The organism is Rhodopirellula bahusiensis (assembly GCF_002727185.1).
Lineage (GTDB): Bacteria > Planctomycetota > Planctomycetia > Pirellulales > Pirellulaceae > Rhodopirellula > Rhodopirellula bahusiensis.
In genome coordinates this window covers 115,344-167,062 of record NZ_NIZW01000018.1, presented here as the reverse complement: position 1 = coordinate 167,062, position 51,719 = coordinate 115,344, and the positions used below count along the sequence as shown (strand labels likewise).

39 protein-coding genes (1 of these 39 only partly in view) are annotated in these 51,719 nt (G+C 56.8%); 21 read left to right on the top strand and 18 right to left on the bottom strand.

Annotated features, from left to right (window positions below; genetic code table 11):
- Positions 1 to 66 precede the first annotated feature (66 nt).
- Positions 67 to 1,053: a class I SAM-dependent methyltransferase gene (locus CEE69_RS21860; RefSeq protein ID WP_099262728.1), complete on the bottom strand. Its 987-nt coding sequence runs from the start codon at positions 1,051 to 1,053 to the stop codon at positions 67 to 69.
- A gap of 148 nt (positions 1,054 to 1,201) precedes the next feature.
- Here CEE69_RS21860 and gap point away from each other — a divergent pair, with 148 nt between their 5' ends.
- The 5 genes from gap (at position 1,202) to glgB (ending at position 8,070) form a co-directional block, all read left to right on the top strand.
- The gene (gene gap, locus CEE69_RS21855; RefSeq protein ID WP_099262727.1) at positions 1,202 to 2,230 is read left to right on the top strand and encodes a type I glyceraldehyde-3-phosphate dehydrogenase; all 1,029 of its coding nucleotides are present in this window, start codon (positions 1,202 to 1,204) and stop codon (positions 2,228 to 2,230) included.
- A 190-nt stretch (positions 2,231 to 2,420) separates the two neighbouring features.
- Positions 2,421 to 3,644 (top strand): GTPase ObgE, encoded by a 1,224-nt coding sequence (gene obgE, locus CEE69_RS21850; protein ID WP_099262726.1) that lies wholly within the window; start codon positions 2,421 to 2,423, stop codon positions 3,642 to 3,644.
- Between the two features lie 16 nt (positions 3,645 to 3,660).
- Entirely contained in the window at positions 3,661 to 4,548 is an 888-nt protein-coding gene (locus tag CEE69_RS21845; RefSeq protein WP_099262725.1) for a type III pantothenate kinase, read from the top strand.
- A gap of 527 nt (positions 4,549 to 5,075) precedes the next feature.
- Positions 5,076 to 5,798, top strand: coding sequence for a ribonuclease H family protein (locus CEE69_RS21840; RefSeq protein WP_099262756.1), 723 nt, complete (start codon positions 5,076 to 5,078; stop codon positions 5,796 to 5,798).
- Between the two features lie 61 nt (positions 5,799 to 5,859).
- Entirely contained in the window at positions 5,860 to 8,070 is a 2,211-nt protein-coding gene (glgB, locus tag CEE69_RS21835) for a 1,4-alpha-glucan branching protein GlgB (RefSeq protein ID WP_099262724.1), read from the top strand.
- A 355-nt stretch (positions 8,071 to 8,425) separates the two neighbouring features.
- On the opposite strand, the gene CEE69_RS21825 is transcribed toward glgB, so the two are convergent.
- On the bottom strand, positions 8,426 to 9,436 hold the full coding sequence (locus CEE69_RS21825) for a sugar phosphate isomerase/epimerase family protein (protein ID WP_099262722.1): 1,011 nt from the start codon (positions 9,434 to 9,436) through the stop codon (positions 8,426 to 8,428).
- Between the two features lie 70 nt (positions 9,437 to 9,506).
- The gene (gene queF / locus CEE69_RS21820; RefSeq protein WP_099262721.1) at positions 9,507 to 9,872 is read right to left on the bottom strand and encodes a preQ(1) synthase; all 366 of its coding nucleotides are present in this window, start codon (positions 9,870 to 9,872) and stop codon (positions 9,507 to 9,509) included.
- 34 nt (positions 9,873 to 9,906) lie between these two features.
- On the opposite strand from queF, the gene CEE69_RS21815 reads away from it, so the two are divergent.
- The gene (locus CEE69_RS21815; protein WP_099262720.1) at positions 9,907 to 10,680 is read left to right on the top strand and encodes a 7-carboxy-7-deazaguanine synthase QueE; all 774 of its coding nucleotides are present in this window, start codon (positions 9,907 to 9,909) and stop codon (positions 10,678 to 10,680) included.
- 135 nt (positions 10,681 to 10,815) lie between these two features.
- On the opposite strand, the gene CEE69_RS21810 is transcribed toward CEE69_RS21815, so the two are convergent.
- From CEE69_RS21810 to xylA, 5 genes are all read right to left on the bottom strand, one after another.
- A complete protein-coding gene (locus tag CEE69_RS21810) occupies positions 10,816 to 11,589 on the bottom strand; it encodes a methylamine utilization protein (RefSeq protein ID WP_099262719.1) in 774 nt (257 codons plus the stop codon).
- Between the two features lie 158 nt (positions 11,590 to 11,747).
- Positions 11,748 to 14,069, bottom strand: coding sequence for a biotin/lipoyl-binding protein (locus CEE69_RS21805; RefSeq protein ID WP_099262718.1), 2,322 nt, complete (start codon positions 14,067 to 14,069; stop codon positions 11,748 to 11,750).
- Entirely contained in the window at positions 14,066 to 16,195 is a 2,130-nt protein-coding gene (locus CEE69_RS21800) for an efflux RND transporter periplasmic adaptor subunit (protein ID WP_099262717.1), read from the bottom strand. The genes CEE69_RS21805 and CEE69_RS21800 overlap by 4 nt, the downstream gene beginning before the upstream one ends.
- A gap of 72 nt (positions 16,196 to 16,267) precedes the next feature.
- Positions 16,268 to 17,299, bottom strand: coding sequence for a sialidase family protein (locus CEE69_RS21795; RefSeq protein WP_099262755.1), 1,032 nt, complete (start codon positions 17,297 to 17,299; stop codon positions 16,268 to 16,270).
- Between the two features lie 1,065 nt (positions 17,300 to 18,364).
- The gene (gene xylA, locus CEE69_RS21785) at positions 18,365 to 19,684 is read right to left on the bottom strand and encodes a xylose isomerase (protein ID WP_099262715.1); all 1,320 of its coding nucleotides are present in this window, start codon (positions 19,682 to 19,684) and stop codon (positions 18,365 to 18,367) included.
- Between the two features lie 325 nt (positions 19,685 to 20,009).
- Between xylA and CEE69_RS21780 the strand changes: the two genes are divergently transcribed.
- The 3 genes from CEE69_RS21780 to CEE69_RS21770 all read left to right on the top strand — a co-directional run bounded on the left by CEE69_RS21780 (position 20,010) and on the right by CEE69_RS21770 (position 23,508).
- Positions 20,010 to 20,927, top strand: a complete 918-nt coding sequence (locus CEE69_RS21780; RefSeq protein ID WP_233215509.1) for a UDP-N-acetylmuramate dehydrogenase — start codon at positions 20,010 to 20,012, stop codon at positions 20,925 to 20,927.
- Between the two features lie 10 nt (positions 20,928 to 20,937).
- Entirely contained in the window at positions 20,938 to 21,822 is an 885-nt protein-coding gene (locus tag CEE69_RS21775; RefSeq protein ID WP_099262713.1) for a cell division protein FtsQ/DivIB, read from the top strand.
- Between the two features lie 156 nt (positions 21,823 to 21,978).
- Positions 21,979 to 23,508, top strand: a complete 1,530-nt coding sequence (locus CEE69_RS21770) for a sulfatase family protein (RefSeq protein WP_233215508.1) — start codon at positions 21,979 to 21,981, stop codon at positions 23,506 to 23,508.
- Between the two features lie 10 nt (positions 23,509 to 23,518).
- Here CEE69_RS21770 and CEE69_RS21765 read toward each other — a convergent pair whose 3' ends face one another.
- The 4 genes from CEE69_RS21765 to truA all read right to left on the bottom strand — a co-directional run bounded on the left by CEE69_RS21765 (position 23,519) and on the right by truA (position 28,616).
- On the bottom strand, positions 23,519 to 25,027 hold the full coding sequence (locus tag CEE69_RS21765) for a lipopolysaccharide biosynthesis protein (protein ID WP_099262711.1): 1,509 nt from the start codon (positions 25,025 to 25,027) through the stop codon (positions 23,519 to 23,521).
- A gap of 47 nt (positions 25,028 to 25,074) precedes the next feature.
- On the bottom strand, positions 25,075 to 26,004 hold the full coding sequence (locus tag CEE69_RS21760; protein WP_233215507.1) for an FHA domain-containing protein: 930 nt from the start codon (positions 26,002 to 26,004) through the stop codon (positions 25,075 to 25,077).
- A gap of 107 nt (positions 26,005 to 26,111) precedes the next feature.
- Entirely contained in the window at positions 26,112 to 27,626 is a 1,515-nt protein-coding gene (locus CEE69_RS21755; RefSeq protein ID WP_099262709.1) for a serine/threonine protein kinase, read from the bottom strand.
- Positions 27,627 to 27,785: 159 nt separating this feature from the next.
- On the bottom strand, positions 27,786 to 28,616 hold the full coding sequence (gene truA / locus CEE69_RS21750) for a tRNA pseudouridine(38-40) synthase TruA (RefSeq protein ID WP_099262708.1): 831 nt from the start codon (positions 28,614 to 28,616) through the stop codon (positions 27,786 to 27,788).
- Between the two features lie 28 nt (positions 28,617 to 28,644).
- Here truA and CEE69_RS21745 point away from each other — a divergent pair, with 28 nt between their 5' ends.
- Complete coding sequence (locus CEE69_RS21745; RefSeq protein ID WP_099262707.1) at positions 28,645 to 29,103, top strand: hypothetical protein; 459 nt, start codon at positions 28,645 to 28,647, stop codon at positions 29,101 to 29,103.
- Positions 29,104 to 29,185: 82 nt separating this feature from the next.
- Here the strand turns inward: CEE69_RS21745 and CEE69_RS21740 are convergent, their stop codons facing one another.
- Complete coding sequence (locus CEE69_RS21740; protein ID WP_233215506.1) at positions 29,186 to 30,655, bottom strand: vitamin K epoxide reductase family protein; 1,470 nt, start codon at positions 30,653 to 30,655, stop codon at positions 29,186 to 29,188.
- Positions 30,656 to 30,980: 325 nt separating this feature from the next.
- Entirely contained in the window at positions 30,981 to 31,745 is a 765-nt protein-coding gene (locus CEE69_RS21735) for an AraC family transcriptional regulator (protein WP_099262706.1), read from the bottom strand.
- A gap of 144 nt (positions 31,746 to 31,889) precedes the next feature.
- On the opposite strand from CEE69_RS21735, the gene CEE69_RS21730 reads away from it, so the two are divergent.
- The 5 genes from CEE69_RS21730 to CEE69_RS21700 all read left to right on the top strand — a co-directional run bounded on the left by CEE69_RS21730 (position 31,890) and on the right by CEE69_RS21700 (position 40,225).
- The gene (locus tag CEE69_RS21730; protein ID WP_099262705.1) at positions 31,890 to 35,051 is read left to right on the top strand and encodes a PSD1 and planctomycete cytochrome C domain-containing protein; all 3,162 of its coding nucleotides are present in this window, start codon (positions 31,890 to 31,892) and stop codon (positions 35,049 to 35,051) included.
- 65 nt (positions 35,052 to 35,116) lie between these two features.
- Positions 35,117 to 36,550, top strand: a complete 1,434-nt coding sequence (locus tag CEE69_RS21725; protein ID WP_099262753.1) for a DUF1501 domain-containing protein — start codon at positions 35,117 to 35,119, stop codon at positions 36,548 to 36,550.
- Positions 36,551 to 37,310: 760 nt separating this feature from the next.
- Positions 37,311 to 38,459, top strand: a complete 1,149-nt coding sequence (locus tag CEE69_RS33825) for a fasciclin domain-containing protein (protein WP_099262752.1) — start codon at positions 37,311 to 37,313, stop codon at positions 38,457 to 38,459.
- A gap of 228 nt (positions 38,460 to 38,687) precedes the next feature.
- Complete coding sequence (locus CEE69_RS21705; RefSeq protein WP_099262703.1) at positions 38,688 to 39,284, top strand: RNA polymerase sigma factor; 597 nt, start codon at positions 38,688 to 38,690, stop codon at positions 39,282 to 39,284.
- The gene (locus CEE69_RS21700; protein WP_099262702.1) at positions 39,281 to 40,225 is read left to right on the top strand and encodes an anti-sigma factor; all 945 of its coding nucleotides are present in this window, start codon (positions 39,281 to 39,283) and stop codon (positions 40,223 to 40,225) included. The genes CEE69_RS21705 and CEE69_RS21700 overlap by 4 nt, the downstream gene beginning before the upstream one ends.
- Before the next feature lie 298 nt (positions 40,226 to 40,523).
- On the opposite strand, the gene CEE69_RS21695 is transcribed toward CEE69_RS21700, so the two are convergent.
- Entirely contained in the window at positions 40,524 to 42,017 is a 1,494-nt protein-coding gene (locus CEE69_RS21695) for a sulfatase family protein (RefSeq protein WP_099262701.1), read from the bottom strand.
- A gap of 148 nt (positions 42,018 to 42,165) precedes the next feature.
- Between CEE69_RS21695 and CEE69_RS21690 the strand changes: the two genes are divergently transcribed.
- The 5 genes from CEE69_RS21690 to CEE69_RS21670 all read left to right on the top strand — a co-directional run bounded on the left by CEE69_RS21690 (position 42,166) and on the right by CEE69_RS21670 (position 44,886).
- Entirely contained in the window at positions 42,166 to 42,672 is a 507-nt protein-coding gene (locus CEE69_RS21690) for a GNAT family N-acetyltransferase (protein ID WP_099262751.1), read from the top strand.
- Positions 42,673 to 42,808: 136 nt separating this feature from the next.
- Positions 42,809 to 43,090 carry a hypothetical protein gene (locus CEE69_RS21685; protein WP_099262700.1) on the top strand — a complete coding sequence of 94 codons (282 nt, stop codon included), beginning with the start codon at positions 42,809 to 42,811 and terminating at the stop codon, positions 43,088 to 43,090.
- A gap of 1 nt (position 43,091) precedes the next feature.
- Positions 43,092 to 43,850, top strand: a complete 759-nt coding sequence (locus tag CEE69_RS21680; RefSeq protein WP_099262699.1) for an ankyrin repeat domain-containing protein — start codon at positions 43,092 to 43,094, stop codon at positions 43,848 to 43,850.
- Positions 43,851 to 43,967: 117 nt separating this feature from the next.
- Entirely contained in the window at positions 43,968 to 44,417 is a 450-nt protein-coding gene (locus tag CEE69_RS21675; RefSeq protein ID WP_233215505.1) for a hypothetical protein, read from the top strand.
- Positions 44,410 to 44,886: a hypothetical protein gene (locus CEE69_RS21670; protein WP_099262698.1), complete on the top strand. Its 477-nt coding sequence runs from the start codon at positions 44,410 to 44,412 to the stop codon at positions 44,884 to 44,886. Before CEE69_RS21675 ends, CEE69_RS21670 begins: the two co-directional genes overlap by 8 nt.
- 39 nt (positions 44,887 to 44,925) lie before the next feature.
- On the opposite strand, the gene CEE69_RS21665 is transcribed toward CEE69_RS21670, so the two are convergent.
- Both CEE69_RS21665 and CEE69_RS21660 read right to left on the bottom strand, forming a co-directional pair.
- Complete coding sequence (locus CEE69_RS21665) at positions 44,926 to 46,425, bottom strand: sulfatase (RefSeq protein WP_099262697.1); 1,500 nt, start codon at positions 46,423 to 46,425, stop codon at positions 44,926 to 44,928.
- A 149-nt stretch (positions 46,426 to 46,574) separates the two neighbouring features.
- Positions 46,575 to 47,597: a rhomboid family intramembrane serine protease gene (locus CEE69_RS21660; RefSeq protein WP_099262749.1), complete on the bottom strand. Its 1,023-nt coding sequence runs from the start codon at positions 47,595 to 47,597 to the stop codon at positions 46,575 to 46,577.
- Here CEE69_RS21660 and CEE69_RS21655 point away from each other — a divergent pair.
- Entirely contained in the window at positions 47,591 to 50,872 is a 3,282-nt protein-coding gene (locus CEE69_RS21655; RefSeq protein ID WP_099262696.1) for a PVC-type heme-binding CxxCH protein, read from the top strand. The two genes, CEE69_RS21660 and CEE69_RS21655, sit on opposite strands and share 7 nt — an antisense overlap.
- Positions 50,873 to 50,916: 44 nt before the next feature.
- Here the strand turns inward: CEE69_RS21655 and CEE69_RS21650 are convergent, their stop codons facing one another.
- Positions 50,917 to 51,719, bottom strand: the 3' portion of a protein-coding gene (locus tag CEE69_RS21650; protein ID WP_099262695.1) for an SIMPL domain-containing protein. Its footprint extends 67 nt past the window's final position; only the last 803 of its 870 coding nucleotides appear in the window; its start codon lies off the right edge, out of view; its stop codon occupies positions 50,917 to 50,919.

Sequence of the window (51,719 nt, the reverse complement as noted above, 5' to 3'; positions counted from 1 at the left end):
ACCCACTGACTGGCGAGCCGTATGCGGGAGAACCGCACGTACGGTTCTGAGGGAGGGGAGTCCGGCTCAACCGGACTTCCCTACCCCTATCGGTTGAGGCGGTTGGGCTTCTAACAAATAGCCGCCTGCGATCCGCAGTTTGTTGGCAGCGCTTTCTTCGATTGTCTGGGAGCCGTCGAGCGAGAGGCGGTGGATGTGGTTGATTTGCCAGCCGCTGTTTTTGAGATCCGCGATGAGTTCTCGGCGTGAGTAGCGGTGCAGGAACATGTCGGGGAGGCCTCGGTAGGCGTACGTGGCGTCGCCAAAATCTCGTTGCTTCGATGTAAGCGACTGCAGGAAGCTTTTCGCGAGCAAACGCATCCCACCGGATTGGGCCAGCGAGGCGTAGCGGTTGTGGACGTGCAGGAGGAGCTTGCCTCCTGGCCGGACGATGCGTGAAGCATGACGCAGGACGGCCCGGCGATTCTCTCTGCCTTGGATCATGCCCAAGGTACTGAACAAGCAAACCGCACCCGCCGCGGAATTGTCCGCCAAGCAATCGAGTTGGACCAAGTTGGCTCGCAGGGGAACGATCGCTCCCGTTCTCTGGTCGGTTGATTCCGCTCTCGCTTGCTTCGCTCGCTCGGTGACGTGATGTAACATCGATTGAGACAGGTCAATCGCCAGCACGTTGCGGCCCTGTCGCGACAATTCGGTGGCGGCTCGTCCGGTTCCGCAGCCCAAATCGAGCACCCAATCGGCGGTGTCGGAAAAAACTTTTTGAGTCTGCCGACTGCTCGCATCCTGGTTGTTGGAAGGCTGCGACGGTTCGGAATCGATTGATCCGAAGACCTGGCGAAGGATCGTTTGATCGAGTTTGCAGAGCGGGGTCTCCGCCACAAAGTCGTCGTAGTGGCTAGCGATGGACCCTTGTTGAACGTATCGCCAAGTTCCCGCGGCAACTCCGGCTGGGCGACGCCATTGGGATTGTTCAATTCTTGCGGAAGATTCCCGATGATCACGGTGCGGTGACTCGGTGGGTGAAGCTGGTTTTTCGGGCCGAGGATCGGTCATCGTGGCTGGTTCAAGGTCAGGGAAGTGATTCGGGGGCTGTTTCAAAATGGACTCACAAACTTATAATCCGCGCCCCCGGCGGACCCGGTGACTGTTTCGCCCTCCGCTTCCCTCCATCTTTGTTCCACGACACAGGAATACGAAATCAGTGGCTATTAAAGTAGCAATCAACGGCTTTGGCCGAATCGGACGTTTGACTTTTCGCAACCTGATGGAGCGAAGCGACGAGTTCGAAGTGGTCGCGATCAACGATTTGACCGACAACCGCACTCTGGCGATGTTGCTGAAGTACGACAGCATCCACGGTCGTTTTGACGGAACCGTCGAGTACGACGACAATTCGTTGACCGTCAACGGCAAGAAGATTGTCGCCTTGGCTGAGCGTGACCCACGCAATCTGCCTTGGAAAGAGCACAACGTTGACATCGCCATCGAGTCGACCGGTTTCTTCACCGCACGTTCGACCGACGAAAAACCTGGCTACGACAGCCACTTGGCTGCCGGTGCGAAGAAGGTTGTTCTGTCCGCACCTGCCAAAGACGGTGCCGACCTGACCTGCGTGTTGGGCGTCAACGACGACAAGCTTTCCGCCGATCTGAACTGCGTCAGCAACGCTTCTTGCACGACCAACTGCTTGGCACCTGTCGCCAAGGTCCTGAACGATTCGTTCGGCATCGAGTCGGGCCTGATGACCACCGTTCACGCTTACACGAACGACCAAAACGTTCAGGATCAGCCTCACGCTGACTTGTACCGTGCTCGCGGTGCCGCTCAGAACATCATCCCAACCAGCACCGGTGCTGCCAAAGCCGTCGGTTTGGTGATTCCAGAACTGCAAGGCAAGCTGACTGGTATCGCCATGCGAGTTCCAGTGCCAACAGGTAGCGTCGTCGACTTGACCGTCAACCTGAGCAAGGAAGTCACCAAGGAAGACATCAACTTGGCGATCCAAACCGCTGCAGAAGGCCCAATGAAGGGCATTCTGTTCTACGCTGTCGACCCAATCGTCAGCAGCGACATCGTTCACGACCCTCACAGCAGCATCTTCGCCGCTGACTTCACCCAAGTCCTCGGCGACAAGGGCAAGATGGTCAAAGTCGTGTCGTGGTACGACAACGAATGGGGCTACTCGAGCCGCACCGCTGACTTGTGCAGCAAGCTCGGAAAGATGCTCTAAGAGTGTGAAAGAGCCTCAGGACCACAGCTCATCAGAGCAAAAGTTCTGAACTCCAATTCAAACGCGGGGTGTGGTGATAAGGTCATCACACCCCGTTTGCGTTGGATCTTACTCATGGCCATACTCATCCTTTGGTTTCTATCCCCGCCTGTGGCCCTGTGCCACTGTGGTCCTTTCCACTCTGCATTCCATGTTCTTTGATCGCGTTGAAATTGAGTTCCAGGCCGGCAAGGGTGGCGATGGCTGCATGAGCTTTCGCAAGGAGAAGTACGTCCCCAAAGGTGGTCCCGATGGCGGTGACGGCGGACGCGGAGCCAGCATCATCCTGGAAGCTCGTTTGGGCGTGAACTCGTTGGCCCAATTCGCCACGCGAAAATTCTTTCGGGCCGAGAAGGGTGGTTTCGGGATGGGAGCCCTGCGTCACGGTCGAAAAGGCCGGGAAATGCGGCTTTTTGTGCCCTGCGGAACCAGCATCATTGACGTGAAAGATGGGTTCGTGATCAAAGATTTGACCCAGGTCGGCGAAGAGTTCGTGATCTGTCGCGGCGGCAAAGGCGGCCACGGCAACGCTCGTTTCAAGACGCCGCAAAACCAGGCTCCGCGGGTACGCGAATTGGGCGAGCCCGGCGAAACGCGGCACGTGATCATGGAGCTGAAATCGATCGCCGATGTCGGCTTGATCGGCAAACCCAATGCCGGCAAAAGCACCCTGCTTTCGCGGATCAGCAGTGCTCGTCCTGAGATCGCCGACTACCCGTTCACGACCAAGTATCCCAACCTCGGGATCGTTGATGTCGACACTGAACGCTCGTTCGTCTTGGCGGATATTCCCGGTTTGATCGAGGGAGCCAGCGAAGGCATCGGGCTCGGGCACGAATTCCTGCGACATGTCGAACGAGCCGGTTTGCTGGTTCACTTGATCGAGCCCACTCCTGTTGACGGAAGCGACCCGATTCAGAACTACGCCGCGATTCGCGAAGAGTTGCAGCACTACGATGAGTCGCTCGCGGATCGCGACGAACTGGTCGTGATGACCAAGTGTGAGCTCGATCCCGACGGCGAAGTTCGCGAAAAGCTGCAGTCATACTTTGGCGAACACCCCGCGGACCACGCTCGTGATTTGCGAACGATCAGCGCCGCGACGGATGTTGGACTGAACGAGTTGGTGGGCGAAATCATGGATCGAGTCACCAAACGTCGCGAAGAGATGGTCGAAGCCGGGATCACTCCCACTTTGATTCGCCAAGACGACGCTCCCGTGACGCCGAAGAAAGAACGCCGCGTTCCTCCTCACAAAGCCGCGGCCACCGAGGGTTTGTCGGACCAAGTTCAAGCTCAGGACGTTCAAGGTGCCGCCACGCTTTCCGACACCGGGAAAGTCGTGCCCGGCGAACGTCGCGATCGTTCGTCTTGAGGCAGTCGGCGGGACCATGGCAGACGAGCAATCTTCGGCGAATGAGCAACAACTCCAAGACGAGTCGTCTTGCGATGTCGTAATGGTGCGAGTTGGCATTGATGTCGGAAACACCGCCATCAAAGTTGTCACGCAGTCATCGCCCACCGATGGGAAAGCGAAAGCCAGCCACGATCGCGGACCGTTGTTGCGATCCATCTCTCTGCGTGATCCGGAATGGATCACCAAGTGCGTCGAGCATTTGAGATTGCTGGCCGAGCAATTGTCTGGATGTGAATCGAGTGACTGCGAGTCGGTTTGCTACGACGTTCGCGTCGCGAGCGTGAACCGAGGTTCGGCGGAGCCGCTGGTGGTCGCCCTAGACGAAGCGTTTTTCAACTGCATTCGCGTTCGATTCGTGACTCACGAAGACGTTGCGATGGCGATTGACGTGAGTTTTCCTGAGCGTGTCGGGATCGATCGATTGCTGGGCGCGGAAGCTGCGTTCCGCCGCCACGAGGCACCATTGATCGTTGTTGATGCGGGGACCACCGTGACGGTTGATTTCGTTTCAGCGGAAGGGATTTTTCGCGGCGGTGCGATCTTGCCCGGATTGGAAATGCAAACCGCTGCTCTTGCGGCAGGAACGGATGCGCTTCCGAAACTGGATTGGGCGTCGCATCGTTGTCGCGAAATGCCAGAAGGACCCGGCCGAGACACAGTCGCGGCGATGAGACTGGGCGTTCTCGCGTCGGTCGCGGGAGCCGTTGAGCGGTTGCTTCGAATTTACGGTGGTGCCGCGACTTTGGTTGTCACCGGTGGTGACGCGGGGTGCCTGGTGGATGCTTTGCCCGCGGAGTGTGATGCGGTCGAGGAACCGCACTTGGTTGCTCAGGCGCTGCTGGATCTGCTGCCGCTCGAATAGGCCTGAGCTCTACTGACGCTGAGAGCCCCCTAAAACGGGCCTCCGGGCGACACCGCTGCAAAACGGGCTGAGACCCACGATCTCCGATGGACTTGGCGGTTCTTGGTTGGCTAACAGTCGAAATGGTCCTTCGTTTGAGACCAAGCGATGCGTTCCATGGAGCCAAAGCTTGACGGTTGTTCAGCCTTCAACGATTACGCGATCGGGTGTTAATTCGGGCAAACCTTTTTGAGCAGGAAAGCTTTCCCGAGAAGGTCGACCGCGACGAAAGCAATCTTTGTCGACAGGCGGTCGCATCAAAGTTCCGGCAAGCTGAAATCGCAGCAACATTGATAGCCGACACGTGCACCGCTGAAGACTGGCACCGATGGATCGCGTCTCTTTGCTTTCCCCTCCCTAGCAATCGATGCGTGTGAAGCGATGCGGCGGCCCTCTCGTCCAAGGATCCGGGCGAGACACAGGGGCCGCCGCCAGACTGATCGCAACCACGAATCGAGAGCACGATGAACTCACTGGCGAACCCAACCATGATGGATCCTTTGCAATCCCTCGAAGAATTCGCGTCGATGGCGTCCGAATTCGGCGACCCTGATTTCAATCCCGCACCTACGAAACCTCGCTCCTCATTCCTGTTGGTCGTTTCGGCGCACAGCACATCGTTGACCGATGGTCGTTGGCAATTCGTGATCGAGACCTCCGACGGCCAGCCCGTGATGGAAGCGGACGATCAAGAGTTCGGCGACCTGAATCGGCTTTCCTTGTTGGCCGCCGTTCGCGGTCTTGAGGCAATCGATGGGCCATCCGGAATCACATTGCTCAGTCACAACCGATACCTGATTCGTTCCCTCACTGATTCCTTGCCGCGATGGCGACGAAGCGATTTTGTATGGGATCACTTCGGCCGTCGCGTCGAAGTCCAGCATGCTGATCTTTGGCGACGTGTCGACCACGCTCTCGGAATCCACGAGGTTCAAGCCTGCTTGGTGACGTCTCGTTTGGTCAGCCGAAAACCGGAACAAGTCACCCCTGACGGTGCAATCCCTGCGGCTGAGGTGGAAGACTCGGTTGCCCGCACATCCACCAAGCTGAAGGACGATTGGTCGCGAATTGACCATTCCCACGCTGGTCCGCCAGCACCGAAATCCAGTCGTACCGTCCCGACCGCGAACGATCGTCTCCGCGATTGGTTGTTGAGTACCGCGGTCTCGGCAAACGGAATCAAGCGATCCAACCCGATTAAAACGTCCTGATTTCAGGCTCGTTTCACTCATTCACGAACTCATTCTCAATCAATTTTCTCGTAGTCCAGCCATGAATTCGCAGCTTTCACTATCGACCATTCAGTCACTCGTTGATGGCAGTGTGGTGAACCCGGGTAGTTTGTTGGGCCGTCACCCTGTCAACTATCGGGGGCGAGAAGCCACGTCCGTTCGCGTGTTGGAACCCAACGCCGAATCCGTGTGGCTGATCGATTCGGCAAGCGGTTTGCGACGTCCGATGAGACGGCTGCATCCCGGCGGATTCTTTGAAGCGATCTGCGATGAGCCCATCACCAAGCCTTCCACGTCCAGACTGCAAATGATCGACAAGACCGGTAAAGAAATGAAGACGACGTCCCCCTACACCGTCCCCAGCATTTTCAGCGACCTCGATCGCTACCTGATCGGTGAAGGCCGCCACAACCAGTTGTACGAACGACTCGGAGCACAGCTTCGCGAAGTCGATGGTGTTCAAGGCGTGAATTTCGCGGTTTGGGCTCCCAACGCTCGCTCCGTTCAGATCGTCGGTGATTTCAATGGTTGGGACGGACGCGGCCATGTCGCACAGCCCGTCGAGTCGACCGGTATGTGGGAGCTTTTCCTGCCCGCCGCCAAGGTCGGTCAGAAGTACAAGTTCCGGATCCAGACCGAACATGGTCACTGGATGGACAAGTGCGACCCGATGGCGTTCGCGGCCGAGTTGCCACCGTTGACCGCGAACATCATTACGGACATCAACACTTACACGTGGAACGATTCCGATTGGTTGCAGCAGCGGGCGGAAATCGACCCGATGCACACCCCGATGAACGTTTACGAAGTTCACCTGGGCAGTTGGCAAAAAGGGCCCGGCCGAACTCACGGTTGGTTGGACTACCGCGATTTAGCCAAGCGATTGGTCGACTACTGCCACCGCATGAATTTCACGCACGTGGAATTGATGCCAATCAGCGAGCACCCATTCACAGGATCGTGGGGCTATCAAAGCGTCGGCTATTACGCACCAACCAGCCGCCACGGATCGCCGGAAGACTTCATGTTCTTCGTTGATCACATGCATCAACATGGAATTGGTGTGTTGATCGATTGGGTTCCTGCTCACTTCCCGAAAGACGACCACGGTCTGCGTCAATTCGACGGTTCGGCGTTGTACGAGCATGCGGACCCACGCCAGGGCGAGCACCCGGATTGGGGCACGATGATCTTTAACTTCGGCCGCAACGAAGTGAAGAACTTTTTGATCGCCAACGCATTGTTCTGGTTGGACAAGTATCACATCGATGGGCTGCGAGTCGACGCGGTCGCGTCCATGCTGTACCTGGACTACAGCCGCGAAGATGGTGAGTGGATTCCCAATCGATACGGCGGACGTGAGAACTTGGAGTCAATCGACTTCTTGCGTGATTTCAACATCGCGGTTCACGAGAATTACCCCGGTGTTGTGACGGCGGCGGAAGAGTCGACTGCGTGGCCCGGCGTTTCGCGTCCGACCTACGATGGCGGTCTTGGTTTCACCTACAAGTGGAACATGGGTTGGATGAATGACACGTTGAGCTACATGCGGAACGAACCCATTCACCGCAAGTTCCATCAGAATGAGCTGACGTTCAGCCTAATCTACGCGTTCACCGAAAACTTTACGTTGCCGCTGTCGCACGACGAAGTGGTTCACGGCAAGGGTTCGCTGATCAGTCAGATGCCGGGCGACATGTGGCAGAAGTTCGCCAACCTGCGTTTGCTGTACAGCTACATGTGGACGCACCCTGGAAAGAAGTTGCTGTTCATGGGCGGTGAAATCGCGCAGTGGACGGAGTGGAACGCGGACGATGGGCCTCAGTGGGAATTGCTAGATTTCGACACACACCGAGGCGTCCAGCAATTGGTCGCGGACTTGAACAAAGTCGTGATCGAAAATCCGGCTCTGCACTATCACGACTTCACCGGTGAAGGCTTCGAATGGATCGACGCTCACAACGCGGAAGACAGCGTGTTGGTCTACCTGCGAAAGGGTGCCGAGGGCGATCCACCGATCTTGGTCTGCAACAACTTCACTCCGGTACCACGAGACAACTACCGAGTGGGTGTGCCCGTCAAAGGTTTCTGGAAAGAAATCTTCAACAGTGACAGTGAAGCGTACGGCGGATCAAACTTGGGCAACTATCCCGGACGCGAAACGACCGGCGTCGAGCACCACGCTCGACCGGACAGTATTGAAATCACGTTGCCACCACTCGGCACGACGATCCTGCGTTTGGAATCCTGATCAGACGCCAAACAGCGTTCCCCACGTAGGTTGGCTACTCTTGACCGACACATGAGCAAGGCGGTTCGTTGTGTGGACGGGCAAGAGTGCCTTTTTGTACCCCACATCTTTTGAGAGCCGCTTGCGCTGGGAATACAAGCGGTTTAAGGCTAAACATCCCTTGCCGAGGAATCATTGGTGTTTGATTAGCGGCGATTAGTGTTCCCTTGACCGCTCTGGTGGAACACTAATCCACTCTGATCGGACACTAATCTTTGGTGTTTCGAGATGTGGGGTATAAAAAGGCAAGAGTGCCCGTCCTACGTGAAGTGGGAGATTGCTTTGGGGCGACGAAGACTTTGTCGCCGGCCTCGGCTCAGGCCTGTTGAGCCTTGGCGGCTTCCAGGTCTTCGAACGTTCGCAAGTGATAGTCGATGCCGACTTTGTCGAGCACGCGGCACAAACCGCGTGCGGCGATGCCGAATCCATCGGGACCGCTGAAGCCGCCGAATTGGCCGCCGCCGCGAACGTGAGGTTCGAGGTCGAGATAGATGCCTTCCACGCCGCGTCGTGACATTCGATCGGCGAGTGTTGGCAGGAATGTTTTCAGGTCTTCGAAGACTCGCTCGTGAGCACTGTCGCCTTGGTCGGCGGGAACAAAGTGGCTGGCGGATTCTTCGTCGACGTGATCGACGCGGCCGTTCAGCGATGGGTCTTTGTAGTCTTTGATGTGCAACCAACCGAGCGATGGTTTCATGGCTTCGTACTGTGCGTAAACCTGGTCCGATGTCAAACCTTGCATCACCATGTTGGCTCCGTCAAAGATCGTGACGAGAGCCGGGTTGTTCACTTTTTCAGCGATAGCGGCGAGCAGGTCGCCAGTTTGCCCGACCAAGTTGGCTTCGACTTCCAATCCAAACGTCAGGCCTCGTTTGTCACAAGCTTCGGCGATTTGTCCGAGTTGATCGGAAACCTGGTCGATGTGATCTTCTGGAGCTGTTCCTTTGGGGTGGTAGAAAGCGAAACCACGAAGCAGTTTGCAATCGAACGCCTCAGCTCGATCGCATGCGATTTGGACGTCTTCGGCGAGGTACTTTTCGAAGGGGACAAACTTGTTGGATGTGCCGTCTTCAACGTCCTGCAACTTCACTTTGCCGATCGGCGAGCCAATGCTGCTGACCGACATGCCGTATTCTTTGTGCAGTTTCTGAAGCGTCTCGATTTCGGAAGGTTCCAGCATCATCACGTTCTTGATGCCGTTGCCGACGTCGACGAACCGGATGGAGTAATTTTGCAGACCGATCGCGGCGAGCGCGGCAAATTGTTCGTTGGCCTTCTTCGAGAAAGCAGATTCGTCAGCGAAACCAGACAGAATGACGGAGGACATGGCGCAGGCGGGGTTGGTGGGGAAGGACAGAGGACTCCGAGCCGTGATCAGAACCGGCCCGAGATTTGAATCAGGCTGGGTCGGGGTAAGTCACGATGATGTTGCTGTTCAGGCCGCCGCGTGGCGTCCATTTGCTTTCGACCGTGACTTTGCGAGGCTGGACGACAGCGACAAAGTCGTCCAAAATCCGATTGGTGACTTGCTCGTAGAAAATTCCTTCGTTGCGGAATTTCTGCAAGTACATTTTCAAGCTCTTCAGCTCCACACAAACGCGATCGGGAACGTACGTGAAAACGATCGTTCCGTAGTCGGGTTGTCCGGTTTTCGGGCAAACTGACGTGAATTCCGGGCAAAAATGCTCGATCGTGAAATTTCGCGTCGGGGCGGGGTTATCGAAAACTTCGAGTGTGTCTCGAAAAGAGGCTGAGTCGCTCACGTGCTTTGGTTCACTTCTAGAAACGCGGTGTCGTTTGAAATCGGTCGATCATTCAGTTGATGTTTTACCCGCTGAGAACTTGGCGGAAACCCCGGGGGACGCTCGCGCCTCCGCGTCATCGCTGCTGATATCGGAAACCTTCGTCAGCCTTCAGGGCGAAGGTGAATTGACGGGCACCGAAAGCGTCTTCATCCGGACGAGTGGATGCAACTTGCGGTGCTGGTTCTGTGACACTCCCTACGCTTCTTGGAAACCCGAAGGCACGTCTCAGTCGATCGAATCGTTGTTGCATTTGGTCGCGGAGTCGGGCGTGAAGCACGTCGTGCTGACCGGAGGGGAACCGCTGATTGCCAAAGGAATGGTGAGTCTGGTCGACCAACTGCGAGCGGCGGGGAATCACGTCACGATCGAAACCGCCGGCACCGTCGATCCGGGTGTGAGTTGTGATTTGCTTTCGCTGAGTCCCAAGCTTCGGGCCAGCACCCCTGATGCGGCAGATCATGCGCGTTGGGCAAAACTGCACGCCGAACGAAGGTTGCCGATCGACACGATGAAGCAATTGATCCGGTCTGCGAAAGCGACCCAAGTGAAGTTCGTAGTCGACTCGTCCGAAGAAATGGCCGAGATCGATGAAGTCGTCGGGCAGTTGGCTGTCCCGGCGCATTCGGTCTGGTTGATGCCGCAAGGGATCTCCGTCGAACAACTCGACGCCGCTCGTCCATGGTTGGAACCACTGGCCGAGTCACGTGGCTATCGCTACTGCGACCGCATGCAAATTCGTTGGTACGGCAACCGCCGCGGGACTTGAGCAAACGCTTCGCTTGAGTGAACCACGGACTTCTGCAGTACTGGGGTCCAGTTAGTGTTTGACGATCGGCGCGCAAAAAAATCGGCATCGTTTGAAAAACGACGCCGATCGAATGTTTGATGTGGCGGTGTGGCCTTACAGCGACAACGCATCTGCTGGAACCAAGACATCACCGATGTCGTTCATGCCAGCTTTAATGTCGAGTTCAAAGCGACTACGGCGCCAAGATTCCTCGGAACCGTCAATTTTGACTTCGTCGATTTTGCCGGCTTCGTGCGAAACGCGGAACATGACCTCGCCAGTAGGAATGCCTTCAATGGTCAGCGTTCCATCTTCATCGCTGACGGCAGCGTAGGGGTGTTCCAACACGACGACGTAGGCACGCATCCAAGGGTGAATGTTGCATTCGACTGGGATAGCGGCTGGTTCAGGTTTTTCGAGAGCGACTTCTTTCTCAGCTCCGGCAGGAATCATCAAGTTCTCAGCCTTGTTGGCGAAGAAGTTCAGATTCGCGTTGTGACCGACGGGATCGGGGTTGGTGATCTTCAGCGTGTCGCCAGTTTGTGCGATCACGTAGTGAGGTTGGAAGCGACATTCGTCGTTGGCCAATTCGTGCGTTTCATTCTTGGCCGGAACGTCGTCCAACTTCGTGCCGCCACGTCCGGTGTAAACGTAAACCAAAACATTCTTGATGCCTTTGGATTCAGCATCGACCATCAACTTTTCGTTGGGAATGTCGTGCTTGCCACAGAAGTCGATGTCTTTGTTTGGATCGATCTTTCCAACTTCGGGGGCGTTCGGGGCGTCCAAAACAAAACGCATTTTCAACGTTCCGGTTTCGGCCATCGCCATCGACGCGGTCAGAGCACACGTCGCAACGGTGCCAGCAATCAGGGGACGAATATTCAAGGGGGTTTCTCCTGGAAGAACGATTGTTCGGTCTAGGTGGGTGACAACTGACGGAGCTTGTAGCAAAGCGTATCTGTGCCCGTCGTCGTCAAAAAGGTGGGCAATCCATTGTATCAATCGGACAACGAAAGTCCAGCAATGGCAGGAAGATACGACCGTTATTGAAAACGGAACAAACTTGAAAGAAGTTCGTAGAATCTTTGCCAAATTGAGGCCGAATTGACCGTGGTTTTCGCTCTGCCGGATGTCCCCGCGACGCATGTGGAGGGGGCCGTGTCGGATTTGCTCATTGCAATCGCGACGACGTAGCTGGTTTCGGGAGTTCGTACCGCTTGATCGGCTCGCTGGTGGTCGCGACGAGGCGCATCGATTCGTGGATCGTAAGTTTCTTCGGAAATCTGAACGACGCATCCGCGAAGAATTCGGTCGGGCGAGGCATCGCGAATCAAAACCGTTTCGTCGCCGATTTTGATTCGCTGACGTTGGACCGAACGAATGACCGCTTCAGCTCGCCAGCGAACAGATGTCTCGTTCTGCGACTCGGCTGACTGTCTATCAGAGGGCTGACTCACCGAAGCGATGCTGAGTAATTCTGTTCCGGCTTGCAACAAGCACCCGCTGTTTTCTCTCGCCGTGGGGTAGCCTGACCAAGAGGTTAAACGGACCGAAGTGCGGTCCATCGCCGGATTGAACCCCGGACCGAGATCCAGTGGATTGGCGTCGGAGTCCAGTGATGACTCGGCCGCTGATTGCGGGTTGCTTTGTGCGACCATCACGATCCCATCGCAAGGTGCAGTGATGGTGAGCGAATCACGTCGGCGTTTCGCAGATGACAATCGAGTTCGCATCTCATCCAGCAAGGCTTCTGCGGCGGGCAATTGCGAACTGGCTTCCGGGACCAATGTTTGCGAAGCCCGAAGCCCTTCCAGTCGCAAGGTTTGTTCGGCGACATCGCTTTCGGCGTCTAGCACCTCGAGTTCTATCTCTGGATTGGAAAGTTCCGCCAACACATCACCGCGAGAAACCTTTTGACCTGGTTCAACATGGAGATCACGCAAGACACCTGGTGTTGTCAGGTGCACACGCGTTTCTTGCTCGGGCAAAAAACGAACGGTGGAAACAACTTGGCGAGGAAGCGGAATGGTTCCCGCGTAGCCGATCGCGATCAGCAAGACACCCCAGGCAAACGCTCGGCGGGGACGCATCTTTCGGCGGTTCACAGGGTTTCTCCAAAAACGACGCAGCGGAATCATCGCTGACCAAAGCATCGTTGTCACGGCAAACAGAGCGAGCAATTGACCGACGATTTCTAACCCGTAGGGGCGAAGCGAGACCCAGATGAACCCGATGATCGTGGCCATCAAGATCCAACGGTAAGCCATCGAGGCAACGGCATAGACCAGCAACCAAGGTGATCGGTCGGCGGATTCGTTGGAGTCGGATGCCTTCACGCCTAGAAAGATCGACGCCAGGAAACTTCCCCACCGCCGTTGGGCTCGTTGAGCCAGGTTGGGCATGTCGGTCAGATCGGAAAGCAGGTAATAGCCGTCGTATCGCAGCAATGGATTGGCGTTGAAGACAACCGTGCTGATTCCACAAACCACCATCACGTGCGATGCAATCGTGTGCGTGAGACCCGCCGGAGTTCGCAACCACACCCAGGCTGCGATGGAAGCGATCACGACTTCTGTGGCGATTCCCGCCATCGCGACCGCCGCCCGGCGAAGGCGACTGGGGATCATCCACGATCCGCTGGTGTCGCAGTACAACGCCGGGGTGAACACCAGCAACATCGGTCCGATCGATCGGCACTTCGCCCCAAATCGCTCGGACACCACAGCGTGACCAAGTTCATGAGCGATCTTGGTCGCCGCGATCACTCCCGCCAGAATCATCGCATTCTGCATCGTCAGCCATTCGTGTGACGCGGGCAGTTCTGCGATGTATCGCTGGCGATGAACCAACATCATCACCGCGGCGGAGACCACCAACGCGAACATGGCGGCCACACCAAACGGAGTCAGCAGGGGACGCACAACTGGCATCAGCACTCGCATGACGGGCGCCGGATCGATTCCAGGGAACCGCATGAACAACCACTGCGAAGCCAACGCCCAACGTTTCTGACGACGATCGTTGTCGGCTCGCTTGAGCAGCGGATCGCCTTGCATGGCAGCGTGGCTGGTCGTCAGCCCGCTCTCGTGAAAACGAAACAGCAACGCGTTGATCTGGTTCGACCGAACTCGGCGATTGGGATAGCGTTCCTGGTAGTGGTCTCGCAGTTCATCGAGGCTGCATCGCCCGTCCAACAACGTCAGCAAAAAGTATTCGTCTTCGCGAAGCCGGTGATACTTGCCCGCGATGGCATCGTGAACGACCACCCAACCCGAATGACGATGCGAGACCCGGACGGCTTTCAACCCGACCTTGTGATGCACGCCCAGCGGACGCTGAGTCGATGAAGTGACACCCGGGTTCATGTCCGAAACCGAAACAGAACGTTGCGATGGAACCAAGCGACCACGTCGTCGAGCGCACTGGCCAGATACCGGCGACGTCCGCAAACGATCTTTGCCGTGACCTCTGCATCCCCGCGAAAACCGCCTTTTGGGATGTCATCGATTTTCGCGATGATGTCCACGACGTTCCGACCGTCGGCACGCTTGCGAGCGACTCCGCCGATGGTTGAAACGTTCGCTTCGAAGGTCTCCGTCGGTCGAGTCTCAATGGCGAATTGAATAGGAAGCGTTTGCCCGGCCGCGTGTCGGTCGATGACTTCGCCTGCTCGTGTTTCTTCGAGCTTCAGTTCTAGCTCCCACGGTCCATCGTGTTGCACCAAGGCGAACAAGCGATCGCCCCGAGACACGGGGCGGTCGCTCAATTGTTCGTTCAATCGCCACCCGACGACTTGCCCGTCAAAGGGGGCTTTGATCGAAAGCATCGCTTTCATTTCACGGTTGATTTCAAGCCGCTTGTTCAGCGATTCGATTTGGTTTTCGAGCGTTTGTTGTTCGAGAATGCTCTGCGCGGAATCACGAGCGTCGGCGGTCGCGGCCAGCAACATCGCTCGGATCGAACTCAGTTTTTGTGTGGCGGTCGCGAGTTGCCCAGACAATGCCTCGGCTTCGCGAGTCAATTCGGCGTTGTCGAGCTGGATCAGCACGTCGCCTTGCTTGACCACGTCGCCATCTTTCACGTTCAGCTCGTCGACGATCCCATCGATTCCCGCGAAGATCGCTTGCCGAATTGTGGGGCGAGCCACCCCGGTCGCGACGACGTGGTGATCGACATGAACAAACCAACCGGCCAGCAAACCAGTGAGAATCAGCAGGCAGATCGCCAAGATCCAGTGCCGGGTTGCCCGGCGAGTCGCGGCGGCAGCGGGGCGTCGGACCGGCAGGGCGAACACGTTTGCATAGCGGTTCGCATTGCTGATCGCGGTGGAGGATTCCTCGGCGACTTCGACCATGGCGGGAGTGATCGACGTGGCCGGTTCACCCGAGAACGTCTCGAGCATCAACATCGCGATCGGCATCGATTCGTGGCGCCGTTTTTCGCGAGCGTCCTCGTTCGACTCATCAGGCGAGGCGACTCCAGCGGCGGACGTCGTGTCTTCGACGGATTCGAACAATGGGATCACCGCCACCGACAACACACCGGATTCGTCCAAGTACGTTTCCAGCGGCGGCACCAACTGAGGTGACAACGCGGCCGGATCTGTCGCGTCAGTGCTGGCTGAAGGAGGCAGGATCAACGGCCGCTTCAGAACCGAAACGGTGTTCGCCAATTGGTTCATCGAGCGAATTAGCGGCGATCGTCGATCGATCACGGACGAACCGCTGATCGCAGCGACCTTGAAATTTGGCCGGCGGGCAGACGCGTTTTTTGCAAGCAGCACGACAGCACGTTCGCACGGCAGCAAACGTGGAAGTTCCGACGCGATTCGGTAAGCGGTCGCGGTGGGATCCAGGTCCGCATGGAATGCCCTCAACGCGGCGCGAATTCCTTGCGACGAATTGAACGCGCTGGCCAGCGATCGCGGTCCCGTTTCGGGAACCGACAAGGTTTGCGAAGTCTGGCCGGGCCGGTCGTCGTTGTTTTCTGCAGTTCCCATCGTCTGGCGAGCCGCGACGGCGAAATCGCCGAGCGACTTCATCGCCGCCAACACTTCCCCGGCGGGCAATTCCGTCGCTTGGATGACCAACACTTTCGCCGATTGAGGCGCGGGCAGGAGCTCGACCCCGATCGCGGTGATGGCTGGCGAACTTTCAGTTTGTTTGATTGCGTCGGTTTTCAAACCCATCGCAAACGAAGCCACGGCGGGAGACACCGCGTCAATCTGTGCTCGCAACTTGGATCGGTCCAATCTCGCGGCGATGGATTCTTCGCGGACCAGCATGCGAGGTTGCGGGAACGAAGCGTCTTGGACGGCCACGACAGCCGCCGAAAACGTCTCGCCCAAGTGCGCCGCCAAACGGTGCAGGAAATCCGCCTCGTCCCGAGCCTCTTTCGCGATTTGATCCACCACGTGCTGGGGCGAAACCGTCCGCGCATCGGATTCACCCGAGGGAACGGAAGCAGCGGCGGAGGCATCGGAACGGTTCATGCCCCCCAGCATAATCCAGCCCCCAAATTTGTGGGGCCTTCGCCGAAGGACGCCGTTTTCGCGAGTGGCCGACTATTCCAATCGAGCGAACCGGCCGTCGGAGCCGCATGCGAAAACTTTGGTTTTGCCGGCGGATAAACAGTGGAACCCGATGGCTGAGAAAGGAGTCCAGTTCATTCCATCGTTGGAAAGATCGGTCCCTGACGGTCCGACCGTGATCAGGAATCGGGCCAGCGGGCTGCCTTCGGGGATCTCCATGACATCGCTTCGGAATGACTCCGGTTGAACGGTGACATGCTGCCAAGTCCTTCCGTCGTCCAGGCTGATGCAAGCTGTGACCGCGGATGTTTCCGTGGCTCGGTAGTCACCGCCCACGCAGAACAACGGCGTCGCAGTCGTAACACCGGCAATGGCTGGACCTTGGCAAATGGCGAAGATGCCGGAGGCTTGTGAGCTTGGCATGGGAACTGAAACGGCATGCCAAGGCTGGTCCCAACCCGAGCGAGTGTACAGTCGGCTGGTGTCGGACTCGGCACCTCCAGTTCCAAACCACAGTCGGCCATCCTCACCGACCAACAACGAAGAGTTGCTGGCTGCGAACGCGGCTTCGCCTGGCCGAGCGAGCGGGAGTTCGGTTGACAACTTTTTCCAGGACCGACCGCCATCGTTCGTTTCGACGACCAACAGCCGTCCATCGACGGGGTCGCTGACAGCCAGCCCGCGATCCGCATCCCAAAACTGCATCGCGTCGAAGAATGCCGCATCGGATTCGGCACGATAGGTTTCCTTCCAACTGGTGCCTCCGTCTTCGGTTCGCAACAACACGGCGGGCGTTCCTGCACTGGCGATGCACGCATCGTTGGCACTGAACGCACAAACGCAGCGGAACTCCAAGTCGCCGTAGCCATCCGGGCCACACGGCTTCCAAGTTTCGCCACCATCGAGCGAGCGAATCACGGTCGCCGCCGCACCGCTGGCCCAGATGACATCATCGTCGACCGCGGAAAGTCCACGAAGACTGACGTTCGTGCCCGTCTCGCTCAGTCGCCAATATGGCGCGGGAGAATCCTCGCCGAACGAGATCGGGGCAAGCGTTGTGGTCATGGTCGCAGTCAGGACAACCAAGATGGCCGTCGCAGCGAAAGATGTTTGATGCGGCATCGATTTGATGCCCGGCAGTTTGCAAACGCGGAAATATGAAAACGACTCCACTCCGCGGCTCGGATTCTACCTTTGTTGAGGAGCGATGAGAGAGCCTGGATGGTCTCGCCCGACATTGCAACGCTCATTGCACCTGTCGCCGCTCCGCGGCTTTTGGTGGCGCGGGTGTGACTGAGACCTCGGGTTGAAACCCGAGGCTGACGGATGTCACCGCTCCGCGGTTAGGTGGCTGGGAGCGTTGTCGGCATCAGTCGCGGAGCGACGGCATTGGAAAGCCTTGGGTTTTAACCCAAGGTTTGTGATGGTTCCCATCCATCGGCAAGTCGCGGAGCGACGGCAGTTGTTGATCCACCTGTCGCCGCTCGGGACGTTCGAAAAATAAATGGTGGCTTGCGTCCGAGTTTCGCCCCGGATGGGGCCGTCGTGCTTAGCTTGGGGCGGAAGCCCCGAGAGACCGATACCGGAAAACAAACGGTCGCCCCGGATGGGGCCGTCGTGGGATTTGGGGGGGAGTCCCTCGCTGACGCTTCGGGTTGTGATGGGTGGTCTTGGCCGACTCGGACGGGCAAGAGTGCCTTTTTGTACCCCACATCTTTTGGGAGCCGCTTGCGTTGGGAATACAAGCGGTTTAAGGCTAAACATCCCTTGCCGAGGAATCATTAGTGTTTGATTAGCGGCGATTAGTGTTCCCTTGACCGCTCTGGTGGAACACTAATCCACTCTGATCGGACACTAATCTTTGGTGTTTCGAGATGTGGGGTATAAAAAGGCAAGAGTGCCCATCCTATGTGCCTTGAAACGTCGTTGAGGACTGAGTCGACAAGACGTCACCATTGACGCTCTGATTGCGGATGCCAAACCGAACCTCGGGTTGAAACCTGAGGCTGATTGATGTCACCGCTCGGCGGTTGGCTGGCAGGGAGCATTTCCGGCAACAGTCGCGGAGCGACGGCAGTTGGATCGCCTTGGGTTTCAACCCAAGGTTGCAAATTGCCCGAGAAACGCTGATCAAACTCGATCGATGTACTTGTTGATCATGTGCTCGAGGTACTCTTGGCGACCGCTTTGGTTGGCGTCGATCTCGCCCTTTTCGAGCATGTAAGCTTCCAACTCGGCGAAGCCAACTTCGCCGGCTTCGATCTTGGCACCGATTCCGGAATCCCAGGTCGAGTAGCGGTTCTTCACGAAGTCAGCCAATTCGCCGCTGGCACGAATCGCCGCGGCGATCTTCAGGCCTTTGGCGAACGCGTCCATTCCGCCGATGTGAGCGTGGAACAAATCGATGGGCTCGAACGATTCACGACGCACCTTGGCGTCGAAGTTCACACCTCCGGTGCCGATCCCGCCGTGCTTCATGATCATCAGCATGGTTTGGGTGGTCAGGTAGTAATCGGTTGGGAATTGGTCGGTGTCCCAACCCAGCAACAAGTCACCCGTGTTGGCATCGATGCTGCCCAATCCATCTTGCATGCCCGCGTAGTCGAGCTCGTGCATCATCGTGTGACCCGCCAGCGTCGCGTGGTTGGTTTCGATGTTGAGCTTGAAGTGTGAATCCAAGTCGTACGCACGAAGGAAGTTCATGCAGGCGGCAGCGTCGCTGTCGTACTGGTGCTTGGTGGGCTCTTTCGGTTTGGGTTCGATCAAGAATTGACCGTCGAACCCGATCGACTTGGCGTAGTCGACGGCCATGTGGAAGAACTTGGCCAAGTGATCCAGTTCTCGTTTCATGTCGGTGTTGTAGAGGTTCTGATAGCCTTCGCGGCCTCCCCAGAACACATAGTTTTCACCACCGAGACGCTTGGTGACTTCCAAAGCCTTTTTGACTTGAGCACCCGCGTAAGCGAACACGTCCGCGTTGCAGCTCGTCGCGGCACCATGCATGAAGCGTGGGTTGCTGAACATGTTGGCGGTGCCCCACAACAATTTCACGCCGGTTGCTTTTTGCTGTTCTTCCAGAACGTCAGCGACCGCGTCGAGATTCGCGTGCGTCTCACGCAAGTTGGCTCCTTCCGGGGCCACGTCGCGATCGTGCCAAGCGTAGTAAGGAGCTTGCAGTTTGGTGAACAATTCAAACGCAACCACGGCACGCTTTTGTGCGTTCTCGACGCTTTCGGATCCATCGTCCCAAGGACGAACGGCGGTTCCGGGGCCGAAGGGGTCAGCACCGGTGCCGCGGAACGTGTGCCAGTAAACGATGCTGAACCGCATGTGGTCCTTCATCGTTTTGCCCTCGATGACTTCGTCGGGGTTGTACCAGCGGAAGGCGAGCGGGTTATCGGACTGGGGGCCTTCGTACTGAACGACGGGGACATCGGGGAAAGCGGTCATCGGACGGATTCCGTGTATGGCTGCGAGGTAAAAAGATGCAAATCAATGGAGCAAACCAATATCAGAAGTTGACGGAAATGCGACAAGGGGGTGAAACCGGTTTCAGCGTTGCAGCGGTGTGAGAAGCGGCTTTCTGCATTCAGTTAGGGCGTCCAGAACGCTTTCGCGGTGTCCAGGTAGTGTTCCGAAACCCGTCAAACCGGATAAATTGCCGTTCGCCAGCACCCACATCGAATCCAGATTGCCAATTTTGCTTCGGACTGCGAAACTGAGGTCCTGCGTCCCGCCGCCAGGAGGTGGTGGCTTTCGAAACTCGCACCGGCAAATGAACGACGTGTCTTCTGCTCCCTCTGAATCGCTCACCGAATTTTTCCCCGAAGATCTGCTGCACGTGGTTCGCGAAAACCAACCGCTGCGTGAAACGTTGTGGTTGGGCATCGGTGGCCCCGCTCGTTTCTTAGCCGAACCGGTCGAGATCGATCAGATCGAAAAACTGTTCACCGTCGCACGTGAAAAACAGCTGGTCCTGCGCGTGCTGGGCCAAGGCAGCAATGTGCTCGTCCGAGAGGCTGGATTTGACGGCCTGGTCATCAAGTTGTCCGCCCCGGCGACGAGCGGTTTGGAAATCCAAGGTCAAAAACTGATCGCCGGTGCCGGTGCCAAGCTGACTCATGCAGTGATCAAAACGGTCGGCGAAGGGCTCGGTGGACTCGAACACCTCGTCGGTATCCCCGGCAGCATCGGTGCGGCCGTCGTCGGCAATGTTTCGGCGGAAGGGCGTGACATTGGTTCCGTGGTCGAATCGATCGACATCATCGACGAGGAAGGCAAACGCAAAACGCTCACCGGGGAAGAAGCCGGATTCGCTCACCGTCAATCGACGCTGATGGGAACCGTGGTCCTGTCCGTGACGTTCAACTTGGAGCCTAAAGATGTCCCGGCGCTGACCAAGCGGATGCAGAAACTTTGGATTCATCGCGGACAACGCCGTCCATCGGAATCCAATCGGATCGCGATGCCTTTCATCGATCCCGATTCCATTTCCGCGTGTGAATTGATCAACAGCACCGGGCTGGCCGGAATACGCGAAGGCGATGTGTCGTTGGATTCAGCCGAACCGCATTATCTGATCGCCCACGAAAACGCGACAAGTGACCAGTGTGTGAAATTGATCGGACGAGTGCGTGAACAAGTCTTGATGCAAACCGGGATCGACTTGCAGTTGAATCTGCAAATTTGGTAACCGTACTCGGATGACCGAGTCGCCCCCATCCGAAAAACGTCCACGCCTGATCCGCCGCAAACGCGGTCTGGCGGTGGAAGAACCTTCCACCATGGTGGGATGGGTGCGTGGCATGATCGCCGCACCAGCGGTTTTGTCGATTCTTTGGCCCGCCATTCTGTTGGTCGCCGGCTACGCTGCGTGGCAAACTTGGGGAGCCGAGTATGTTGCGAAGCATTACCACGGAATCGACCCTCAAAAGATTTCGGTGACTTCACCGCCGGAGTACGTTCGTGCCGACATCGTCGACGTGGTCTACTCGGACACCGCGATGAAGGACATGTCGCTGCTCGACAAACAGGTCTCCGCCAAAGTGGCTTCGGCATTTGCGAGTCACCCGTGGGTGCAGCGCGTCGTCGGCGTTCGTAAGAAAGCAAACGGTCGACTCGATGTTAGGCTCGACTACCGATTGCCAGTGGCGATGGTCTACGTGGATGATCCCAAGACCGGGCCCGGGTTCTTGGTGGTGGATGGCGAAGGCACTCTGCTGCCCAGCGATTTTGCACCGTCCGAAACGGATCATTACCTGCACATCATCGTTCCCGGTGCTTATCACACGGGCGGATATGGATTGCCGTTCGGCGACACGCGAGTTCATTCGGCGGCGTTGCTGGCGCGGTTGTTGGCACCGTATCGCGAAGAATTGAATCTGAAGAGCATCGGTGTGCACGGCGATCTACGCCAGAACCCGATCGTCCAGCTCGAAATCGCGGATGAGAATGGCGAGCGTTGGTTCTGGGGCAGTCCACCCGGCGAAGAGGTTGCCGGTGAAATGCCAGCGACAATGAAGATGCAAGCGATGCTGGCGGGAGTTCCGACTGGATCGGATCTTCGACAAGTTCAACTGCGTCCTTAGCAAGCACGCTGACTTCGGCTGAGCTATTCTCTTTCTTTCGCAGTCAGTTCATCTCGCGGAAGGAATGTTCAGTTGGTCCGAATCCATCTCGTTTTGTTGTTTGCCGTCGCGCTCTCGTGCACGAATCTTCTCGCGGCGGATCGTCCGAATGTTCTGGTGGCGATCTCTGATGATCAATCGTTCCCTCATACGTCGGCGTACGGTTACCAAGCCATCCAAACGCCCGCGTTTGATCGTGTTGCACGGACCGGAGTCTTGTTCAACAACGCGTTCACTCCGGCGCCTGGATGCAGCCCCATGCGAGCTGCGTTTTTGACCGGACGAAACATCTGGCAGATTGAACACGCCGGGACGCACGCCAGTTCGTTCGACACGAAGTACGAGGTCTACCAAGACCGACTGGAAAAGGCCGGTTACTTCGTCGGCTACACCGGCAAAGGATGGGGACCGGGCAATTGGAAAGTCAGCGAGCGATCTCGCAATCCGGCAGGGCCAGTGTTCTCGTCGAAGAAGTCCAAGTCACCCGGTGGGATCAGCAGTGTCGACTACGCCGCGAATTTTGATGCGTTCTTGGATCAGAGACCCGATGATGCACCATTCAGTTTTTGGTTTGGTTGCCAAGAACCTCATCGAGTGTTTGAGAAAGGCATCGGGCTAAAGAACGGAATGGATCCGGCCAAAGTCGTTGTGCCGGAGTTCTTGCCGGACACGCCTGAGATCCGCAGCGACATCCTGGATTACTGCTACGAGATCCAGTGGTTCGACCAGCATTTCGGCCGCATGCTGGAGTCGCTCGAGAAAGCCGGCGAGCTGGACAACACGATCGTGATCGTGACCAGTGACAACGGCATGGCGTTTCCGCGAGCCAAAGCGAACGTCTATGAGTATGGCATTCACATGCCGCTGGCGATCAGTTGGCCGGGCAAGGTGAAGGGTGATCGAGCCGTTGATGATCTAGTTAACTTGATCGATGTGACCGCGACGATCTATGAAGCAACCGAGGTTCAGCCTCCCGAGAAAACGCCTTTGAGTGGACGCAGTTTGGTGGGGCTGCTTCGGTCTGGCAAACGTGGAATCGTTGAACCCGATCGCGATGCGATTTTCTCTGGGCGCGAGCGACACTCGTCAGTCAGGTATCAATCTCTCGGCTACCCACAGCGATGCGTCCGGACGGATCAATACCTTTACATTCGCAACTTCCGTCCCGAACGCTGGCCTGCCGGTGCACCCCAGAAGTTTGGCTCGGGAAGTTACCCGAAGAACAAAGCGATTCTCGCCGAAGAATTGGGGCCCATGCACGAAGGCTACCACGACATCGACGGTTGCCCATCGCTCACGTTCTTGGTCGAAAATCACGACGATGCGGAGCTGGCAAAGTACTTGCAATGGGCCGTCGCAAAGCGGCCCGCAGAAGAACTGTTTGACATTCAATCCGATCCCGCTTGCTTGAATGACTTGTCCGCCAAGCCTGAATTCGCAGACGTCAAGCAAACCTTGAGTGAGCGACTGAACGATTACCTCACCGAGACAAACGATCCACGAGTGTCTGGGCCAAACGGTGGCGATGTTTGGGAAACCTACCCGCGATACAGCGGTTTGCGTTGGTTCCCCACACCTGACTGGGCGACTCAATCGCCAGATCGCGTTCCCAAGCTCGAGTGGTTGGAAAAGCGTCGTCCGAAGTAGTCGGCGAGTTCTAGTTGGCCATTGAGTTTTGTTCGCGAACGTCGGCATAAACAATCGCTGACAACCAAACCAAGCAAATGATTTGGCCCACGAGCGCGGCCACCGCGATCGCGATTGCGCCATAAGTACCAACGAAGGCTGCGGTCAGGCTCAGCATGACGACGGCCGCGACGATGCGGCATCGAATCGGAGCGAGCGGTTTGCCTCGTCCTTTCACGTAACTGTCCAGACCTTGCAGGATGCCTTTGATCGCGGACACCGGCGCCAGCCACCACGCGAACACGATCGCGGGTGCGAACTCCTCGCCGTAGACCAGTCGCACCAATGGACCGATCACGATCATGAACGCGATCGTGGAAACGGTTTGAATCGCGATTGATCCACCCAAGATTCGGTGCACATCGGATGTCTGCAAGCGTTTACTGCGATCAGCCGCCGTATTGAAAAGGTAGATACCCAGAGTGTTGGGGATCACAGTCAATGGATAGACGACCGGAACCATCGCCGCATAGAAGCCTTGCGTCAGCAGTGGAACCAACCACATCACCAGCAGCAGATCCAATCGCTCGAACAGATCCGTTGCCAACATGGAAACGCCGTAGGGACGACTCTCCTTGAGCAACTGATTGACCGGCGGTTCGCTTTTCCCGGTCGCAATCTTGGGCAGCCCAACCACGCAAGCGGCCATTGAGATCGCGGATGCGATGACAAACAAAACGCAGGCCAGGTTCAATGTCACGTCGGTCACGATCGCAGCGACCAACAGCAGAGCGGGGAACGCCGCAGCGGAGATGAACCGTCTGAGGTTGTACTTGGTGAAGTCACCCGCGCCGCGATCGACCGCCGTCATGATCAGCATCACGTGCTGACCGATGATGCTGAACGCACACAAGCACCCCAAAGACATCAGGTAGGCTTTCTCGTCTGGCAACGCGATCACATTGCACAGCACCACCAATCCGGTTGTGATGGCTCCGGTGGTCAGGCCCAACCACATCGCGGCGCGTCGGAGTTTGATGGTCTCGACGGTGCGATCCGCGGCGTAGCGGCAGATGACTTCCAGTCCCCCAAACAACCCGATGTACAGTGCCATCTGCACGTACAAAACGGTCGTCGCGTACTCACCGCGACCGACCGGTCCCAGCAATCGGGCCAGCAAGATGCCTTGGCCCATTTGCAGTGCAACAATCGCAAACGCGAATCCGACCGTTTGGGCGAACGAAAACGCTTTGGTGAATCTGCTGCGTGGCGGCGAGACTTCGGTTGCTTCTGCGGACGGTTGTTGACCGTTGATTGCTGGGCTAGGTGTGGCTTCTCCCGCGATCGATAGCCCAGCGTCTGCATTCGTGATGGAAGGTGGGCAGCCAAAGCTTTCGGATTCGCCGCTCTCAGCCGAGCATCCGCTGCCCGCGGCGGACCCAACGGTCGCCACGTTCTCGCAAGTCGTGTCAGACCGATCGCCGCGAATGCTGGATTCGCCCGTCGAAGGAGAGTCGGTAGAGGATCGGTCTGAGGTCATGTTGCGGAGCAGTATAATTGCGATCAGTGCATCCGCTTTGAGCTTCGTCAGTCGATTCCGTCCACGATCCGGACCTCAGGTCCCTGCCAAAACTGCCTGACTTGGTATCCGCCGAAGATGAAAACCGCGACGGTCATTGCGATCGCCGCGTAGATCTTCGCCTTGTCCCAATCGATTCGGCTGAGCAGGTTTGAACCGGCCGCACGTGCACTCTTGCCCGAAGATTTCGTAGCGAAGCTTCGTTTCGGTTCGCCGGCGCCCTTTCCTGATGGCGTTTGATCGGTAGCTTCCGCCGCTTCGTCGTCGAAAAATTCTTCGTCGCTGTCGAAGATCTCCGAATCAGATGCCGCCGCGTCAGGGTTGGATGTTTTGGCGCGAATATCGTCGTAACGTGCTTCCCGAGCGACATCGTCCTCCGCTTCCAAGAAGGAGGCAATGTCGACTTCCTGCCAAGCTTCCCCTTGAAGCAACGAGACCGGAGATGCGGCAGGTTTCTTGGGAGCAGCAGGTTCTGGCTCGCTCAAGCGCAGCGTGGCTTTGTCGTCTTCGACCCCGGCAGCGGTGTCAAAACGAGTCTCGTTCACGACCGTGTCTTCGCGTGATGCCTCTTCGGTAGGGCCGCCGCCATGAAGCTCGATCTCGGCGGTCTCACCGTTTTCGATCACTAGATCGAATGCGATCTTTCCGCATCGAAGCTCGGCGCCATCAACCAGCTCGATCCAGGTTCGCGTCGGGACGCGAGTTCCGTTGACGCGAGTTCCCGCGGAACTATCCAGGTCAAAGATTCGAAATCGGGGTTCCGAATCGGCTGGTTTTTCCCAATGCAGCAGGCAGTGTTTCCGGCTGACCGAGCGGCTCTTCGGTCGGATTTGGCAAACGCGATCACGACCGATCATGTAATAACCGGTGTGAATTGCCGCGACCATGCCGGCTCGGCTTCCGGTTGCAAGGATCAGTTGGGCGGAGGTTTCGGTCACCAGTTTCAATCGGTCGTGCATCGGAGAGGAAGGTCCGGTCCGACCCTTTCTGGCCGCGCCGCTACTGCGGTCCAATCATAACAAAGAGAGTCGAATTTGCCGAGGTTTCAACCGCCGTTGATGATGACGATCTCTTTCCCGCTTTCGGTCGCCTTGATTTTCGGGGCCTTCAATTCTTCTGGTTTGGAGATCGTGTAGACAGCCATGCCGACCACTGTGATCAGGGCGATGACGGCAATCGCCAATCCCATCCCCAGCATCAGCGTTTGCCCCTGCTCGGATTTCGCGTTGGAAGACGAATTCGTTTTGGATGCTGCGCCGGCGAGAGGTGGCGGAGTGCTCGACAACCCGGAGGCCGATCCAGGGAACGCGCTCGGTGTGGTCGCCACGCCGATGTCCGGCAACGTGCTGAAGTCAAATTCGCCCGCGTCGTGCAGCGTTTCATCGGCATCCGACCCGTTGAAGACGGACTGGTCTTCCATCGTCGCTTGGTACAGTTGTCCGTCTTCGGTCGTGTCCGACGTCGACGCGATGGCCGCGAGTGGCTGGTGATTTTTTTGCTTCAGCCCAGCGGTGCGGCGGATGCGATCGAATTGCCCAATCAAATCCACGGCGGATGGCGGGCGATCGGCGGGTTTCTTTGCCATCATCCGGACCAGAAGGCTCGCCAGCGGTGCTGGGCAATCGGGACGCAGCTTTCGGACGTCTGGAATCGGAGCGGTCTGATGTTTCGCGAGTCGCTGAGCCACCGTGTCGCCTTTGAATGGCGGTCGTCCGGTGAGCAAGAAAAACAACGTGCAACCGAGCGAGTAGATGTCCGCCCTGGCGTCGACGCTGTGACTGTTGAGAGCTTGTTCCGGTGCAACGAAGTCGGCCGTTCCAGTCAGCCGGCGTTTGCCGCTTTCGCCTGAGCTTTCGGACCAACCGATTCGAGCCAGTCCCATGTCGCTGACCTTCACCACGCCATCGGATCGCAACATCAGGTTGGATGGTTTGATATCACGGTGGATGATTCCGCGTTCGTGAGCGTGAGATAGCCCGCCGGTTGCCTGATACATCGCATCAACCGCCGCGGCGATCGACATCACACCGTCGCGGGCAACGACTTGGTGCAAATCGATCCCGTCGATGTACTCCATCACAATGTAGAGCTTGCCGTTGGACTGATTGAAGTCGTAGGCGCGAACGATGTTCGGGTGATCGAGTTGGGCGGACGCTCGTGCTTCTTCTTGAAAGCGTTGGATCCGGCGTTCATCGCGACTGGCGTCCGAATTCAATATCTTGAGCGCCATCTGACGTTTCATGACATTGTGTTCACCCAAGTAAACCATCCCCATGCCGCCTTTGCCGAGCGGCCGAAGCAGCTTGTAAGCGCCGAGGAAGAAACCTTTGCTCTTTCCGGCGAGGAGCTTGCTGGATTGCCACCGCGTCAGCAGGCCCGCGTTCTGCATCCCATCGGCGAGACGCTTGGGAGTGAACTTGGTGTCGTCGGTCATCAGCGATGCGACGACCGTCTTGATCTCGTCGAGTGTCACCACACCGGCAGCGATGGATCGCCGTACAAGTGCACGGGACTCTTCATCTAGGATGGGCGCAGAGGCGGGAGGGCTCTCGGCAGACATAAGGACATCGCATCAATGAGAGGTGAACCGGTCGGATCAGTTTACCAATCGACACCCGGTTTTGCGAAGGAACAGTTTCCTTCGTTTCGGCTGCAATTCCCGCTGTTTATCGCCTTTGACGATGAAGTTTTGATGAACATTGATTCGATTGTGTTCCGATCAATCCATCGCCTCGGATTCTTCCACCTGAAACACCTCCTCGGGGTAGTCCACTCGGCACAGGAACAAGCCATGGGGCGGCGCTGTGGGACCGGCCATTTTGCGATCGCGGCTCTCCAGGACTTCGTCGACCCACTCCACCGGTTTGCGTCCGCGGCCGACTTCCAACATGGTGCCGATCAAGTTGCGAACCATGTTGTATAGAAAACCTTCTCCATCGATTTCAAAGCACCAGTGTTCGCCTTCCAATTCCGCGCCGGTCGGTCCGGCGGCGGATCGAGGGATCCAGCGGGCCGAATGAATGGTTCGAACCGTCGACGGTCGCTCGGCGCCCGTTCCTTGAAACGCTTTGAAGTCATGCCGTCCCACAAACTTGGTCGCAGCCATCTGCATCGCTGAGTGGTCGATCGGTCCGCCGACTCGATGGACGAACCGATTCGCGAATGGATCTCGACTACCACCAACTTGCACCAAGTACTGATACTGCTTTCCCGTGGCATCGGCGATCGGATGAAAACGCTCTCGAGTTTCGCGAACGGCTTTCACCCGAATGTCATCGGGCAACTTGCTGTTGATCGCCCGCTGGAGAGCAATCGTGCCCGCGTTCCAAACCGGCAACACACAACGACCGACTTGGCCGATCGCGTGCACGCCGGCATCCGTGCGACCGCTGCCTAACACACGGACCGGGCTTCCAGCCAACGGTCGGATAACGCGTTCGAGTTCCGACTGGATCGACCGCTGTTCAGGTTGGACCTGCCAGCCACAATACTCGGTGCCGTCATAAGCGACCGTCAAATGAAACGTGCGAGGGCGGTCGTTGGCTGGCAATTCAATTCTCGATGGAAACCGGATCTCGATGACTCACCGCATTCGATTGCGACGCCCCTGGACCCGCGAAGTTTTTCGCGACGGTCAGCTGATTGATCAAGCAGACCGAGTGGATGTTCCGGATGCTTCGGAGACGCCCGAGATCTCGGCAAACAACAATCAAAGCGATGAAACACGGTTCGAGTATCATGCCATCTATCGCCGGCATTTCAATTGCCCCACCGGCTTGGAAGAGGGCGATCAGGTGTCGATCGAGATGGTCCCTGCACCGAATCGATGGTTCGTGGTGCGTTTGAATGACGAGGTCATCGGTTCAAGCGACTTGGCCGGGCTCGCGAAAGAAAGCGACCGCGAATCCATCCGGTTGCAAATTCCTGAGCCGTTGATGGGACAGAACCAGATCGAAATCGAACTGCGATCAGAAGTCACGGCGGATCTTCCGCTTTGCACCGCGGAAGTCGCCCTGCGTATCGACGCTGCAGGCTGAGAAAGGTGGCTTAGGATTCCATCCTGTGATTTGCAAAGAGCACCCTAGGGATCGCTCACAGGCTGGAAGCCTATGCCACAGTTTAGAGATGTTGCTCGATCAAACGGATCATCGACTGCGAAGATTCGACCGCACCAACGGTGGTCGTCTTCGGGAACAGCAGCTTCGGAATCGTGCCCGCGCCCGCTCGCTGATAGAGCTGGATGTGTTTTTGAATGTATTCGGTCGGAGTCGACCCGTTTAGCGTTGACTTCAGTTTCGCTTCGTCGACCAGTTGCGAAGCGTACGATAGAGCTTGCGAGTGGGTTGGCTTTGAATCGAACATGTAAGCGTGGAACTCACCAAACTTTTCTCGGTCGACCATCCAAACCGCAACGGCCAATTTCGCTAGGTCACAAGCCTCACGATGTGACGCGTGAGTGCTCTTGATTTCTGGGTTGCATTGTCCGTCCAAAGGAACCGGCAGCATGATGACGGCCAGACGATCGCCGAAGTGTTCTTCGGCCGCTTTGAGTGACTCGTGCGTGCGTTGGCAGTGTGGGCAGGTGTAATCGAACATCTCAACAAACACCATCTCCGCATCCTGCTTTCCGACGAGGGGCCAGTCCTTGGTCGCTAAGCGAACGCCACCCAAGATCTCCGCCGTTTTCGGTGTTTCACTTTGCGGAGCTTCTACTTCAGCTGATAGCAACGAAGCCGGGTTCACCATCGCCATCGCAAAACGAGCGAAGTCAAAGTTGGCGACTCGTTCGATCATCTTTGTTGCTTCACGAGTCTTGCTGACTGATTCAGGTGGTGCGAACAAACCGTCGACGCTCTCTCCCTGTGCGGATGTACCGCTGGTTGGTGCTTCGAAGACGCCTGGGGCAGCGAAGGTTTCGGACGCTTCGACTGATCCGGGAGCATCGAAAGTGGCTGGTTGAACGCTGTGTTCAATCACTTCAAATGTTTCTGGTGGTTCGGTCGAAATTTGCAGCGTGATCATCGCTGCGAGCCCAGCGACAGCGGCGGTGCCCAAGTAGCGAAGCGACGGCGTTTGCAACGGACGACTGTAGAGGAACGTTCCCGCCAGAACCAAACCGGCGACGTGAGCGACCATGCAGTACGGGCACAGATGGCCAAGTGCGAACACCTGCAGGCCAAGGAACCACAACGCGGCTCCGCCAGCCGACAACGCAGCAACGCCGAGTGCACCCCAGCGAACTCGTTTCCAAAACAGACTGATCGGGCGGAACAGCAGCAACGCGATTACCGACACGTGCGTCAGGATGGCTGGGACGCTGACTGGGATTGTGGCGACTTTCGACCAGCGGCTGTGCAACACGTGGCCGCAATCAAAGACGCTTCCGCCCGAACAACCCGCGACGGGCGACTGCGTGAATGAACTGTAAGCCAGATAGCTGCTTGTCCCCAACGCAATGACGCTGCACGCCAGCATCAACCACCACGAACTGACTCGAATCCGAGATACCGCGCCGCCCGCGGACTCCCTCCAATTCAGAGGCGAATGAGACAGATGATTGACCGAAGAGTGCAAATCGACAGTGGCCATGGTGGATCCAACAAATAGACAGGTGGGAGATCTTGCTGCGGTGCATCGGCAGAATCGCAGGTTGTGTGCCAATGTCCCGGCCGCGCGAACTAAATTGCATAATTCGCGGGAATTGCCTGATTTGCCCTGCCCAAGGGAACGGGAAGGTCCACTGAGCGACCAATTTGAAAGCAAATGCACCATCCTTGAAGGCTCATGCTTTGGATGTCCATTCGCTCGTGGATCCCGCAAGAATCGCTGGGAACACAAGGTGTCGCATTTTCTGCTGCGAACCGTCTCAAATTGGGAGAGGTATGGCTGGCTCAGCAATGCGGCCCGCAGGCGGTTACACCAAAGGGCTGTAGGTGCGACGGTATTCGGTGGGAGTGATTCCGGTGGACGTTTTGAATTGCCGAGTCAAATGGCTCTGGTCGTAGAAACCCGTTGTTGCAGCGATGTTGCCGATCGCCTCTTGAGTCGATTCCAGCAAGTGCCTTGCCACACCCACTCGGACTTCCCGGATGTAGTGGTTCGGCGTGATTCCGAACAGGCGCATGAATTCGCGATGCAACTGGCTAGGGGACAAGTTCGCTTCTCGGGCCAAGTCCGCGACCGCAATTGGATCGGCGTAGCGCTGTGTCACGAACTGAACCACATTCAGTAAACGCAGATGACCGCTCTCGGGGGCGTCAGAATCGTGGTACGGCCGCTTGACTCCCGCCAACGCCACGACATCGCCGGTGGAATCCAGCAACGGAATCTTGTTGCACGAGTAGATCTGCGGCACGCCGCGGCTATCGGGGACCAACCAAATTTGATCGGTCAACGTCTCACCCGAAGCGACCACGCGGCGATCTTCCTCCACATACTGCGTCGCTATTGCCGGCGGAAAAAAGTCAAAGTCGGTTTTGCCGACGATGGAGGATTCATCTTCTACGCCAACAATCCGGCAAACCACACGGTTGGCCCGCAAGTAACGTCCGTCCGCTGCTTTGACGTACATGTAAACCTGCGGCAAAAAGTCGAACAGCTCCAGACACGCCATCGGATTGGCGATGCTGTCGAAGACATTTGTATGCCAGCGAACGGTATCGGAAGGGATTTTCGGCATGCGAGGATTTTACAAAACGATGCAACGAATCGGCAAGACACAGCAGCGTTGATTGACAATAATGGCAGATCACACAACGTCGATTCTGCAACGCCTTTTCGGGTGTACGCCCATCGCGAGCCCACCTTGATCCGAGCCCATTGTATGACCAGCCGAGTGAACCCGGTCTTCGCAACGTTGATCGGGTTGGCATGGATTGCTCTTTTGAGTTGTCCTGTCGTGATCGCGGAAGACGTCTCATTTTCACGCGACGTCTTGCCGGTCCTATCGGACCGATGCTTTCACTGCCACGGTCCGGATGAAGGCAACCGCGAAGCCGACCTGCGATTGGATGTTGAGACTGCTGCGAAAGAAGATCGTGGCGGATACGCGGCGGTGCAGGCCGGCGATTTGGAGAGCAGCGAGATCTGGTCGCGAATCATTTCCGACGACGAAGACATGGTGATGCCGCCCGCGGATTCACACCGCAAACCACTGACCGAAAAAGAACGCGAAGCGATTCGGCAGTGGATCGAGTCCGGAGCACCTTGGGGGAAGCATTGGTCGTTCGAGAAGTTGTCACGTCCGGTTGTTCCTAAGTCTGCGGAGACAGACTCTAAAACGCATCCGATCGACGCGTTCGTCATGGAGAAACTGGCGGAGAACGATCTCGCATTGAGTCCGCCCGCGTCACCGGTCACACAGCTTCGTCGGCTCTCGTTCGACTTGACCGGTATCTCACCGACGTCCGAGCAAATTGTTCGTCTGGAAGAACAGTCCGAATCTGACGCAGAGCAAAGTTGGAACGAGCTCATTGATCAATGCCTCGAATCGCCGCACCATGCCGAACGCATGGCAATGTGGTGGCTCGATGCCGCCCGATATTCCGACTCGGACGGGTTCCAGCAGGACGGGACACGAGAAAACTGGCCTTGGCGAGATTGGGTGATTGACCAGTTCGCCAGCAATCGACCGTTCGACGAGTTCACGATCGAACAGTTCGCGGGTGACTTGCTTCCCGACGCTACGGCCGAGCAGAAGCTGGCGACATGTTTCCATCGCAACCACATGACCAACGGCGAAGGTGGCCGCGACCCGGAAGAGTCTCGCATCGACTACGTTATCGACCGAGTCAACACGACGGGAACGGTTTGGCTGGGGCTGACGCTCGGTTGCGTGCAATGTCACACGCACAAATTCGATCCGATCACACATCACGACTACTATTCGATGTCGGCGTTCTTCAACAGCATCGATGAAGACGGCAACGCGGGGATGCGAGCCAAACCGTATCTGGAATTTGAATCACCCAAGGTCGATCCTCAAGCGAATGAATTCACAATCTTCGTCAAGCAATGCGAAAACGACGAAGCGGTGGAGAAAGAACACGCCGTCAAGCGTTTCGAAGAATGGCTCGCGGAGTTTCAAAGCGACCCGCCGTCTGATCATGAAGTCTGGCAAACACCCACACCCAAACTAAGCAGCAGCGAGGGCACCAATTTCACTGTGGAAGACGAACGCATCGTTCAAACTCACGGTCCGACACCGGTTCAAGATGACTACCGAATCGTGATGCAGATCCCCAGCGACATGCCTCGGATCACCGGTTTGCGTATCGAAGTCTTCCCGCATGAATCACATGTTGGCGAAGCTTTCACACGAAGCGGGAATGGAGACTTCGCCCTGACGAGCGTCCTGGCGATGGGACGCCGCGAAGGCAGCCCATCGGAAACCCAGCTGGATTTCGCCGGTGCTAAAGCGGATTACCAAGCATCCAAAGATCGCAAGACCGAGTGGGACAAGCGCTACGCGAATATCAAAGAGACGCTGAACGACGACGCTCGCGACGGATGGACGACCGAAGGTGCCGAGACGATCGAACCGCACGTTGGAGTCTATGAACTCGAAGAACCTTGGGACGTCGAATCCGGCGATCAAATTGTCGTTTTGATGCGGCAGAGATCCACTCATGGAAATGCGAACATCGGCCGCTTTCGCATCTCGTTGACGTCCGAGCGGGGTGAAACGGTTCGGCGTGTCGATGGTGGTTCCCCACTAAAAGAACTCATCGAATGGATCAGCTCTGACGAAAACGATTCGGCCGACCCGCTCAGCGACAAGCTCCGCAATCGATTGCTGGAGCAGTTTCTGATCTCCGATCGCGAATACCAGGCCGTCAACAATCGATTGAAACTCGCCCGGAAGCAGCTTGGCAATCTGAAGAAACAAGCCGAGCCTCGCAAAGTCATGGTGCTTGCCGAGCGTGAGAAACCACGCGACACACATGTTTTGCTGCGTGGTGTTTGGGACGCGAAGGGTGACGTGGTTGCTCGCGCGGTGTTGCCAAGCGTGTTGGAATGGCCTGCCGAGAAATCTCGCACTCGATTGGATCTGGCCAATTGGATCGTCGATTCCGAAAACCCGCTGACGGCTCGCGTGATTGCGAATCACATGTGGCAATTGATGTTCGGTGCGGGTTTGGTTCGAACGCCGGGCGACTTTGGTCTGCAAGGCGAACTGCCGACGCATCCAAGATTGCTCGATTGGTTGGCGGTGGAGCTGATCGAAAGCGATTGGGATTTACGGCATATCCTGAGATTGATCGCGACCAGCCAAACGTACCGGCAGAGCAGCGTTGCCACGCCTGAGTTGCTGGAATTGGATCCCGAGAATCGGTTGCTTGCCAGATCCCCACGGTTCCGATTACCAGCCTGGATGATTCGCGACAATGCATTGCGGGTCTCAGGTCTGCTTGATCCGACCGTGGGTGGTCCGCCCGTGTACCCGTACCAACCGCCCGGCGTTTGGGCGGAGATCACGATGGGCCGGTTTGACTATCAGCCCAGCCTGAGTTCGCGGCAGTATCGACGCACGATCTATGCGTTTTGGCGTCGTAGCAGTGCACCGACATTCCTTTTCGACAGTGCCCAACGCCGCGTTTGCGAAGTGGGGGTGAGACGCACGAACACTCCACTTCACGCTCTGACGTTAATGAACGACAAAACCATGTTGGAGTCATCGCGTGCGTTTGCTGATGCGATCGTGACTGGAGGAGACTCGCCGGGCGAAGCTTTGTGGGAGAATCACGCGAACGCTCTCGCGGTCAGAGTCTTGTCGCGGCATTTCCACGACTCCGAACGGGCTGCTTTACAATCGGTTTGGAATCGCACCAACGATTACTACAGCGATCACATCGACGAAGCGATCGAGTTTTGCACCGTCGGTCAAATGGAATCGCCTGAGTCGGAAGTCGCGGCAGAAACCGCCGCCTGGATGACAACCGCCAGTCTGATTTTAAACCTTGACGAAGCCATGACACGTGAATGAGCCGGCCATTCGGTTGGTTCGCTCTTGAGTTCTTAATTCCATCGCTCCATTCGTTGCGAAATGACATGCATCATCACGAAACTCAATTGCAACTCGGTCGACGGAGCTTTCTATCGCAGGCCGGATTCAATTTTGGTGCCCTGGCCGCGGGAGCTATGTTGGGTGACGAATTGGCAGCGAGCGAACTCAAATCCAGCCTGCCGCATTTCGCTCCGAAGGCCAAGCGGGTCATCTTTCTGACCCAATCCGGCGGTCCGTCTCAGATCGAGTTGTTTGATCACAAGCCGGAGCTGCCAAAGTTGGCTGGCACCGAGTTGCCCGACAGTGTTCGCCAAGGCCAACGACTGACCGGAATGACCAAGAATCAAAAACAATTGATTCTGCCAGCGATCACCAAGTTTCATCGGCATGGCGAGTGCGGCCGGCTGGTTGGAGAGTGGTTGCCCCACATCGGATCGATCTCGGATGAACTGTGCTTCGTCAAATCGATGGTCACCGACGAGATCAATCACGCACCCGCGATGACGAAGTTTTTGACCGGACATCAGCTTCCTGGGCGTCCCAGTTTTGGTGCTTGGGCCAGCTATGGTTTGGGCAGTATGAACAGCAACCTGCCCGACTATGTCGTGCTGATTTCGAAGATGAAACGGCCCAGCGATCAGCCGCTCTACGATCACTATTGGGGAAGCGGTTTTCTGCCTTCCAAACATCAAGGCGTCAAGCTGCGAAGTGCAAAGGATCCGGTTCTGTATCTGAACGATCCCGATGGGTTCCCGCGTGAACTGCGTCGTGAAATGCTTGACGGGCTGGCAGCGATGAATCGGTCGCACCACGCCGAGACGATGGATCCTGAAATTGAAACGCGAATCGCTCAGTACGAAATGGCATTTCGGATGCAAACCAGCATCCCTGAATTGACCGATTTGAGTGACGAGTCCGACGAAACGTTTGAACTGTATGGTCCCGATTCACGTCGCCCGGGTAGCTACGCGGCGAACTGCATCCTGGCTCGCCGTTTGGCCGAACGTGACGTGCGGTTCATTCAGTTGTTTCATCCCGATTGGGATCACCATTCGAGACTGAGTTCTTGGTGCGTTTCGCGTTGTGTTGATACTGATCAACCTAGCGCCGCTCTGGTCAAGGATCTCAAGCGACGTGGATTGCTCGATGAAACGCTGATCATTTGGGGCGGCGAATTTGGACGCGGCGTGGCTGGTCAAGGCAAATGGGATTCACCCGAAGCCGGCCGAGATCACCATCCACGCTGCTTCACGATCTGGATGGCTGGTGCTGGCATCAAGCCTGGGACAAGCTACGGTCAGACGGATGATTTCAGTTACAACGTCGCTGAAAATCCGGTCCACGTGCGTGATCTGCACGCAACGGCGCTTCACGTGCTGGGGATTGATCACGAACGGTTCACCCACCGCTACCAAGGCCTCGATTTCAAGCTGACCGGTGTGGAATCATCCCAGGTCGTGCACGACATCTTGGCTTGATTCGGTCGCCCGGGCGTGGGCAGCGTTCGCTGAACGCTCGCTTTCCGCCTCCGCCAACATCGAGGTCGTCCAGTTTTTAACTGCTGGGTTGCGAAGCGTTTATCATCACCCTCCCCCTGGGAGGGTCGAGCGAAGCGAGGGGAGGGTCGAGCATCGGAACCAGCGCGTAACCCTCCCCGGCCCGAAGCGGGCCGACCCTCCCAAAGGGAGGGTGAAATAAAACTGCACGACCTCGCAGCGGGAGGGTGCGGAAAGCGAGCGTTTAGCGAGATTTCCGGGGGAGGGCAATCCGCGCCACCTCCATGCTCGGCCTCCTCCCTCGCGTACGCCTGAACGGCGTCGCTCGAACTCCCCCCAAACTTCGTTTCGGGAGAGGTTCTCAAATGCTGAATCCGCTAAAACGCGGCCTCGACAAACTGCACAACCTCCTTCGTCGGGAGGGGGGCTCATGACGCTGCTGGCACAGCACCTGAAAACGGCATGGTCTCTGCGATCAGGAGGGGGAATTCAAACTTCCGAGCACGCTGTTTGCAATTTGTCGATCCTCGAAGCGGGGCGACTGATCGCTTCGCAGGCCGGCATCAACCAAGTCTCGTGCGAGATTGGTGCGGTTTCCCTTGTTTGAACGTGGCGATCGAAGAGTTTTCATTTGTTTGAAATCTTTTTGCATCCAAAGCCTGCCTGGCTGCGAACTCTCAAACAACCACGCAGAAGAGACGTGGTTTGGGAAATTCAAAACATTCGTTTGAGAGACAGAAAGATGAAAAAGACACTGACCAGTTTGTTCGCCGTGGCTCTCATTGGCATGAGTGCCGCATCAGCAACTGCCGCCGACATTGTCGACACCGCAGTTGGAGCAGGAAAGTTCAAGACACTTGCTGCGGCACTTGGTGCTGCTGACCTGGTCGACACTTTGAAGGGGGAAGGACCGTTCACCGTCTTTGCACCGACGGACGCGGCTTTCGAGAAGCTGCCAGCCGGCACGGTGGAGACGTTGCTGAAACCTGAAAACAAAGGCCAATTGGCTGGCGTCCTGACGTACCACGTCGTCGCGGGCAAAGTGATGGCGGAACAAGTGGTCGGCTTGAAGGGTGCCCAGACCGTCAACGGCCAACGAGTCGACATCAAAGTGGATGGTTCCAGCGTCATGGTCGATGGTGCCAACGTTGTGACCACGGACATCGTTTGCGACAACGGCGTGATCCACATCATCGACAGCGTGATTTTGCCAGCCGACAAGACCATTCCTGAAACAGCGGACGCGGCAGGTAGTTTCAAGACTTTGCTTGCTGCAGCGAAGGCCGCTGGACTGGCGGAAGTGCTCGGCAGCGAAGGCCCCTTCACTGTCTTCGCACCGACGGACGAAGCATTCGCGAAGTTGCCCGAAGGGACGGTTGCGTCCTTGTTGGAACCAGCCAACAAAAAGAAATTGGTCGACATCCTGAAGTACCACGTTGTCTCTGGCCGCGTGTATTCTGAAGACGCTGTCGCAGCGAAGTCAGCCAAGACACTTCAAGGGTCGCCTCTTGGAATCAAAGTGACCGACAGCGGAGCGATGGTCAATGATTCAAAGTTAGTTGCAACTGATGTGGACGCTTCGAACGGTGTCATCCACATCATCGATGCGGTACTGCTTCCACCTGAGAACGCTGTCGACGCTCGTCGAGTGATTGAGAACACGGTCGCTCAAGGTGCTCGTCTGTTCAACGCCGGACATCACAGTGCTTGTGCTGACTTGTACCACACCACGATGACCGAGCTGATGTCTGCGAACCTTGGCGACTCGCTAAACAGTCACATGTCGACTGTCTTGACGAGTGCCAACCACACCACCTGCCCAACCCAGCGTGCTTGGACATTGCGAACTGGGATCGACCAAATGTACGGGCAGATTGTGACCAATCGCTAAGTTGCGAGGATCGGTTTCTGCTTCGTCGTCGAACCAAATCGAACGAGCGAGTTTCAACCACATTGAAGCTCGCTTGTCCGTTGCGCGGCAGAGCAGCCACGGTATACTGCACGGGCCGTGACGAACGAGGGGATTCAAATGTTTGGTCCCATGGTGTTGTGTGAGCCAGCGATCATGCTGGTGGAACACTTGTCAACAAGACCTGAATTCAACTGAGCGAAGGCGGACTTGAGCAACTCAATTTTAGAGCGAATCGCTGCGGGAGAGCATTCTGCAGTCGGAGATTGCCTGGACCAATATGGGCGTCTCGTCTGGTCGCTTGCCCGGCGATTGGCACCCACGGCCGAAGACGCGGAGGATGCGGTCCAGGAAGCGTTTGTTTCCATTTGGCAAAACGCGGCTCGGTTTGATTCCGAAAAGTCCACCGAGGTCACATTCATTGCCATGATCGCTCGACGCAGAATCATTGACCGAATGCGTCGCGGCATTCGTCCGACTGAGTGCGAGGTTGGTGGCGCTGATTTGCTCGTCAATGAACAGGCAGATGAATCCGCAACGGCAGGCAGCCGTGCTGCGGAGCTGGCAGACGAGGCCCGCAAAGCGGACAGTTGTTTGAGGAAGTTATCCACTGAGCAGCAGAAGGTGATTGATTTGTCGATTCATCGAGGGCTGTCGCACGGAAGGATCTCCGAAGTCATCGGAATGCCGTTGGGGACGGTGAAGTCAAACGCGAGGCGAGCATTGCTCAGCCTGAAAGAATGTATGAATCGACAAGGTCGCAGCCCGATTGTTGCGGCTGCTGATCAAAGAGGGGGTGGGCTATGAGTGAGCGACCAGACGACTTCCAGCCGACCTACGATCCAGGGGATCCCGGCAGCGACGCTTCCAACAACGACTTGCGTTTGCCACTTCGAGCGCAGGAGCTCTTGGCGGGGAAAGTCCTTGGTGATCTGTCTGATCAAGAGCACGACGAAGTTTCGAACTGGCAGGAGACCGAGGCCGATTTGGCGACGTTCTTCGAGCTGGAGAAAACGGCGGCCGCGGTGGATATGGCTTTGTCCTTTCGGCGGTCTCAAGATTCCGACACCAGCCCGGATGCGGAACTGCCCGCCGGCCTACGCGAGAAGATCCAAGCTGACGCAGGACGCGTTCTCGCGGAGGTTTCTGGAACCGGAATCGGAAGCGTGCAACGAACGGACGATTCGGTGGACAACGCGGTCACGTCTGCTCCGTTGGAAATAGTCCAGCCGCGCAAGCGAACTGATCTGAGGCCACGCGAAGCTGCCGCATGGCTGGCGTTTGCTGCATCCGCCTTGTTGGCATTGGGACTTTGGCGTGGAAGTGAGTGGAATCGTCCGGGAAATGTTGAAACGACCGCCGCGGCGGAGCGTACTTTGCTGTTGAACGAAGCGGAGGATGTGGTCCAAGTTGCGTGGGGCGATGGCAAGCACCCGTTCCAGACCGAAGTAAAAGGGGATGTTGTCTGGAGCAACGCATCCCAAGACGGTTACATGCGTTTTGTCGGGATGCCTGTGAACGATGTGGCGGTGGAGCAGTATCAGTTGTGGATCATCGACCCAGCGCGGGATGACGAACCGATCGACGGTGGCGTCTTCGACATTGATTCGACCGGAGAGGTTGTGGTTCCGATCACAGCGAAATTGAAAGTCCTGGATCCGGTTGCCTTTGCGATCACGGTTGAAAAGCCGGGCGGGGTGGTCGTGTCATCGCAAGAGAATCTGCCACTGTTGGCTACGGTTCAGTAGTTCCAGTCAACGCGTTGATCCGGACGAGGCGAGCGTGTTGGGGCATCCAAAGCTGCTGCATTCAACCGCGGAGCGGTGACAGTTGGTAGCCTCGGGTTTCAACCCGAGGTTCGTGTGCGTCACCCGAGACGGCCAAGCCGCGGAGTGGCGACAGTTGTTTGAAACGCATTCCCGGCTGTCGTCGCTCCGCGACTTGGCGGGTGTGTTGGGGTGTCGGGGACCTTGGGTTGAAACCCAAGGCTGACGGATTTCGTCGCTCCGCGACTGGTTCAACCGCGGAGCGGTGACAATTGCCGGCTCACCTGCGGTCTTGCACTTTTGCTTCCATCTTTCGCAGCTTTGCGTCGAGATCTTGGATCGCGGGCTGCATTTCTGGTTCCCGGATCAGGTTGTGGTGTTCCCCAGGATCGGACTGCAAGTCGTAGAACTCGTCGCGTCCTTCATTGTGTCGATCACGAATGAGTTTGTATCGCGGGGTGCGGTAACCTCTCAGGGACGCGGTCGTGTAACGGATCATGTCGTACTCGGTGTACAGTTCCTGATCCCAATCGGCCTGCGATTCACCTTTCAACAACGGTGTCAGATCTCGGCCCATCAACCCTTGGGCTGCGGACGCATCACCCGCGACGGCGCACAGCGTCGGGAACCAATCCAAATGAGACGCGGTGTGCTCAATCACGTTGGAAGGTTTCACCACGCCGGGCCATCTCACGATCGCCGGCACACGCAGTGAATGGTCGTAAAGATTGGGGCGATACTTCTTGGAGATTACCCGAGTGCCTTGGTGCATTTCGCCTGGCGGTTTTTGCTTCGTCGCCCAGATCCCATTGCCTTTGTGCCAGATTCCATTGTGGCCCATGTTGAATCCGTGATCCGACGTGAAGATCACAATCGTGTTGGAACTCAAACCTCGGTCGTCGAGCGTTCGCAGCAATCGCCCGAGGTTGCGGTCCACGCCAGTCGTGCTGGCCAAATACTCCTTCATCATTTTGCGAACCCGCGTCGTATCCAGTCCTGGGTAATCTGGGATGGTTGGATCCATCGTGTCATACGGTTCCCAGTCCTCCGGCGCGACCGGCAACCAGCGCCCATGAGGTGCTCGAGTTGACAGGCACAGAAAGAACGGACGGTCCGCGTTGTGTTCCACGAACTCGATGGCATGATCCGTCAGGATGTCTGTTGTCAGTCCCTCGAAGGTGTGGACTTTGCCGTCGAGTTCCAGTTCGGGGTTGTCCGGCGACGTCCCGCCTCCTGTCAGCCCCATGAACGAATCGAATCCGTGTTGAGTCGGGTGTTTGTCGCCGTCCTCCGATGCCGTCCAGTCACCGAGGTGCCATTTGCCGACCAGACCGGTGCGATAGCCCTGACGCTGCAAGACTTCTGCGAAGGTCGTTGTGGTATCGGGATCGAGGAAAACGGGAGCTTCGGGATCGTAGAGTTTGTGTCCCGGTTGTGGGATGAAATCGGTGATCCCCAATTCGCTGGCGTAGCGGCCTGTCATCAAGGTCGCCCGAGCCGGACTGCAGACCGGAGTGGTGCAGAAGAAGTTGCGAAACACGGCTCCTTCTGCTGCCAATCGATCCATGTTTGGCGTCGATGGAACCGGCACGTCGTCGAACTGTCCTGAACGAACGGCTTCTGCAAAAGCCCACGGGGCTTGGTCGTCCGTCAAAATCATCACCACGTTTGGCTTGGCGGCAGTGGTTGATCTGATCGGCGTCGCCCAGTGCACGAAGCAACAAATCGTCAGTGACCAAGCCAACGTCTTCCAGCGAATCAATCCAAGCGTCATGATCGAAGTAGCATTCAAAACAGGGTGTGCAAACAGTGGGGATGTCACGACATCTTATCCGCTGTCGCCGCCATTTGCGTGGTGAAACCATCCGGTCTGTCACAGCGTAGAATCAGACGTGGTTTATCCCCTTCGAGAATCAAAAATCATGCTTTCATCCACGTTTCAGATTCGTGAACTCTTCAATGCTGACTGGCCGGCGACTTGGGCCGTGATCGAACCCGCATTTCGATCTGGAACGACTTTCCCGCATCCGCAGGACATCACGTCGGAGGCAGGCTACGAAATATGGGCCGCGGGGTCGGCCAAAGCGTATGTGGCCGAAGATGAGTCCGGCGGAATTCTCGGGACGTACTACTTGAAACCGAATCAACCGGGGCGAGGATCGCACGTCTGCAATTGCGCTTACATCGTTTCAAGTGCGGCCCGAGGGATGGGCATCGCTTCGAAGATGTGTGAGCATTCTCAGCGGGAAGCTTTGCAGGAAGGTTACCGATCCATGCAATTCAATTTTGTGGTGTCGACGAACACGGGAGCCGTCCGGCTTTGGCAGAAATTGGGGTTCGAAATTGTCGGGACCCTTCCCGAAGCGTTTGATCACCCGGAAAATGGCTACGTCGATGTCTACGTCATGCACAAAAGCCTTCTCGGCTAACGATCAACTGCTTTGATCGTCATTCTCTTCTCGCTTCCAAGTACTCACCGACCGGGTGTCTGATCCGGAACGACATTGGTACGGTTCATGATCGACATGAAGGATTTGTTTCGATTCTCGATCGAGGATAGAGAGATTGTCTCGTTACCGTTTCACGCTGTATGCGCTGTTTTGCTTGGTGACGGGCGTCGCTGCATTCTTCGGGCTCGTTCGATTTTTGGTGCGTCAGCCGGAGATGTTGACTCCCATTGTCACGGTTTTCGTTTTCCTGGGTTGCGTTCTATCACCGGGGATCGCGTCTCGCCGAGATTCAGCTCGGAACCGAATGACACTCGGGTGTCTTGTTCTACCGTTGTTCTTTGTCGTCTGTGGATTTGCTTTTTCGGTGGTGATCCTGATGCTCAGTCGCGGCGGATGAAATGCGAAATTTGGTCTTGGTATGCATCGTTGTCTTTGCAACGGAATCGGCCGTCGCCGATGATCTGTCCCCGGGTCAGCAATTGGTCGACGCTTGCTATCGACTGAATCAATTTCGTGTTGTGAAGTTGCTGCGTGACGGCGTCGACGTCAACACAACGTTCGGCGAGAGTCGTCGAGTGGGAGCCTACCCGAAGGAATGGACGCCGCTTTTGGCTCTTGTTCATTCTCCCAACGGGCGTGATCCTTCGGATCCGCAAAGTGATGCCGTGCGATACAAACGGGCTGCCATCTTGCGCGTTCTGATTTCAAACAATTGCGATCTCGATGCGAACGATCGGACCGGTGCCACCGCATTGCACACAGCCATTCGAAATCGAGAGGTTGAACTCGCCAACTTGATTTTGTTGTATCGCCAAAACGTGAACACTTGGGCAACCCGAGAGTTCTGGAAACGCGAGTCGCCACTCCACTCCGCGTATTGGTCTCCAGAACTATCTGCTTTGTTGTTGTCTCAGGGAGCAACCGCGAAAGTCAGCGATGAGTATCGGTTGGTAGCAGCGAAGGCGGACTATTGCGAGGCCTTGATGGAGTTCTTGAAGCTGCATCATCGCGAGCCAACCGACGAAGAGAAAACGGCACTCGGTTTCGACCCAAGGTTTGGTCAAGTAGAAACTCCACGAGAACGAAATTCCAGAGCCATGGCAGAAGTGCTGGAAGCGAAGGAAACGCAACTGCTCGACGATGACGAATCGTTCTAGCGAAGGCAAATCACTCAGTGGTTCCCATTTGACGTTCTCTTTAATGGTATGGTTGTTTCCGGTGCGACAGGTTTTTTCTCAGATCCGCAGCACGCAACTTCGAATTTGAGTGGCGAAATGGACATCAATTGCGAAAGACGTGGGCAGTTTGCTCTTGTCTTGGCGACGGTGCGACGAACGCAATCGCTTCCCGGCGGCGAAATTCGCGGCTTGCCCAATGGCCGTGTCGTCAGTGGCTTGAAGGGGTTTCATCAGTTCGCCAGTCGGCTTGCTGAAGCTGAGAAGGAAGACCAGCAGGGCCGCCCGCGGGCTGCTTTGGATCAGGTCCATCAATTGAAGAATGAATTCAGCGTGATCGCGAGTCGGTGGCAGTCAATGGTGGCGGGTTTGCTTCAGGGCATTCGGACAGGCCGCGACGTCCAGAACTTGGAGCGTCTTAAACGCATGAAATCTGCTCAACTTCAAATGGGCATGTTGATTGACACGGCGCAAAAGGCTTTCAAAGATCTGATCGCGAATTTGAATACCGTCGAGTCAGATTTGAATTGTCAAACGGGCGATGAGTAGCAAAATCGAACGCATGGTAGAAGGCGACTACTCCAATCCGTATCAGAGCCCGTCGGAACTCGAGCTCGAAGTTGTCGCGGATTCTGATGCTGAACTTGGCATGTTCGAGCGAGAACGAAGCGTGGCGGTGCCGCTCTTGGTGCTGTCAACGATCGCTCTCATTCTTAGTTTGAGTGGTGCGCCGACGGCACAGTTTTTCAGTTCTTACCCGTGGAGACTGAATCCATATGTGGCCTACATTTCGGCGATCATGATGCATTTGGTTCAGTGGTACGGAGCACGTTGCATGTTCGCCGGACAATTGAGGGCGTTTTCGTATGTCGCTGCGATTCTTTGTTTGATTCCAAGGTTATCGCCTCTCGTGGTTCTCGGGATTCCATTTGGATTCATCGCGATCATTGTGCTGATTCTGGGTGATATTGGCGTCGATGGAAAACGTATTCCTGCAGGGTTAGCGGCGAAGAAGTAGAAGATGGGATTACGACACGTAGCAGTCGCCTGGCGTCGGCTACAGTTGGAAGTGACTGGTCAGGATTGGCGAAAGTCGTTTGACAACGTCCGGATATTGATCGAATACGTTTTGTTTTTCGGTTGAGTCGGAACGGTGGTCGTAGAGCTCTTCGGCGATGAGTGCGTTGTCCGAAATGGATCGCCACTGGGTGTATCGCCAATCGGCCGTGCGGACGGAGTAGCCCCAGGCGATCCAGCTCTTCCGAGGCGCGTAAAACGGATGCTGGTGCTGGGTGAAGGCGGCTTGTTTGAGTGTTTGGTCGGGATCCTTGAGCAGCGATGCGACGTTCGTTCCTTCTAAGTTGTCAGGCAGGTCGTCAGCGATGCCCGCGAGGGATGCAAGGGTGGGGTAGAGATCAACCAATTCCGTCAGGCAATTGGTTCGCTGGCCCGTCTGGTCGGTGCGTGGATCGGCGATGATGAGGGGGACTCGTGCGTCGAGTTCGAAGTTGCTGGTTTTGCCCCACAGCGTTTTTTCGCCGATGTGAAAACCATGGTCGGACACAAACGCGACGATCGTGTTGTCTTGGTGGCCGCTCCCTTCGAGGGCGCGGAGGATCAAACCGACTTGAGCGTCGAGGAAGCTGATCGAAGCGTAGTACCCGTGACGAAGATGTTGCTGGATTTCGGGGGGCAAATCGGCTTGCTTGGGGATTCCGTCGTAGCTGTGCACCTCTTTCGAAATGTGCATCGCGATTTCTGGCACGTCGATTGGTTTGGCTTTCAAGGCTGGGCCCGAAATCTGATTCGGATCGTAGAGGTCCCAGTACTTCTTTGGTGCAACGAAGGGCAAATGAGGACGCCAGAATCCGACGCCCAAGAAGAACGGGGCAGAGTCGCGGGGGTAGTCGCGAATCACGGACGCAGCCAGACGCGAGATCTGGCCATCGCGATAGGCGGTGTCGGGCACGTCCAGTGTTTCGGTCACCGGTGCCTTCTTGATCTTGCGAGCACGCAAGGCGACGGGTGTGTTGGAGTGCACTGTGTCGGCGGCGTGCGTTCCTGCGTGGAAGACTTCGTCCATCGACCATGACTGGCGGTCTTGCGTGTCGCCCATGTTGTGGAAGATCTTGCCGATGTCTTGGCAGTAGTAGCCATGATTCTTGAAGTGCTGAGGCAACGTGACCAGCGAGGCGCCGTTGGGGGCGGTCTCGCGAAAACCTTTGCGGAGGTCATCGACGCCCACCGTGTTTGGACGCAGGCCGGTCAAGAATGAGGACCGCGAGGGATTGCAGACCGCTTGTTGGCAATAGGCTCGATCGAACACCAATCCGCGTTCAGCGAGGGCGTCCAGGTTCGGCGTGATCGCGTTGGGATCACCATAGGACCCGATCGCACAGTTCAGGTCATCGGCGACGATCAGCAGAACGTTGGGGCGATCATGGCCTAGTGATGGCCGGAGGAACAGCACGGCGATGGCGAGCGAACCGAACCATCGGCAAGTCGCGGCGATGTGATTGAAAGCGATCTTCGGTGGGAGCGACAACAACCTGGTCACCTGGAGTCAATCGGGGAGCAAACTTGGAGCATGGAGTTTGCTCACAAGTTTAGCTGAACCGTTCGACAGTCGGAGTTTGACTGCCGGAGCGGCGCCGAAGCGGTTTGATTCGGCCAACCTGAATGATCGCTGGTTGTGAAAACGGTTCGTCAGATGCTTTTCGGTGCCAGTGCAGCGATGGCCATTCCAGTCACAAGGCCGCCCACGTGAGCGCCATTGGCGATTCCTTGGATCAGCGGCGTCATGCAAGCGAACATGAACCCGAGCATGAGGTAGACATTGAACGGTGGAATTCCAACTGGATAGGACGGTTGGAAGCGAGGTCGAATCCAGATGTACCCGAAGACTCCGAACACCGCTCCTGATGCGCCGATCGCCATAGGGCTTTCCATCCAATCAGGCAGCACGACTTGGACGATCATTCCAACGACGTGCGAAACCAGTAAAAGTACCGCGATGAACCACGACCCGTGCAATCGTTCAACAACGCTTCCCAATGTGAACAAAGCCATCATGTTGAACACCAAGTGCATTGGCGAACCGTGAAGAAACGCCGGTGTGACCAGTCGCCAGACTTCGCCCTTTTTGATTGATACCCAAGGGTCATCTGATTTCTGGTACTCGATGGGGTCGGCGAGGGCCAACGCAGAGAAAAGTTTTTGCGCCGTCGAGAGATAGTCCCCTCGCTCCAATTGTTCGAGCGTGATCACTTCGGGCAGATCGCGGCGAGGCTTGGGATCAGCGAAATTGGTGACGTAGCCGATGATTCCGCAGATGGCGATCATGCCAATGACGACCGGAATATTGCCGGTCCTTGCGGATCGTCCACTAAAAGCTCCTGAACCGCCACGCAGCTTCTTCTGAGCTTTGTTCTGCAACGCCAGCTTGCGTTTCTTTTCAGCTTCGGCTACTTTTCGCAATCGCGCGGCTTCGGCGGTCACGTCAAACTTGGCGGCTCCCGGTGACTGTTTGAACTCTTCCATGGCTTCTCGAGCCATCGCGACATCTTTCTCGTCACGAATCCAGATATCATGGGAGTTTTCGTCGTGGTCGACTTTCGCAGGGATTCTCAGAGTCTGCAGGTAGTCGCTGAATTGGTCAGCCAATTTGGGATCGGAAAAAGTGCCGATTCGCCGCATATCAATCTTTCTTGTTCGAAACGAAAATGACATCCATGTTCTACGTTGATCTCGCGAAAATTGCACGGGTGGGGACGCGACGCGAAGGATCGCAGACACCCGTTTTCTGCCGCCAAACTCGCGGTGGAGCGTGGGCCGTTTGCTTGCTGGCGAGCGTGTTTCTCGGGGCGCAAGCGACCGCCGATGAGTTTCCGAAGCCGATCAACACAGAACCTCTCGCAGAATTGAACGCCGACGGCAAGCTCGCCGGGCCTCCGTTGTTGTCGCCCGAAGATGCGGCCGCCGCGATCGAGATGCCACCGGGATTCACCACAACCGTTTTCGCAAGCGAGCCAGAGGTTCAGAACCCGATCGATTTGGCTTGGGATAGAAAAGGGCGACTGTGGGTCGCGGAAAATTACACCTACGGTCAACGCGGCGTGTCCTGGCGGGATGACCAACGCGATCGAGTGCTGGTCTTCAACGATGAAAATCTCGACGGAGTCGCTGAGTCACGGACCGTGTTCATGGACTCGGTTCAGCATCTGACCAGTGTTGAAGTTGGTCGCGGTGGCGTGTGGCTGATGTGCCCGCCGCAACTGCTTTTTGTGCCGGATGCGGACGGGGATGCGGTTCCTGATTCGGCTCCTAAAGTCATCTTGGACGGGTTCACGATCGCGGAGCAGAACTATCACAACCTGGCCAATGGATTGCGGTTCGGCCCGGACGGTTGGCTGTACGGGCGTTGCGGCGGATCGTGTCCGGGACGGATTGGTTTGCCGGGGACTCCTGATGCGGATCGAACTGCTCTGGAGGGCGGCATTTGGCGATACAACGTGGACACGCGTCACGTCGAAGTGCTGTGTCATGGGACGACGAACCCGTGGGGGCACGATTTTGATCGCAATGGCGAGCTGTTTTTCATTAACACCGTCAACGGACATTTGTGGCATGGCATTCACGGGGCTCACCTTCACCGACCGTTCACTTTGGACCCGAACCCGAACGCTTATGAGTTGATTGATCAGCACGCCGATCACTATCACTTCGACACGTCCGGCAAATGGCAAGACTCACGTGACGGAGCCGCCAACGACTACGGCGGCGGGCACGCTCACGTTGGCATGATGATCTATCAAGAGTCGACGTGGCCGACGGAATACCAAGAAGACTTGTACACGTTGAATTTCCACGGGCGTCGCGTGAATCGCGAACGATTGGAACCTCAAGGAACCGGTTATGTCGGCAAGCACGAGAAAGACCTGTTCCTCAGCGACGACGTGTGGTTCCGTGGGATGGAACTGTCTGCCGGTCCGGATGGCAACGTGATCGTTTTGGACTGGGCGGACTTGGGCGAGTGCCATGAACACTCGGGAGTTCACCGGTCGAGTGGCCGCGTTTTTCAAATCCGCTACGAGGCGGGAACGCCGGATGACGTGGCTGATCGACTGGCAAAGCTGAACGAACCTGGGATCAACGTCGAGCAAACGATCGCGTTCCAACTGGCGGGTGATCGTTGGTTCTCGCATCAGTCTCGTTTGCAGGTGGCAGAGGCCGTTGCCGGAGGTGCCGACGCCAGCGAACTGAACGCGGCGTTGTTGAAACAATTCAAAGATGTCGAGGGAACCGATCCGCAACAACGCTTGCGAATGCTATGGACGCTGAACGTTTCAGGTGGTTTGTCTCGCAAGGTTTTGTTTGAAGGTATCGCTGATCCGTCGCCGCATGTCCGTTCATGGTGCTTTCGCTTGATGACTCAACATTGGCCGATCGACGATGTGTTCGGGCCGACAGCGGCGGGCAAGGCAGCGGGCGAGAAAGTGAGTGACGAGTACCGTGCTTACTCGAGCGATTTCCTTACTCACGCGGAGGCCGATGTCGCGTCGGTGCGTTTAACGCTCGCGTCGATCCTGCAGCGATTGCCATTGGGTTTGCGAGGCGAGATGGCGGATTTCTTGACCGAGCTAAAGTCTGGCATCGAGGACGCTGACGATCACAACCAAGGGCTGATGATTTGGTACGGGCTGATGTCGAGTGCGGAAGATCATCCCGACGAGTTGCTCTTTGGCGGTGAGCAATGCCAGATTCCAACGACCACGCGACTGATTTCGCGAGCCTTGGCCGAACGAGTCGACCAGCACCCGAAGGAGTTCGCTCGTTTGGTGACTTCCGTGACCCGGCGTTTGCACGGCGATCAAGACCTGGATGGAAAGCCCAACGTGGAATGCGCGGATGCTTTCTTGGAAGGTGTGTCAGCGGGAATTATCGGAATCCGAAAGGCGGAGCGTCCGGAAGACTGGGACGACTTCCAAGCGGTCTTGTCCGCTCATAGGGACTTGCAAACCAAGCACGCGGAAACGCTTCGCAAACTGAACACTTTGTTTGGTGATGGCCAGAGCGTTGCTGAGATGGCGGTGGTTGCGGGCGATGGAAAGGCCGATGTGCTGGAACGCTTGGCCGCAGTTCGGGGGCTGATCGAATCAAGAGGGACAGACGAAGCGCTGGACGATTCGAAGATCGTTCAGTTGGCGACGCCGTTGATTCGAGATCCGCGAGTCAACGCGAAGTTGGCTCCGGCGTTGTCGACGATTGAGATGCCGGCGGTGGGAAGTCTGTTGCTCGACAACTTGAATCGTTTCCGAGCCCCGCGTCGTTCTGGTGTGGTGGGGCTGTTGTGTTCCCGAGCCGTTTTCGCCGACGTGTTGTTGACGGCGATTGAGCAGAAGAAGCGTCCCAAGGACATTCTGACGGCGTCCCATGTGCGGACAATCCTGACGCTTGAAAACGATGAGTTGACCGAGCGAGTCGAGAACGTTTGGGGGCGAATTCGTGACACGCCGGATGATCGGAAAGAGGAAATTCAACGCTGGACGAAATCATTGACGCGTGAACAATTGAGCCATGCGGATTTGTCGTCGGGGCGGGCTTTGTTTCAAACCGCGTGCGCGAACTGTCACCAACTGTTTGGGACCGGTGGCAAGGTGGGGCCGGATTTGACTGGATCGCAGCGCAGTGATCTTGGTTATCTGTTGCACAACATCATTGACCCTGATTCGGTGGTCGGTGCCGACTACCGGGCAACCAAAATCGTGACCGCGGATGGCAGGTTGTTGGTCGGTTTGGTGACCCAGCGAACGCGTCAGACCACGACGATTGTCGCGGCGGATCAGACTTGGGTACTGGCCAACGATGACATTGAATTGGAAAGCGTGACCGAGCAATCGCCAATGCCGAGTGGGTTGCTGCAGCCAATGACCGAGCAGCAAGTGGTTGATTTGATCGGCTACCTGCAAAGTCCGACGCAGGTGGCATTGCCGGCGGAGAAGTAGGTTCCCGTCGTAGCGGAAGTCGTCAAGACTTTCGGTTTTCCAGATCACTCGTTTTCGAACTCGGTGTCGCTGAGTTCGAAGACCACTTGCACCGATGCGGAGAGCGTCATCATGCCGGCTTGAATGGAACTTCCTTCTGATTCTCCGCCAAACAGTTGCACGCTGTTGCTGAATGGGTCAGAACGTCGCGAAGTTTCTTGGACACTGATCACACGTGCGACCTTCGCATCGAGGGCCCCGGCCATGTCGCTGGCCTTTTCGCGAGCTGCAGCAATCGCTTTGATGCGAGCGGCGCGGCGATGTTGGACTTGATCGGAGTTCATCCACTGGATCCCAGCGATGGAGTTGACACCGCGTTCCAGGACACCGGCGTAGACCGTTTGGAACTTTTTGATGTCGCGAACCAAAACGGTCAGTTGGCGACTGGCGGAATATCCGATGGGTTGGTTCTGCTGCAACTCATCGCGAACACTCGGCTGGGGAGCTTCGGTTTGAGTGGCTTGTTGCTGTGGCACGCTATCAAACAGATCGCCGAATCCTTGCGAGGCTGACATCGACGAACGTTGCTTTGCATACTGCCCCTTTTGACCTTGACGGTAGATCGGTGAAAGGACGACCGATTCCGTCCGAATGTCTTTGGCTTCGATCCCTTGGCCCTTCAGAAACTGCACGACGCGAGTGACTTGCTCGGAGGTCTTTCGAGCCGCTTCGGTGACCTTTTCTTCACGTGATTCGATCGCGAAACGAAGCGTGACGCTGTCGGGGGCGACCTTGGAGTCAGCCGTTGCTTGCACGGTCAATTTGGACCGAGTGTCAACCCCGTCGGCGGCGTTGGACGACGCCGGGG

Excerpts from the sequence above, each read along its gene's own strand:
- CEE69_RS21655 (WP_099262696.1), top strand. The coding sequence starts at position 47,591 with ATGACATCCATGTTCTACGTTGATCTCGCGAAAATTGCACGGGTGGGG.
- CEE69_RS21745 (WP_099262707.1), top strand. The coding sequence starts at position 28,645 with ATGACTCACCGCATTCGATTGCGACGCCCCTGGACCCGCGAAGTTTTT.
- CEE69_RS21860 (WP_099262728.1), bottom strand. The coding sequence starts at position 1,053 with ATGACCGATCCTCGGCCCGAAAAACCAGCTTCACCCACCGAGTCACCG.
- CEE69_RS21840 (WP_099262756.1), top strand. The coding sequence starts at position 5,076 with ATGATGGATCCTTTGCAATCCCTCGAAGAATTCGCGTCGATGGCGTCC.
- CEE69_RS21800 (WP_099262717.1), bottom strand. The coding sequence starts at position 16,195 with ATGAACCGTTCCGATGCCTCCGCCGCTGCTTCCGTTCCCTCGGGTGAA.
- CEE69_RS21845 (WP_099262725.1), top strand. The coding sequence starts at position 3,661 with ATGGCAGACGAGCAATCTTCGGCGAATGAGCAACAACTCCAAGACGAG.
- CEE69_RS21795 (WP_099262755.1), bottom strand. The coding sequence starts at position 17,299 with ATGACCACAACGCTTGCCCCGATCTCGTTCGGCGAGGATTCTCCCGCG.
- CEE69_RS21765 (WP_099262711.1), bottom strand. The coding sequence starts at position 25,027 with ATGACCTCAGACCGATCCTCTACCGACTCTCCTTCGACGGGCGAATCC.
- CEE69_RS21825 (WP_099262722.1), bottom strand. The coding sequence starts at position 9,436 with ATGTCCTCCGTCATTCTGTCTGGTTTCGCTGACGAATCTGCTTTCTCG.
- CEE69_RS21735 (WP_099262706.1), bottom strand. The coding sequence starts at position 31,745 with ATGCCGAAAATCCCTTCCGATACCGTTCGCTGGCATACAAATGTCTTC.
- CEE69_RS33825 (WP_099262752.1), top strand. The coding sequence starts at position 37,311 with ATGAAAAAGACACTGACCAGTTTGTTCGCCGTGGCTCTCATTGGCATG.
- CEE69_RS21805 (WP_099262718.1), bottom strand. The coding sequence starts at position 14,069 with ATGAACCCGGGTGTCACTTCATCGACTCAGCGTCCGCTGGGCGTGCAT.
- CEE69_RS21775 (WP_099262713.1), top strand. The coding sequence starts at position 20,938 with ATGACCGAGTCGCCCCCATCCGAAAAACGTCCACGCCTGATCCGCCGC.
- glgB (WP_099262724.1), top strand. The coding sequence starts at position 5,860 with ATGAATTCGCAGCTTTCACTATCGACCATTCAGTCACTCGTTGATGGC.
- CEE69_RS21690 (WP_099262751.1), top strand. The coding sequence starts at position 42,166 with ATGCTTTCATCCACGTTTCAGATTCGTGAACTCTTCAATGCTGACTGG.
- CEE69_RS21675 (WP_233215505.1), top strand. The coding sequence starts at position 43,968 with ATGGACATCAATTGCGAAAGACGTGGGCAGTTTGCTCTTGTCTTGGCG.
- obgE (WP_099262726.1), top strand. The coding sequence starts at position 2,421 with ATGTTCTTTGATCGCGTTGAAATTGAGTTCCAGGCCGGCAAGGGTGGC.
- CEE69_RS21730 (WP_099262705.1), top strand. The coding sequence starts at position 31,890 with ATGACCAGCCGAGTGAACCCGGTCTTCGCAACGTTGATCGGGTTGGCA.
- CEE69_RS21780 (WP_233215509.1), top strand. The coding sequence starts at position 20,010 with ATGAACGACGTGTCTTCTGCTCCCTCTGAATCGCTCACCGAATTTTTC.
- CEE69_RS21725 (WP_099262753.1), top strand. The coding sequence starts at position 35,117 with ATGCATCATCACGAAACTCAATTGCAACTCGGTCGACGGAGCTTTCTA.
- CEE69_RS21740 (WP_233215506.1), bottom strand. The coding sequence starts at position 30,655 with ATGGCCACTGTCGATTTGCACTCTTCGGTCAATCATCTGTCTCATTCG.
- CEE69_RS21700 (WP_099262702.1), top strand. The coding sequence starts at position 39,281 with ATGAGTGAGCGACCAGACGACTTCCAGCCGACCTACGATCCAGGGGAT.
- CEE69_RS21755 (WP_099262709.1), bottom strand. The coding sequence starts at position 27,626 with ATGTCTGCCGAGAGCCCTCCCGCCTCTGCGCCCATCCTAGATGAAGAG.
- CEE69_RS21660 (WP_099262749.1), bottom strand. The coding sequence starts at position 47,597 with ATGTCATTTTCGTTTCGAACAAGAAAGATTGATATGCGGCGAATCGGC.
- xylA (WP_099262715.1), bottom strand. The coding sequence starts at position 19,684 with ATGACCGCTTTCCCCGATGTCCCCGTCGTTCAGTACGAAGGCCCCCAG.
- CEE69_RS21670 (WP_099262698.1), top strand. The coding sequence starts at position 44,410 with ATGAGTAGCAAAATCGAACGCATGGTAGAAGGCGACTACTCCAATCCG.
- CEE69_RS21680 (WP_099262699.1), top strand. The coding sequence starts at position 43,092 with ATGCGAAATTTGGTCTTGGTATGCATCGTTGTCTTTGCAACGGAATCG.
- CEE69_RS21695 (WP_099262701.1), bottom strand. The coding sequence starts at position 42,017 with ATGACGCTTGGATTGATTCGCTGGAAGACGTTGGCTTGGTCACTGACG.